This is a genomic window from Halorhodospira halophila, assembly GCF_016653405.1.
Classification (GTDB): Bacteria; Pseudomonadota; Gammaproteobacteria; order Nitrococcales; family Halorhodospiraceae; genus Halorhodospira; species Halorhodospira halophila_A.
In genome coordinates this window covers 1-44,313 of the sequence record NZ_NHSN01000011.1, presented here as the reverse complement: position 1 = coordinate 44,313, position 44,313 = coordinate 1, and the positions used below count along the sequence as shown (strand labels likewise).

Below are 44,313 nucleotides of genomic sequence, written 5' to 3'. Positions count from 1 at the left end.
CCTGGGGGCGTGCGATGTGGGCGGCTTGCCGGGATGTGGCCCGCCCCCGCGTGGTCGATGCGGACGGGCTCAACCTGCTCGCCGCCGACGGGCGGCCGCTGGCCGACGCTGTGCTGACGCCGCACCCCGGTGAAGCGGCGCGGTTGCTCGGCGCCGACTGGGACACCACGGCGATCGCCGCTGACCGCTTCGCCGCCGTGCGCGAGCTGGCCTCGGGGTGGCAGGCGGTGGCCCTGCTCAAGGGGGCGGGGACCCTGGTCGACGACGGTCGAGCGCGCTATCTGGCCAGCGCCGGGACGCCGGGGATGGCCAGCGGCGGCATGGGGGATGTGCTCACCGGGGTGGTGGCCGGGCTGTGGGCCCAGTGTCCGGGGGCCGATCGGGCCCGTATGGCGGCGGTGGCGGCCCACGTCCACGGCCGGGCCGGGGAGCGGGCCGCTGCGGCTCTGGGCGGTGAGCGCGGCCTGCTCGCCAGCGACCTGCTCGGCTGGTTGCCGGCGGTTCTCGCCGAGGGGGAGGCGGCGGCGTGAGCATGTGGCAGTGTGATCTCGCCGACGCCGCGGCCACCGAAGCCCTGGGGGCGGCGCTGGCCGCGGTGCTCTCCGAGGGGGTGGTCTACCTGCACGGCGACCTGGGAGCGGGCAAGACCACCCTGGCCCGCGGGTTGCTGCGCGCCCGCGGGGTGGCCGGCCCGGTGCGCAGCCCCACGTACACGCTGCTCGAGCCCTACGCCACGGCCGCCGGGTCCGTCCTACACCTGGATCTTTACCGCCTGGCCGACCCCGAGGAGCTTTACTTCCTGGGCGTCGAGGAGATCGAGGCGACGGGGACGCTGGCGCTGGTCGAGTGGCCGGGGCGCGGCGCCGGGGTGCTGCCGCCCGCGGATCTGTCGGTGACGTTGGGGTACGTCGGCGCCGCACGGCGTGCGACGGTCCGCGCCGAGACGGCGCGAGGCCGCGGAGCGGTGGCGGCGCTGGATTCAGGTAGCGCTTGAGTTTTGCTCCTTATCTTCTCGTCTATCGGGAAAAAACCCTTGAAGCCGGCCGGCGCCCGGCATAGCCTTGAGAGGCAGCAACGGGCGACCACGAGGTGCGAGGAGGAGCGTTGAGGCGGGGCTATGGCCTGGCATGGATCGGGCTGCTGATCGGGCTGCTGGCGGCCCATGCGGCGCCGGCCGCGACTATCGACAATGTGCGGCTTTCCGATGAGGACGACCGCACCCGGGTGGTCTTCGACCTGGATCAGGTGCCGGAGCATCGGGTTTTCACCCTGCCGGATCCGCACCGGGTGGTGATCGACTTCGAAGGCGTCGAACTCGGTGCTGCCGATCTGCCGCGGGGCGGGGTGCTCGATGGAATCCGCACCGGCCGGCAGGAAGGCGGCGGGCTGCGCGTGGTCCTCGACGTCAGCCGCGAGGTGGAGGCGCGCAGCTTCGTGATCGGCGGCGGCGACGACGGCGGCCAGCGCCTGGTGGTGGATCTGGGCGGCAAGCAGGGCGAGCGCCGGCAGGCGGTGCGCTCCGCCTCGGAGCGCGAGACACGCGAGGTGATCGTCGCCATCGACGCTGGCCACGGCGGGGTCGACCCCGGCGCCATCGGCCCCGACGGGACCTTCGAGAAGGATGTGGTCCTGGAGGTTTCCCGCCAGCTCTACGACCTGATGAAGGAGGCCCAGGGCCTGCGGCCGCTGATGGTTCGCGAGGGCGATTACTACATGAACCTGCGCGACCGCACCCGGGTCGCCCGGGAGGGCAACGCCGACATCTTCCTCTCCATTCACGCTGATGGGGCGGAGAATCCCAACGTTAAGGGCGCCTCGGTCTACGCGCTGTCCCTGGACGGGGCCACCTCGGAGCAGGCGCGGGTGCTGGCGCGGCGGGAGAATGCGGCCGACTTCATCGGTGGGGTCTCGCTGGAGGACAAGGACGACACCGTGGCCTCGGTGCTGGTGGACCTCTCCCGGGGGCACACGATTGAGGCGAGCCTGGAGATGGGTGAGTACCTGCTGCCCCAGCTCGACCGCCACGCGTATCTGCTGCGCAACCGCGTCGACCAGGCCGGTTTTGCCGTGCTCAAGTCCCTGGACATGCCCTCGCTGCTCATCGAGCTGGGCTTTCTGACCAACCCCGAGGAGGAGCGCCGGCTGAACACCCGCAGCTATCAGCGTGACCTGGCCGAGGGGATCGTCGCCGGCGTACGCGAGTACGCCGAGCGCCACATCCTCCCTGAGCTGCGCATGGCCGATGCAGGCCAGAACGGCCAGCGCGAGCACGAGGTTCAGCGCGGTGAGAACCTGTCGGTGATTGCGCAGCGGTACGAGGTCAGCACCGAGCGCCTGCGCGAGGTCAACGACCTCTCCGGGGATCAGATCCGCGCTGGCAGCACACTGGTCATCCCTTAGAATGCGCGCATGAGTACGCGCGGCATTCACCCCCTGCCGGATAATCTGATCGACCAGATCGCCGCGGGCGAGGTGGTCGAGCGCCCCGGGTCGGTGGTCAAGGAGCTGGTCGAGAACAGCCTTGACGCCGGCGCCGGGCGCATCGAGGTGCAGATCGAGCGCGGCGGCAAGCAGCGTATCCGCATCGCCGACGACGGCGGCGGCATCCCGCCCGGGGAGCTGGAGCTGGCCCTGCGTCGGCACGCGACCAGCAAGCTCACCGGCCTCGAGGAGCTGGAGCGGATCGCCAGCCTCGGGTTCCGCGGCGAGGCGCTGCCGAGTATCGCCGCCGTTTCGCGGCTGACCCTGGCCTCGCGCACCGCCGACGACGAGCTCGGTTATCAGCTGCGGTGCGACGGTGGGGCGCTGGGCGCGCCGGAGCCGGTGGCCCAGCCGCCGGGGACCACCGTCACCGTCGATGATCTCTTCTACAACACCCCGGGGCGGCGCAAGTTCCTGCGCACCGAGCGAACCGAGCTTTACCACGTCCAGGAGGCGCTGCGCCGGTTGGCGCTGAGCCGGTTCGATGTCGGTTTCTCGCTCGCCCACCAGGGGCGGCGGCTGTGGTCGGTGGCCCCGGCGGTCAGTGAGACGGAGCGCCACGAGCGCCTTGCCGAGCTGCTGGGGCGTGCCTTCGCCGATCACGCCCTGGCGGTGGAGCTGGAGGGCGCCGGGCTGCAACTCAGCGGCTGGCTGGGGCTGCCCACCGCGGCGCGGCGCCAGGGGGATCTGCAGTATCTGTTCGTCAACGGGCGGCTGGTGCGTGACCGGGGGGCGGCTCACGGGATTCGCCAGGCCTACAGCGACTGCCTCTACCGGGACCACTACCCCGCCTATGTCCTTTTCCTGGAGATGGATCCGGCGCGGGTCGACGTCAACGTCCACCCGATGAAGCACGAGGTGCGTTTCCGTGACGGGCGCACGGTGCACGACTTCCTGGCACGGCGGATTGCCGACGCCCTGGCGACGGTGGATCCGGCCGGCGCGGCGGCACCCGCGGCGACGGGTTCGCCTGGTAGGGCCCCGTCCGCCGGTGTTGGCACGGCCCCGGGGGCGGCGTCGGCTGTAGCGCCGCGTGCCGGGGCCGACGGATCGCAGGGTGGCACCGCGGAGCTGGGGCTGCCCCTGGCTGAGGCCCGGCAGCTCTATGGCGGTGGCGCCGGTGCGCCCGCCGGTACCCCGGGGAGCGCGGGGGCACCGGCTGCCCCCGCAGAGCCAGCCACCCCGGGGGATCCGGCCACCCGGCAGGAGGCCGAGCCGGAGCTGGGCCACGCCGTGGGGCAGATCCGTGACGCCTACATCCTTGCCGAGTCCCAGCGGGGCTTGGTAGTGGTGGACATGCACGCCGCCCACGAGCGAGTGGTCTACGAGCGGATGAAGGCGCAGCTGGCGGCCTCGGGGATCGCCACCCAGTCGCTGCTTGTGCCGGTGAGCGTTCCGGTGCCCCCCGCCGAAGCCGAGCGGGTGGAGCTGCACGCAGCCACCCTGGCGCAGGCCGGTCTGGAGGTGGATCGGGCCGGCCCGGAGTCGGTGCGGGTGCACCGGGTGCCGGCGCTGCTCGCCGAGGCCGACGCGGCGGCGCTGGTCCGCGACGCGGTGGCGGCGCTGGAGGCGGAAGGGGCGGGCGGTGGCGTGGAGGACCGGGTGCACGCGCTACTCGCGCAGATGGCCTGCCACGGCTCGGTGCGCGCCGGGCGCCGCCTGGAGCGGGCCGAGATGGACGCCCTGTTGCGTGATATCGAGCGCACCCCGCGGGCGGCACAGTGCAACCACGGCCGGCCCACCTACACCGTGCTCGACGACGAGGCGCTGGCGCGGCTGTTCATGCGGGGGCGGTGATGGCGGCGCCGGTGGTCTTCATCATGGGGCCTACCGCCGTCGGCAAGAGCGAGCTGGCCCTCTCCCTGGCCGAGCGGCTGGGCGGGGAGATCGTCAGTGTCGATTCGGCGCAGATCTATCGAGGGTTGGATATCGGGACCGCCAAGCCCTCCCGCGCGGTGCGCGCGCGCTGCCCGCACCATCTGATCGACATCCGCGACCCGGTCGAGCGCTACTCGGCGGCGGAGTTCGCCCGCGACGCCCAGGCGGCCATCGCCGCCATCCGCGGCCGCGGGCGGTTGCCGGTGCTTGTCGGTGGGACCGGTCTCTATTTCCAGGCGCTTCAGCACGGGCTCTCACCCATGCCGCCGGCGGATACCCGGATCCGCGCCGAGTTGGCGGCGGAGGAGGCGGCCCACGGCGTGCAGGCGCTGCATCGGCGGTTGTGGGCCCTGGATCCGGAGAGTGCCGCACGGCTGCACCCCAACGACAGCCAGCGCATCCAGCGGGCGCTGGAGGTCTACCGGCTCACCGGCCGACCGCTGAGCGAGGTCCAGCGCGAGCCGGGGCTGCCGGGGCTGGACGAGGCGCCGCTGAAGGTCATCCTCGAGCCGCCGGAGCGTGCCTGGCTGCACCGGCGCATCGAGGCCCGTTTCCGGGCCATGCTCGCCGCCGGGCTGGTGGGCGAGGTGGTGGCGCTGCACCGCCGCGGCGATCTGGGCGAGGAACTCCCGGCGATTCGTGCGGTCGGATACAGGCAAGTCTGGCATTACCTGGAAGGCGCCTGCGACCACCCCACGATGATCCGCCGGGGGCTGCGCGCCACGCGTCAGTACGCCAAGCGCCAGATCACCTGGTTGCGCGGGCAGGACGACGGAGTCCGGTTCACGGCGGGCGACGGGCTGGAGGCGCGGGTTCACAGCTATGTCACCGGGGCCCTCGGGGGCGTGTGATACACTTTTCCCATGAGCAAGTGGCGCCCCTGCGGCGGGGTTCGCGGGTCATAACAACAACAATCATTGGGGGCGAATCGTCATGGCGAAGGGGCAGTCATTGCAGGAACCCTTTCTGAATACCCTGCGCAAGGAAAAGGTTCCGGTCTCGATCTACCTGGTCAATGGGATCAAGCTGCAGGGGCAGATCGAGTCCTTCGATCAGTTCGTGGTGCTGTTGCGCAACAACGTCAACCAGATGGTGTACAAGCACGCCATCTCGACCATCGTCCCGGCACGGCGCGTGCGCCTGCCGCAGCAGGGCGAAGAGGCATCCGCCGAGGCGGTCGTCGGCGAGGAGGCAAGCGATAACTAATCAGCGCAAGGGTAGCGGTCCGGCGGATCTGTTCGCCCGGCCTTCTGGGGGCGAACGGGCCGTGGTGCTGCACGTCCGGCTTCCAGGGGACGCCCTGGACGCCGCGGAGGAGTTCGAGGCGCTGGGTGACTCCGCCGGCGCCGAGGTGGTGGGCCGCTTTCGCCACCGACGCGACACCCCGGATCCGCGGACCTTCATCGGCCGCGGCAAGGTCGCCGAGCTGGCCGAGCGGGTGCGCGAACTGGACGCCGGGCTGGTGCTGGTTGACCAGCCGCTGTCGGCGGCTCAGGAGCGCAACCTGGAGACCGACCTGGGCTGCCGTGTGCTCGATCGCACCGGGCTGATCCTGGATATCTTCGCGCAGCGGGCGCGAACCTTCGAGGGCCGGCTCCAGGTGGAGCTGGCGCAGCTCAAGCACGTCGCCAGTCGCCTGGTCCGCGGCTGGTCCCACCTGGAGCGGCAGAAAGGCGGGATCGGCCTGCGTGGCCCGGGCGAGAAGCAGCTGGAGATGGACCGCCGGTTCATCGGCGGGCGCATCCAGCAGATCGAACGGCGCCTGGCCAAGGTGCGCCGAACCCGTGAGCAGGGCCGCAAGGCCCGGCGCAAGCGCGAGCTGCCCGTGGTCTCGCTGGTCGGCTATACCAACGCCGGCAAGTCCACCCTGTTCAATCACGTTACCGGCTCACAGCGCCTGGCCGAGGATCGGCTGTTCGCGACACTCGATCCCTCGTGGCGCCGCGTGGAGCTGGCCCGTGGCTCGGCGGCGGTGGTTTCGGATACGGTGGGCTTTATCAGCCGGCTGCCCCACGATCTGGTGGCGGCCTTCCGCTCGACCCTCGAGGAGGTCACCGACGCGGATCTGCTTCTTCACGTCATCGACGCCGGGGCCGAGGAGCGCGAGCACCAGATCGAGCAAGTGGAGGCGGTCCTCGCGGAACTCGGTGCCGATGCGGTGCCCACGCTGCGTGTCTACAACAAGGTGGATACCTGCGCCCTGGCGCCGGGCCGGATCGAGGACGACGAAGGCCTGGTGACCGGCGTACGGATCTCGGCGGCCACCGGTGAGGGGGTGGAAGCCCTGCTCGAGGCGGTGGCCGAGCGGCTCGGCCCGGAGCGCACCCGGCGCCGTGTCCATCTGCGGCCGGATCAGGGGCGCCTGCGTGCCCAGCTGTTCCGGCTCGGCTGTGTCATCGAGGAGCACTGCGCCGACGACGGCCAGCTCGCTCTGGAGGTGGAGCTCCCCGTGCATGAGCTGGAAAGGCTCCATGTCCGTGAGGGGCTGCCGCGCGGAGAGGTTGTCCCTACCTGACTTCGGTTGCGGTTGGCGGGGCAGCTCCCTAGAATCTGACCGTTCGACCGACCTGACGGCGGATCGTCTTAGTCACATACGGAGTCCCGAATGGCGTGGAATGAGCCCGGCGGCGGCAGCCGCGACCCCTGGGGCAGCGGCCCCAAAGGCGGCGGCAGTGGGGGGCCGCCCGATCTGGATGAGGTCTTCCGCAAGTTGCGTGAGCAGTTGCAGGGCCTGTTCGGCGGGCGCATGCCCAGCGGGCCCTCCCGCGGGCCCGGCGCAACCGGCATCGGCTTGCTGGCGCTCGGCGCCTTCGTGGTCTGGATGCTATCCGGCATCTATATCGTCGACCAGGGCTGGCGCGGGGTGGAGCTGACCTTCGGTCGCCACTCCGATACGACGGAGCCCGGGCCGCACTGGCACTGGCCGCGCCCCATCGGCCAGATCGAGCGGGTCAATGTCGACCAGCGGCGCATCGCCGAGGTCGGCTACGAGTCGATGCAGAATCGGGCCCGTCCCGTGCCGGCCGAGGCGCTGATGATCACCCGCGACGAGAACATCGTCGATGTGCGGATCGCGGCGCAGTACGAGGTCAATGATCCTTTCCTCTACCTGTTCAACTTCCGCTTGCCGGAGCAGACCCTCAAGCAGGTCACCGAGAGTGCCGTGCGCGAGATCATCGGCAAGCGTGAACTGCAGTATGTGCTCACCGAAGGCCGCACCGAGGTGGCGCAGGAGACCGGGCGGTTGCTCCAGGAGGTGATGGACGAGTACCGCACCGGGCTGCAAGTGGTGCAGGTGGCGGTCCAGGATATCCAGCCCCCCGAGCCGGTGCAGCCGGCCTTCGAGGACGCCATCCGCGCCCGGGAGGACGAGCAGCGCACCATCAACCGGGCCCAGGCCTACGCCAATGAGCTGATCCCGCGGGCCCAGGGCCAGGCGGCGCGCATTCTCGAGGAAGCAGACGGTTACCGCGAGCAGGTTATCGCCCAGGCCGAGGGTGACGCGGCCCGCTTCGAGGCGCTGGTGGCCGAGTACCGCAACGCACCGTCGCTGATGCGTCAGCGGATCTACCTCGAGACCATGGAGGAGATCCTCGGGCGCGTGCCCAAGGTGATGCTCGACTCCGAGTCCAGCCAGTCGCTGATGTACCTGCCGCTGGACAAGCTCATGGATCGCCGGAGTGGCACGACGGCGTTTGCCGGCGAATCCAATATCGATGTACCGCAGGAACGGGACGCCATCTCGCCGACGCAGCGAGCACGAGAGGCGCTCCGTGATAGGGGGACGCGCTGATGCGAATCCTGAAGAACGTCGTGTTGCCCCTGCTGGTGGTGGCCGCGATCCTCGGCTACTTCTCGGTGTTCACCGTCTCCGAGAAGGAGGTCGCGCTCAAGTTCCGGCTTGGTGAGATCATCAAGTCGGACTTTGATCCGGGGCTCCACTTCAAGACCCCGTTCGTGAACAACGTCCGCAAGTTCGACGCCCGGGTGCAGAACCTGGACGAGGAGCCGGAACGGTTCCTGACGGTGGAGCAGAAGAACCTGATCGTCGACTCCTTCGTGAAGTGGCGCGTGGATGATGCCGAGCGTTACTACACCACCGTCCGTGGTGAGCCGGAGCGGGCCAACCAACGCCTGCGCGAGATCATCCGCGATGCCCTGCGTGCCGAGTTCGGTAAGCGCACGGTGCAGGACATCATCTCCGGCGAGCGCGTGCAGATCATGGACATCCTGCGCGTGACCACCGCCGAGGCGGCGCAGAGCCTGGGGCTGGAGGTGCTCGATGTGCGCCTCAAGCGCATCGATCTGCCCGAGGACGTTACCGACTCGATCTTCGACCGCATGGTGGCGGATCGTGAGCGGGTCGCCCGCGAGATCCGCGCCCGCGGTGAGGAGGCCGGCGAGCGCATCCGCGCCGACGCCGACCGTCAGCGGACGGTGCTCCTCGCCGAGGCCTACCGGGACGGTGAGTCCCTGCGTGGTGAGGGTGATGCCACCGCGGCGGAGATCTACGCCAGCGCCTACAGCCAGGAGCCGGATTTCTTCGCCTTCCAGCGCAGCCTCAGGGCCTATCGCGAGTCCTTCCAGGGTGAGGACGATCTGTTCGTCCTGTCGCCGGACTCGCAGTTCTTCCGCTTCTTCGACGGCGGCGAGCAGCTGCCGGGGATGAACGGCGAGCTCGGGTCCCCCGATCAGGACTGACCGAGAGGGGGGATCGCCGTGGAGATGGGTGACCTGCTCACCGCGATCGCCCTCCTGCTGGTGATCGAGGGCATCCTCCCTGCAGCGAATCCCGGCGCCCTGCGCCGGGTGTTCCTGCAGGCCGCCGAGATGGATGATCGAAGCCTGCGGACCGTCGGCCTCCTGTCCATGGGGGTGGGCGTTCTGCTGCTCTACTGGGTGCGAGGTTAATGGATCGCAAGGCACGGTGGATGCTGCCGGACGGCGTCGACGAGCTGTTGCCGCCGGAGGCCGCACAGGCCGAGGCGTTGCGCCGTCGGCTGTTGGATCTCTTCGATTCCTGGGGGTATGAGCTGATCATGCCCCCTTTCATTGAGTACCTGGAGGCACTGCTCACCGGCACCGGCCGGGATCTGGACGTGCAGACCTTCAAGGTCACCGATCAACTCTCCGGGCGGACGCTGGGCGTGCGCCCCGACATCACCCCGCAGGCGGCCCGGATCGACGCCCATCAGCTGCGCCGCGAGGGCATCACCCGGCTGTGCTACATCGGCAGCACCCTGCAGGCGCGGGCCGAAGGGCCCGCCGGCAGCCGCAATGCCGTGCAGCTTGGCGCAGAGCTCTACGGCCACGCCGGGGTGGAGAGCGATCTGGAGGTGATCTCGCTGATGCTCGCCACGCTGCGCGCCGCCGGGGTGGAGCAGCTGCATCTGGATGTGGGGCACGTGGGTATCTTCGAGGCCCTGCTTGAGGACCTCGGCCTCGGCCCGGCCGCCGAGGAGGCCCTGCTTGATGCCCTGCAGCGCAAGGCCGGCGACGAGATCGCCGTCGTGCTCGCCGAGGCCGGCGTGGAGACGGCGCAGGCCGAGCGTCTTTCGGCGCTGGTCGGGCTGCACGGCGGCGTGGAGGTCCTAGAGCGGGCGCAGACGGTGCTCGGCTGGGCCGGTCCGGCTGTGGCCGAGGCGCTGGAGCAGCTGCGTGTGGTGGCCGACAGCCTGGCGCGGCGCGAGCCGGAGTTGCCGCTGCACCTGGATCTGGGCGAGCTGCGCGGCTACCGCTACCACACCGGGCTGGTGTTCGCCGCCTACACCCCGGGCTATGGGCAGGAGCTGGCGCGCGGTGGGCGCTACGACGGCATCGGCCGGGCGTTCGGGCGGCCGCGGCCGGCCACCGGCTACAGCGCCGACCTCAAGGCGCTGCTCAACCTCGGCGGCGGCGTTGCGGGGCCGGCTGGGGGTGGCGTGCTCGCCCCCTGGGGCGATGATCCGGCGTTGCATGCACGCGTGGCCGAGTTGCGCGCCGCCGGTGAGCGGGTGGTCTGGCAGCTGCCCGGCGACGAGCAGGACAACCACGGTTGCGATCGACGCCTGGTCGAGCGCAACGGCACCTGGGAACTGGATACGGAGTGAGTATGGGCACCAATGTGGTCGTAGTCGGCACGCAGTGGGGCGACGAGGGCAAGGGCAAGATCGTCGACTGGTTGACCGAGAACGCCGGGGTCGTGGCGCGCTTCCAGGGCGGGCACAACGCCGGCCATACGCTGGTCATCGACGGCGAGCAGACGGTGCTGCACCTGATCCCGTCCGGCATCCTCCGCGATGATGCTACCTGCGTGATCGGCAACGGCGTGGTGCTCTCCGCCGAGGCGCTGCTCGAAGAGATCCGCGAGCTCGAGGCCCGTGGGGTTCCGGCGCGGGAACGGCTGCGCATCAGCCCCTCCTGCCCGCTGATCCTGCCCTGCCACGTGGCGCTGGATCACGCCCGGGAGAAGGCGAAAGGCAAGGCGGCTATCGGCACCACCGGCCGCGGCATCGGTCCCGCCTACGAGGACAAGGTGGCCCGGCGCGGCGTGCGGTTGTCGGATCTGTTCCACCGCGAGCGCCTGGCGCAGAAGCTCGGCGAGCTGCTCGACTACCACAACTTCGTGCTCAAGCACTATTTCGGCGCCCCGACCATGGACTTCCAGGAGGTCCTCGATCAGGCGCTGGCCCACGGCGAGCAGCTGCGGCCGCTGGCCACCGACGTCGGTGCCCTGCTGACCGCGGAGATGCGCACCGGACGCAATATCCTCTTCGAGGGCGCGCAGGGTACGCTGCTGGACGTCGATCACGGCACGTACCCCTTCGTGACCTCGTCGAACACCTGCGCTGGTGCCGCCGCCGCGGGGACCGGCGTCGGCCCGCGCACCCTCGACTACATCCTGGGGATCACCAAGGCGTACACCACCCGGGTGGGGCAGGGGCCGTTCCCCACGGAACTCGACTTCGACGACGAGATGGGTATGCACCTGGGCGAGCGGGGCCATGAGTTTGGCGCCACCACCGGGCGGCAGCGCCGCTGCGGCTGGTTCGACGCCGTGGCCACGCGCCGGGCGGCGCAGATCAACAGCCTCAGCGGGCTTTGCATCACCAAGCTCGATGTCCTCGACGGCCTGGAGACGCTCCGGCTGTGCGTCGGCTACCGGTGCCAGGGGGCGCTCTGCGAGACGCTGCCGTCGGAGGTGGAAACCCTGTCGGAGTGCGAGCCCGTCTACGAGGACATGCCCGGCTGGGCGGAGACCACCTCGGGCATCGAGCGCTACGAGGATCTGCCCGAGAACGCTCGCGCCTACCTAGAGCGCATCGAGCAGCTGGTCGGTGTCCCGGTGGCGATGATCTCTACCGGCCCGGATCGCAACGAGACCATCGTCCGCCAGAGCCCGTTCTGATCCGCCCGGCGCGGGCTCTGCGCCTTGGCTTCGACGCCTCCCCAGTGATCCGATGCATCCAGCGCCGCTGACCATTCCCCGCGAGGGGTCAGCGGCGACACTGGGTTTTGACCCGGCAACAAAAAAGCCCCCGGGAGGATGCCTCCCGGGGGCTTTCGACTTTCCGAGCCGTGTGGCTCAGAAGCTTGGGGAAATTGGTGCCGAGGAGAGGACTCGAACCTCCACGGGGTTTCCCCCACTAGCACCTGAAGCTAGCGCGTCTACCAATTTCGCCACCTCGGCATGCCCGCTGAAGACCTCGTCAGCGAGTGCGCAAGACTGTAACGGCGCCCCCGGGCAGGTGTCAACAGGCCATCGCGAGGCGGTCGGAATCCTTTGTGGAGGCCCGGCCCGCTGGCGTATCCTCCCGGGATTGATCCAAGGAATAGAAAATGGCGAAGCAAACCAAGAAGCGACCCCCCAAGCGCGACCCGTATCAGGAGCGCGAGCAGGCCAAGTACGAGAACCCGATCCCCAGCCGGGAGTATCTGCTGGAGCTCCTGGCCGCCCACCGTCGCCCGTTGGGTCGGCGCGAGATCGCCGAGGCCTTGGGGCTGGAGAGCCCGGATCAGCATGAGGCGCTGCGCCGCCGGCTGCGCGCCATGGAGCGTGACGGGCAGCTGGTGCGCAATCGCCGCCGCGGGTACTTGGTCGTGGATCACAGTGAGCTGGTTCGCGGCCGCGTCATGGGGCGACCGGACGGCTCCGGTTTCCTGCTGCCGGATGGTACCGGCGATCGGATCGCCCTGTCACCGCGCCAGATGCGCTGCCTGCTCCACGGCGACCGGGCCATCGTGCGCATCACCGGCCGCGACGAGCACGGTACGCCGCAGGGTGAGCTCGTCGAGATCCTTGAGCGCGGCAATCGGCAGATCACCGGCCGGTTCTTCGAGGAGCACGGGGTGGGGTTCCTGGTGCCGGAGAACAAGCGGCTGCAGCAGGACGTTTTGCTGACGCCGGACGGGCGCGGCGGGGCCGAGGACGGCGAGTTGGCGGTGGCCGAGATCCTGGCCCAGCCCAACGAGCGTCGACAGCCCATTGGCCGCATTACTCAGGTGCTCGGGCGGACGATCCACGTCGGTGAAGAGGATGTAGTGGCCGCGCGCATCCACGGCATCCCGATGGACTGGCCGGCCGAGGTGGAAGAGGAGGTCGCCGCCTTCGGTGAGGAGGTCCCCGAGGCCGACAAGCAGGGGCGCACCGACCTGCGTCGGCTGCCGCTGGTGACCATCGACGGCGCCGATGCCAAGGACTTTGACGACGCGCTCTATTGTGAGCCCACCGCCAAGGGCTGGCGGCTGGTGGTCGCCATCGCCGACGTGTCCCACTACGTGCGCCCCGGCTCCGCGCTGGATCAGGAGGCGCGACTGCGTGGCAGCTCGGTCTATTTCCCGCGATCGGTCGTGCCGATGCTCCCCGAGGCCCTGTCCAACGGGCTGTGCTCGCTGAACCCGAAGGTCGATCGACTGGCCATGGTCTGCGACATGCTCCTGCAGGGCAACGGCAAGGTCCTGCGCTCGCGCTTTTATCGTGCGGTGATCCAGTCGGCGGCGCGGTTGACCTACGACCAGGCCGCGGCGGCGGTGGTCGACGGCGACCGCAAGGCGCGCTCGGCCATCGGCGAGGACGTGGTGCGTCACCTGGGCAACCTGCACAACCTCTACAAGACGCTGCGCAAGTCCCGTGAGGAGCGGGGTGCCATCGATTTCGACACCACCGAGACGCAGATGCACTTCGATGACGAGGGGCGTGTGGTCTCCGTCGAACCGACGGAGCGCAACGACTTCCACAAGGTCGTTGAAGAGTGCATGATCTCGGCCAACGTCTGCGCGGCCAAGTTCTTGACCAAGAACAAGGTGCCGTCGCTCTACCGGGTCCACGAGCGCCCCGGCGAGCAGAAGCTCGAGCAGCTCAAGGAGTTCCTGGCCCAGGCCGGGCTTGAACTCGGTGGCGGTGAAGAGCCCACGGGCAAGGATTACGGCCGGGTGATGGAGCAGGCCCGCGAGCGCCCCGATCGCCACCTCATCGAGACCGTCCTGCTGCGGTCGATGCAGGCCGCCGAATACCGGCCGGACAACGCCGGTCACTTCGGGCTGGCGCTGGACGCCTATACGCATTTCACGTCGCCGATCCGCCGCTACCCCGACCTGGTGGTCCACCGGGGCATCGGCCATGTGATCGACGGTCACCGCGGGCGCAGTTTCCCGGTGACCCACAACGATCTGGTCACCCTCGGTGAGCACTGCTCTATGGCCGAGCGCCGGGCGGATGAGGCGACGCGGGATGCCGAGATGACGCTCAAGTGTGAGTATCTCTCGGACCACCTGGGTGACGAGTTCATCGGGGTGATCGCGGCGGTCACCTCCTTCGGGCTGTTCATCTCGCTGGAGGGGGTCTACGTCGACGGTCTGGTGCACATCACCAATCTTGAGAGCGACTTTTTCCATTACGACTCGGTGGGACACCGGCTGGTCGGTGACCGGACGGGCAAGGAGTACCGGCTCAGCGACCGGGTCCGGGTGCGCGTGGCTCGCGTGGAGAAGGACGACCGCAAGATCGATCTGGAGATGGTCGCTCATCCGGTGGACGCTGACGGCGAGCCTCTGGATGGCAGCCGTAAGTCGGGCAAGCGCGGCAAGGGCGGTACGAACCGCGGCCGCAAGTCGGCTTCCGGCGCCGGCCCGTCCGGCAGCGGGTCGTCGAAATCCGCCAAGTCCGAGGGCGGGGGGAAGCGCAAAACGGCCGCCAAGGGCGGCGAGTCGGGCGACGAATCGCAGAAGGAGGGGGGCGGCAGCGGTAAGAGCCGCCGCAGCAGCCGGAGCCGGCGCTCCGGACGGCGCCGCAGTGGTAGCGATCGCAGTAACTGACGGTCATGGCACAGGGCAGACGACGCCGTAGCCGCGGCAAGGGGTCCGCGGCTGCGGACACCGCCGAGGACGGGGCTCAACTGGTCTACGGCCAACACGCCGCGCGCGAGGCTGCCGCCTACGATCCCGCCGGCGTCGAAGCCGTGTGGGTGGAGCGCGGTCGACGGGATGCCCGGCTCGAGCGCCTGCTCGACAAGCTGGACCGCCAGGGAGTGAGCGTCGAGCGCGTGCATCGGCGGGCGCTCGATGAGATGGCTGAAGGGGGCAACCACCAGGGCGTCATCCTGCGCTACAGCGGTACCCCAGCCCGCGGCGAAGGGGAGCTGGCGGATCTGTTGGCCACCGAGCCCGAGCCGCTGCTACTGGTGCTCGATCGGGTTCAGGATCCGCACAATCTCGGCGCGTGCATGCGCAGCGCCGCGGCGGCAGGCGCCCACGGCGTGGTGGCGCCGCGGGACCGGGCGGCGGCGCTGAGCCCGGCAGTGCACAAGACCGCCGCCGGCGCGGTTCAGCGCATCCCCTTCTTCCAGGTAACCAACCTCGCGCGGACCCTGCAGCAGCTGTGCGCGGCTGGGGTCTACACCGTGGGGGCCGCTGGTGAGGCGGAGCGCAGCTGCTATCAGATCGATCTGCGCGGCCCGCTGGCGCTGGTCCTCGGCGGCGAGGGCGAGGGCCTGCGGCGGCTGACCCGGGAGCGTTGTGACGCACTGGTGGCGATCCCCATGCCCGGTACGATGGAAAGCCTCAACGTGTCCGTGGCCGCGGGCGTCCTACTTTTCGAGGCTGTCCGTCAGCGCTTTCCACAGGGCGGCGATCTCGGGTAGACTTGCCCGCTTAACCCAAGGTGCAACCTTGCCTCACATCCGTGGGGGTGGAGGCTGTTTGAGCCTGCGGCTCGAATAACCGTAAGGAGTGATGGATGCGACACTACGAGATTGTCTTCATGGTCCACCCGGACCAGAGCGACCAGGTTCCCGCCATGGTCGAGCGCTACCGCAGCATCGTCGAGTCCAGCGGCGGCACCGTGCACCGCCTGGAGGACTGGGGTCGTCGGCAGCTGGCCTATCCGATCAACAAGCTGATCAAGGCCCACTACGTGCTGATGAACGTCGAGTGCGGCAAGGATGAGATCGACGAGCTTACCTCCGCCTTCCGCTTCAACGACGCGGTCATCCGCAACCTGGTGCTGAGCCGCGACGAGGCCGTCACCGAGCCGTCGCCGCTGGCCAAGGGCAACGAGAAGCGCGAGGACCGCAAGGAGTCCGAGGACGCGGAGTAAAACCGCGCCACGCGCCCGCCGACACCGACGATCAACGAGGAGCTAGACCATGGGACGTTTCTTCCGGCGCCGTAAGTACTGCAAGTTCACCGCGGAGGGCGTGAAGGAGATCGACTACAAGGATCTCAACACGCTGAAAAACTACATCACCGATACCGGCAAGATCGTGCCGAGCCGGATCACCGGCACCAGCGCGCGCTACCAGCGCCAGCTGGCGCGGGCGATCAAGCGCGCCCGTTTCCTGGCGCTGCTGCCGTACACGGACCGTCACTGAGCCGGGGCCGTGAAGGCGTTCGCCGCCTTCATTCTGCGCGGGCCGTTCCAGGCGGCCACGGTCATGGTGGCAGCGGCACTGCTGCCGCTGCTCTCCGTCCTGGCCGCCGGCGCCCTGGCGCTGGTGACCCTGCGCGACGGGCTGCGCCAGGGTGTGGTGGTCGGCGCCATGGCGGGGGCTGCGCTGTTTGCGCTGATGTTCGCCGCGCTGGGAACGGGCGAGCCCGCGTTGCGACTGATCCTCGAGCAGTGGGTGCCGGTGCTCCTGCTTGCCGAGGTGCTGCGCCGGAGCTTCTCCCTGCCGCTCACCCTGTTGCTGTGGATGGGCCTGGGCGCGGTTGCCGTGATCGGGTTCCATCTGGTGGTGCCGGACCCGGCGGCCTACTGGCGCTCGGTGGTCGAGGCCTTCCTGGCCGTCGCCGGCGGTGAGGCGGAACTCGGCGGCGAGGCCGGGGTCCTGCTGCAGGACGAGCTGCTGCCGGTGATGACCGGTCTTTGGGCGGTGAATCTGATGCTGGTCGTCCTCGCCGGGCTGCTCATCGGCCGGGGGCTGCAGGCGCTGCTGTTCAATCCGGGCGGTCTGCGCGCGGAGTTTCACGCCCTGGATCTGGGGCGCGAGGCGGCGCTGGTTGCCTTGGTGCTCTGGCTCGGGGGGCTGTTCGCCGGCCCAAGTCTGATCACCGACCTGGCGCTGGTCACCGGCGCGGCTTTTGTGGTCCAGGCGATTGCGTTCAGCCACGCCATCGTCGCGGCGCGGGGGCTCAGCGGTGGGTGGCTGGTGCCGGTGTATGTGCTGGCGCCACTGCTGTTCCGCCCGCTGGCGCTGGTGGGGATCGGCGATGCGCTGTTCCAGTGGCGGCGAAGACTCGGCGGCGGGACGTCCTCGCAGTAGCGCCGTCACAACCGAATACGAACGATCGAGGTGCAAGGCATGGAACTGATTCTTCTGGAAAAGGTGTCGAACCTGGGGGACCTGGGTGATCGCGTCCGGGTGCGTCCGGGCTACGGCCGCAACTACCTCCTGCCGTACGGCAAGGCCAAGATGGCTACGGAGGAGAACATCCGTTACTTCGAGGAGCGTCGCGCCGAGCTCGAGAAGGCCGCCCGGGAGGCCGAGCAGGCGGCCCAGGCCCGCCTGGAGCAGCTCCAGGAGCTGACTCTGACCATCGCGGCCAAGGTCGGCGAGCAGGGCAAGCTGTTCGGCTCGGTGGGCCCGGCGGATATCGCCAACGCCGCCGAGCAGGCCGGTGTCGAGCTGGCCCGGCGCGAGGTGCGCATGCCCGAGGGGCCGATCCGTGTGGCCGGCGAGTACGACGTGCAGGTGTCGCTCTACACCGACGTCGAGGGCACGGTGAAGGTTGTGGTCGAGGGCGACGAGTCCTGATCGCCAGCCGGGGGTAACCCGGGGAGGAGACGGTGCAGGGTGACGGATCCGCCTCGGACTCCGAGGCCCTGAAGGTTCCGCCGCACGACCTGGAGGCGGAACAGGCGGTGCTCGGCGGGCTGATGCTCGACAACGCCGCCTGGGATCAGGTCGCCGACCGTCTCCACGAGGAGGATTTCTACCGCCGCGAGCATCGCCTGGTCTACCGGGCCATGGGCGAGCTCGCGGAGGGGAATCACCCCATGGACGTGGTCACCCTCTCCGGGTGGCTGCGCAAGCAGGGCCGGCTCGAAGAGGCCGGTGGCCTCAGCTATCTCGGGGGTATTGCCCGCGAGACCCCCTCGGCGGCGAACATCCGCGCCTATGCGGATATCGTCCGCGAGCGCTCGGTACTGCGGCAGCTGATCCGCGCCGGCTCCGATGTCGCCGAGGCGGCCTTCCGCCCGGAAGGGCGCAGCAGCGAGGATCTCCTCGACTACGCCGAGCAGACCATCTTCCAGATCGCCGAGCAGACCGGCCGCCACCGGCAGGGCTTCGTCGGGATGCGGCAGCTCATGCCGCAAGTCATCGATCGGATCGATACCCTCTACAACACCCAAGAGGCCGTCACCGGTCTGGCCACCGGCTTCGACGACCTCGATCACCTGACCTCCGGGCTCCAGGATGGCGATCTGGTGATCGTCGCCGGGCGGCCGTCCATGGGCAAGACCACCGTGGCCATGAACATGGTCGAGCACGTGGCCATGCAGTTGAAAAAGCCCGTGGCGGTGTTCTCCATGGAGATGCCGGCGGATGCCCTGGCGATGCGCATGCTGGCCTCGCTCGGGCGTGTGCACCTGCAGCGGGTGCGCTCAGGCAAGCTGCAGGACGACGACTGGCCGCGGCTGACCTCGACGATGAGCCTGCTCGCCGAGGCGCCGCTGTTCATCGACGACTCCCCGGGGCTGACGCCTACAGAGATACGCGCGCGCGCTCGGCGGCTGCAGCGGGAGCACGATGAGCTCGGGCTGATCGTCATCGACTACCTGCAGCTGATGCAGATCCCCGGGTTCCGGGAGAACCGCGCCGGCGAGCTTTCGGAGATCTCCCGCGGCCTGAAGGCGCTGGCCAAGGAACTCAACACACCGGTCATCGCCCTGTCGCAGCTCAACCGCTCGCTGGAGCAGCGGCCGAACAAGCGGCCGATCATGTCGGATTTGAGGGAGTGCGTGACCGGTGATACCCCGGTGCTCCTCGCCGATGGGCGGCGCACACCCATCTCTGAACTGGTTGGAGAGGAGCCAGAGGTCATTGCCGTCAACGAGCGCCATCGGTTGGTACGCGCGAGGGCGGAGAAGGTTTGGTGTGTTGGTCGGCGTCCGGTCTACCGTGTTCAGCTGGCGAGCGGACGGGTGCTACGGGCTACAGGACGGCACCGCTTACTGACGGCTTCGGGCTGGCAACGGGTTGATGAGCTAAGCGCCGATGACCGCATCGCGATTGCCCGGACTGCGTCCGAGCCGCAAAGGCATCAGGAGAGCGATCTGTTCTGGGATTCCCTGGTCGCTGTCGAACCGGATGGCGAAGAGGATGTCTACGATTTGACCGTGCCCGGGCCGGCATCCTGGGTGGCAGACAGTATCGTCAGTCACAACTCGGGCGCCATCGAGCAGGATGCGGACTTGATTGCGTTCATCTACCGGGATGAGGTCTACAACGAGGATACCCCGGACAAGGGCGTGGCCGAGCTGATCATCGCCAAGCAGCGCCAGGGGCCGATCGGTACGGTCAAGCTCACCTTCCTGGGCGAGTTCACCCGGTTCGAGAACTACATCGAGGACGTCTACGGTGGGGGGATTCCGGGGTGAGCCGGGCAGCGCGGGCCACGGTGGATCTGAGTGCCCTGCAGGCCAATCTCCGGGTTGCGCGCCAAGCAGCTCCCGGGCGGCGGGTCATGGCCGTGATCAAGTCCGATGGTTACGGCCACGGCCTGACCCATGTGGCCCGGGCGTTGAGCGGGCACGCGGAGGCGTTGGCCGTCACCGACGCCACGGAGGCCGAAGCGCTGCGCGGGGCCGGGTTCCGCGAGCGTATCGTCCTCCTCCAAGGACCTTTCCGGGTCGAGGATCTGGAGCGGGCGGCGGCTGCGGATCTTGAGCTGGTCATTCACACCCATTGGCAGGTGGAGGCGCTGGCGCAGGCTCGGCTGGCCTCGCCGGTGACGGTTTGGGTGAAGGTCGACAGCGGTATGCACCGGCTCGGCTTCCCGCCGGAGGAGGTCCAGGCGGTCTGGCGCCGTCTGACCGAGGCCCCGGGCGTGCGGGCCGACGTCGGCTTCCTGACCCACTTGGCGTGTGCCGATGATCGGGGCAACCTGGCCACCGAGCGGCAGCTGGCCACCTTTGAAGCCGCCTGTGAAGGTCTACCGGGGCCACGCTCGGCGGCCAATTCGGCCGGTGTGCTGGGTTGGCCGGCAAGCCACTACGACTGGGTGCGTCCGGGGATCATGCTCTACGGCGCATCGCCTTTCGTGGATGGCCGGGCAGATCAGCCCGCGCTGCAACCGGCCATGGCGTTTCGCGGTCAGGTGGTGGCGGTGCGGCATCTGCAGGCTGGTGACGCGGTCGGCTACGGCGCGACCTGGTGCTGTCCTGAGAGCATGCCGGTGGGGGTTATCTCCGTGGGCTATGGCGACGGGTATCCGCGCCATGCGCCGAGCGGCACGCCGGTGGAGGTGGCCGGGCGGCGGACGCAGCTGGTGGGGCGGATCTCCATGGACCTGCTGGCGGTGGACCTGCGTGGCCTCGAAGGGGTGACCGAGGGGGATCCCGCGATCCTCTGGGGCGGCGCGGTGCGCGCCGAGGAGGTGGCCGACGCCTGCGGCACCATTGCCTACGAGCTCTTCTGCCGGATGCCGCCCCGGGTTCGGCGCGAGCCGGTGGATACGGGGGCGTCCTGATGGCCCGCAGCCGCCGGCGTTTTCTCTGCTCGGACTGTGGCGCGGAGCAACCGCAATGGGCGGGTCAGTGTCCGGAGTGTGGCGCCTGGAATACGCTCGAGGAGATCGCACAGCCGGCCGCATCCGGCGGTGGCCGGGTGGGCCGGGGCACGGAGATCACCACGCTGGCCGAGGTATCGACCGCGCCGGAGCCGCGGCTGGCCACCGGCGTGGCTGAGCTGGACCGAGTCCTCGGCGGCGGTCTGGTGCCCGGGTCGGTGGTGCTCATCGGCGGCGAGCCGGGGATCGGTAAATCGACCCTGCTGCTGCAGACGCTGGCGGCCCTCTCCCGCGAGCACCCGGCGCTCTACGCCACCGGTGAGGAGTCGCTCCAGCAGGTGGCGCTGCGGGGGCAGCGCCTGGGCGTGGCGGATGACGCCATGAAGCTGATGGCCGAGACGGCGGTCGAGGAGGTCGTCGCGGCAGCGGAGCGGATCCGCCCCCGGGCCCTGGTGCTCGACTCGGTGCAGACCTTCCACACTGCGGCGCTTGGCTCGGCGCCGGGGTCGGTCTCCCAGGTCCGCGAGAGCGCGGCGCAGCTGGTGCGTCTGGCCAAGACCACCGGCATGGCGGTGATCCTGGTCGGCCACGTCACCAAGGAGGGGCACCTGGCCGGGCCGCGAGTGCTCGAGCACATGGTAGACACCGTGCTCTACTTCGAGAGCGATCAGGGCAGCCGCTACCGCGTGGTGCGGGCGGTGAAGAACCGCTTCGGCGCCGCCAACGAGCTCGGCGTCTTTGCCATGGCCGAGGACGGCCTGCGCCAGGTGCGCAATCCCTCCTCCATCTTCCTCTCCCGTCACGATCAGGATGTGCCGGGCAGCGCGGTGCTGGTGACCCGGGAGGGGAGTCGGCCCCTGCTGCTTGAGGTGCAGGCGCTGGTGGCCGACTCCGCCGGGAGTCAGCCGCGCCGCGTGGCCGTGGGCCTGGACGGCAGCCGCCTGGCGCTGCTGCTGGCGGTTCTCCAGCGCCACGGCGGGATCAGCACCGCCGGCGAGGATGTCTTCCTGAACGTGGTCGGCGGCGTGCGTGTCCAGGAGACGGCGGGCGACCTGCCGGCGCTGGCGGCGGTGCTCTCGAGCCTGCGCAATCGGCCCCTGCCGCGGGACTCGGTGGTCTTCGGGGAACTCGGTCTGGCCGGCGAGGTGCGCCCCGTCCCCGGTGGCGAGGAGCGCCTGGCCGAGGCGGCCAAGCACGGTTTCACGCGGGCGGTGGTGCCGGCCAAGAATGCCCCCCGCCACGGGGTGGCGGGCATGGAACTCCACCCGGTGCGCCGTCTGGAGGAGGCGATCACCGCCCTGATGGGCTGAGGAGGGGCGCCGCGCGGGGGCTTTTCGGCTGCGCGCACCGACGGCCCCGGGCGAAAAAGAAACGGGCGCCGCGGAGGCGCCCGTGCGTGGTGCGGGACTCGGGCGAGGAGGAGGGCGCGGGCCCTAGGCGGCCCTCTGGACCTCGATGCGGCGACCCTGCTGACCCTCCTCGGCCTTGGGCAGTGTGATCGTCAGCACGCCATCCCGGAACGAGGCGTTGATCTGTTCCTCGTTGATGGCGCGACTCAGCGGGATCTGCCGCTCAAAACGCCCGTAGGAACGCTCCGTGACGTGGACCTGCCGGTCTGACTCGCCCGAGTCCGTGTGCTCGACCCGCTTCTCGCCGGCAATGCGGAGGACGCCATCGTTGTACGTCAGCTCGACGTCGTTCTCCGTCATGCCGGGCAGCTCCGCGACAACGTACAGGTTGCTGCTGTCTTCCTGGACGTCGATCCGCGGCGCTGTCATGTCCGGGCCGATCTGGGCGAGCGGATCCTCGACCCCGCGGCGCAGGTCGTCGAAGAAACGCATCATCTCAGACTGCAGCGCCGTGAAGGGGTCGCGTGCCGCCAGATCCCGGTTCGCGGCGCGGTTGTGCAGATCCGAGTTGGCCACCGGGAAGAGGTTGCGACGTGCCACCATAGTCTCACCTCCTTTTGTTCCGACGACCCGTTTGCCCGAACCTGCTTGCCTTGGCTGTCGCTTTCGTTCGATCGCTCCTCGCCCACCCCGCGATATAGGTCGTTCGGCACGACCTTTCAAGGGGTGGTGGGCGGCGCAGACGTACGTCGGTCGTTCCCAGGGGGCGGCGTGCGCACCCAGATCCACCCTTCCCGATTGAGGGATTCGTCGATCTCGGCCGGGGGCATCGCCTCGCCGAGGAGGAAGTCCCGAGCTGCGAGCAGGCAGAGCACGGCATCCAGGCCGTCGGAGCGGGTGGCCAGTTCCGGGATCTCGAACGACCCACCCAGCATCTGAGCCATGGCGCAGGCGATGCGTTCACGGGCCGTTTTGCCCTCGGTATCACGACCCTTGTAGCCTTTGGCGGGTATAGCGTGGGCCTGCAGGGTGGCGGCGGGGTAGACCTCGATGAGGCCGCCGGCAGCGGCGTCGCCTTGCTGCAGCTCGCCGGGGCTCCAGCGCATTGGCAGGGTCCAGCCGCGCTCGCATCTGAGTTTGTCGACGAACGCCAGGGCGGCGTGGGCGGTCCGCGCGATGCGGTCGGCACCGACATCCAGGGGTTTCTTGCCGATTTGCCGGTGGACGAAGCGGTCCGTCACCCGATTGAAGAGTTCGCTGGCGTCGGCGCCCAGCGCGTCGCCAGCCCGGTGCTGCGCCAGCTGCTGACCGAGTGGCTGCGGCCACCCGAGGGGCGCATCGAGGGCGAGCAGCGGCGCGTGGGTGTGGTCGGCGAGCCACTCCAGTGCGATCTGAGCCGCACTGCGCGAGGCGGAACCCAGCGCAACCCGCTCGACTCGAAGCCCGCGGCCATCCCAGTGCCCGAGGGCCAGCCCCACTTGCTTGGACTGGACGGCGCAGTCCACGCCGAGGACGGTCAGGGGCCGCTGCGCTGGCTGGTCGTGCCTCATCGGACGGTGGTCCTCCTGCGGAGCATCAGGGCAGCGTCAGCACCAGCTTGCCGGTCAGGCCGCCGGCCTCGAGCCGCCGATGAGCCGCGGCTGCCTCGGCCATTGGGAACGTCTCCTGAACACGCACCTGCAGTGACCCCGCCGCCATGCGCTGGGCGCACTCGGCCAGGATCCCGGTCTGGTGGATGCGCAGATCGTCCCGGCCCAGAACCATGGGGCTGAGCATCAGCTCCTGGACCAGCGTGAGGTTGTGCACGCGCGCATGGTGCAGGTCCAGGTCCTCGGGCAGGGCGAGGATGGTGACGAGCCGGCCGTAGGTGGCGAGGGCGTGGAGCGACCGGGTGCAGACCTCGCCGCCTACGGTGTCGAGCACTACGTCCACGCCCTCGCCGGCGGTCCAGTGTTCCACTGCGTCGACGAAGTCGTCATCCCGGTAATGGATCACCGCCTCGGCGCCCAGTTCGCGGACGATCTCCGCCTTGGCCGGATCGCTGACGGTGGTGATGACCCGGGCGCCCGCCTGCCGGGCGAGTTGGATGGCCACATGGCCTACGCCGCCGGCGCCGGCGTGGATCAGCACGCGCTCGCCCTTCTGCAGAGCGACCCGGTCGAATAAGGCCTCCCAGGCGGTGAGCGCGACCAGCGGCATGGCTGCGGCGTGGACGTCATCGACGGCGTCGGGGGTGGGGGTGACGAAGCGTGCGTCGAGTACCGTGTACTCCGCGTAATTGCCCGGCTCCAGGCCGATCCCGCCGTTCATGAACAGCACCCGCTGACCGGGGGCGAGCTGTTCCACGCCGGGGCCCACGGCGTCGATGGTCCCGGCGCCGTCGCAGCCGAGGATCGCCGGTGGTTGTGCATCGGGGTTGAAGAGGCCGTTGGCCCGGACCTTGGCGTCGACCGGGTTGATGCCGGCGGCGGCCAGGCGCACGCGCACCTGCCCGGGACCCGGCTCCGGGGTCGGCACCTGCGCGGGTTGCAATACGTCCGGGTCGCCAACAGCGGTCATCTGGATGCAGTGCATGGGTCCGATCCGCTCCCTGAACCTGTGAGTGCTCGGTCGGTGCCGGTGCGTGCGCATACCGCCGCCACCGGCTCCGGTCATGATGCCGGATGGCGGGGTGGTGGGGCCAATCCCACCCGATGATGCTCATGGCTGGACGGGCCGATGAAGCCGTGCGTGTTCAGGATGGGTGAAGGCGTCTGATCCAAGCGTGCCGGATTGGGGCGTAGCGACCCGGCAGCAAGCGAAGTGAACCGCTTGCTGCCGGATCCAGGGCTTTGGTGGAGGGGCAAACGGTCAGAAATGGTAGGAGGCGAAGAGATTGAAGCTGTGCTCGACCAGGTCGACCTTGAAGTCATCGGAGAAGGTCTCATCGCCGAAATCGATACGCATGGCCTCGGCGCGGATGCCGAGCGGGCTGTCCGGTGGGACATACTCGAAACCGAGCCCCACGCCGAATCCGGCGAAGTCCTCGTCCTCTGATTCGTGTCCGCTAGAGTTGTTGAGGCGGTAATTCCCAGTAAACTCAAGCTCACGCTGTTGGTAGGTGACTTTGGCGTAACCGAGGGTGGTATCCGTGAACATCCGCCCCACCCGCACGGAGACGCCGAGACCGTCGCCGGCGTCGACGCTCAACTCGGCGCGATCCCCCTGGTTATTTCGCGCAGAGATGATATCGCCATCCAGGTTGCCGACGGTGTAATTGAACTCCGTGGCCAGGTAAAGGTCACCGATGCGCTCTCCGAAGCCGAAGACAATATCGAACCTCGAGGCCCAGTCTTCCTGCCCATAGGTGGTGTCGTATCTATCACCATTGGTATCGCGCAGCTTGGTCTCGTAGGTCTGCGAGGTCAGCACACCCGCGCCAAGGGCCAGATACCCCAACTTAAACAGCCGCGCGTATAACTCATTGATGCGCCGGGAGCGCACTTAAAATTTGGCACTACGCGCTGACGTTCGCTTGGCTCGGCGGCTTCACCTCCAGTTCCTGGAAGAGCTGTCGCTGCTCTGGGGAGATCGAGACCCCGGTGTGGGCTTCTCCGTTGATCTCGACCGCGTGCCTTTGCACGGTCTCCAGCGCCTCCAGGGCGCGCTCGACGCTGAAGGCGGAGTCCTTGGCCTTCAGGCGCATGCGCAGCACCCGGTAGAGGACCAGGGCGAGGAAACAGATCAGCGCATGGGCGCGGATACGCTCGGGCAACCGGTGGTAGACCGGGGCAATATCCAGGGTGCTCTTCAGTGCCCGGAATCCGCGCTCGATATCAGCTAGGGAGCGATAACGTTCAACGATCGCCTGCGCGTCCCACGCCTCCAGGCTAGTGACCAGCAGCAGCTTGCCGTCGAGGCGTTCGGCGGCTGTCCACGCTTCGTCGTCGATGTCGTAACGGAACTGTTCGGCACCGAGGTCCGCCTTGACGATACTGCTCATCTGGTGGCGCAGCACGGTCTGGTGAAAGCGCCGATGGGCGCTGCGATCCGTTGAGCGGCGCCCGCGGCCTGGGCGGCCGGCATCCTGGTTATCGAGCCGCTGGGCCAAGGCCTCGCCGATCTGTTCGATGCGCTCGATCTTGCGCCGCCGCGCCCGCGTCTGCTCCCGTGCGCGCTCCGGATTATGCGCCACGACCAACCGGCGGCCTTGCCAGGTGGTCTCGGTGACCGATTCCTTCCCGGACTGCTCGGCGGCGTCGGCAAGCCGCGGATGCAGCTCGGCCATAACATCGGTGAACTCGGCATAGCGCCGCCCCGGAACGGCAAGGATGTAGTCGATGGCCAGACCCTCATCGGCAGCCAGCGCCTCGAGGGTGTCGACGTTATCCAGGCTCAGCAGGCCCCGGTCAGCGACAACGACCACTCGCTGGAGCTGGTAACGCTTGAGCAGCCGACGGAGCATCGGCGCCAGGGTCTTTGCCTCGGCGACATTACCCTCGAAGACCTCGTGGGCGATCGGCAGCCCATCAGCCGTCTGCACAACGCCGAGAGCGAACTGCCGGGCAGTACCGGCGACGTCCTTGCTATGACCATACTGACGCAGATCGTCGCCAAGCTCCTTCTCACCGTGGATCCGGACGGTGGTGATGTCGTAGAACACAACGCTCAGCTCCTGGTCGAGTAACGGCTTGAGAAGCCCGGCACTCGCCTTCTCGACGGCCTCGCGGTGCTCGATCAGCGCGTCCATGGCGCGCAGCAGCTGGGCGTAGTGGAGGTCTCGGGTGTCGACTCCAGGCAGATGCACGCGCTCGAGCCAGCGCAGCACGCCAAGTTTGCTGCTCGGGTCGCAGAGCCGGTTGAAGACTAGCAGCCGAACAACCGCCTCCAGGTCGAACTCGCGGTACGAGGACCGGAACGCGCGGCGTAGGGCGCGATCGAAACCCAGCTCCTGCCAGAGTTCGGTCAGCAGCCACGCCGGGCCGAGCGAACGGGCCGGGTCAAAACGCACGCCATCAGCGTCTACGCCCTCCATGCCGGCGTGGCGCTGAAGGCTCTGGATCAGGCCTTCGATCTTCTCTTGGGTCGCCGGCTGATCCGCGCGGCCGAGCTGGGCGACCTGTCGGTGGCGGGTACGTCCTTGCTCATCCCGGTAGCTTTCCACCAGGCGAAGGTACTCTCGACCGTTGGAGCGCGACCTGCGGATAAACATGGCTTCACATTATGCCGCTTTTTCCGCTGGCCAGGCAAACCCTTGCGAATGATGTTTGGCACTACAGCCTCTCACGGTGTGGCGCGCAATAAGTCTCTGACGCGCAAAGAGAGCCGCCGCTAGTACCCGGGCTCAACCGGCCGTTACCTGTTTAACTTGGGAGATACGGTCCCGAGAAGGAGGCGGCGCCCGCGAGGGAGGGAGAGGCAGCGATCAAAAGGCTGAGGGTGGAACCACCAAAAAGCCGAAGTCCTTTCACGTTCGTTTCCTGCCATGGTTGTTGGATTGCGCAATGCCGGGACATGACGGCATGCGGATTGAATATAGTCGAAGCCCCGAAAACCAACACATCGTGCGGCACTTTGCCGCGGGCGGTTTCTTTGCGGCATCATGCTGGGATGCTCTCCCAACTACGAGTGCCTGAGTGATGCCGCGCGACGAGCAGAGCCGATCCCGCCGTCACGGGGTGCCGCGCATGGCGCGCGCCCTGCGTAACTCTTGGCGGGGGTTGCAGGCCGCCTGGCGTCAGGAGCCTGCGTTCCGGGAGGAGATGGTCGTGATTCCGCCCCTCGGCCTGCTGGCCCTGATGCTAGGGGCGGACGGTGCCGAGCGCGCGATCCTGGTCGGCAGTCTTCTGCTGATCCTGGTGGCGGAACTGCTTAACTCCGGTATCGAAGCCGCTGTCGACCGCGCCGGCGAGCACTGGGATTCGCTGGCCGAGCGCGCCAAGGATCTGGGGTCGGCAGCGGTGTTCATGGCGATCGTCAATGCCGTGGTTCTTTGGCTGCTGGTGTTGCTAGGTTGACTCGCCGAGGCGGGCAGCATGGATCAGCAGGCCGTACCTCCACTGATCAACGCCTCCTAAGCCGGATAGCGGCTAGAGGCGGAGCGCTGCGGCACGGTTTGGTAGATGGTCTTGCCCGGACCCGCGGGGAGTCGGGCAGGAGAGGAGGGGGCAACGGCGGAATTAGTAAGAGACGCTTGGGGAGTGACTGGAACGCGTAGTCATGCGGTGATGGGAAACGAAGACGGCTGCGGCGCATCCGGGGTGTGCTGCAGCAAGTGAAACGGGGAGGTGTATCTAGGCGACTTGAGCGGAGACGCAGTTCGGACCTCGAAGCGGTTCGAACGTTGCAAATGCTGCTCGCCCAGGGGTCACAAGGAAGTGGGAGAAGAGCCGGTGTGGCACCACCGGCTCTTCGGAGCCCGCCAACGGGGAGTCAAGCGGGCTCGCCCCTGGCTCGGTATCTACCTTGGCATACGTAGGGTTGCCAACGGTAGCGAAGCTGGTGGGCCGCCAAGGACTCGAACCTTGAACCTACTGATTAAGAGTCCGGAATGGCCCGTTGACTAACGGCTTGCCAACAACACTTGGGCCATCTCGTAAACTGCGAATACATCTCCCCTCCGGCTTGATACAAGCGGAGGGGAGGCAACATGGCAATCAAACTCTGTGTCTGTTCCACCAAGGGCGGCGTCGGAAAGACCACCGTTACCGCGAACCTTGGTGCCTATCTGGCCGACCGCGGTCAGCGTGTGCTGCTCGTCGATGCAGACATCCAACCAACCCTGTCCAGCTATTTCCCGATCCATGACCCACCCTCTTCCCGAGGCCTGACGGCGCTCATCACCGAGGGTGAGACCGGCAGTACTGTCAGCACCACGAAGATCGATAGTGATGGCGGCGGGTTGCTCGATCTGGTTCTTAGTGATGATCCGGATGGTGCTCTTCAGAACTGGATCCTGCACACCCCCGATGGCCGGGTTCGTCTCCGGCACATCCTGAGTGAGTACGACGATATCTATGACGTGGTGCTGATCGACACCCAAGGGGCCGTCGGTCCACTCCAGGACGCCGCCGTCCTGTCGGCGGATATGCTCCTCTCGCCGATACCACCGGAGATTCTCTCTGCGCGCGAGTTCGCTCGTGGGACGCTCGGGATGATCGACCGCCTCAAGCCCATGGCGGCGCTTGGTGCACCCATCGCTCCGCTGCGCGGCCTGCTATATCGGATGGATCGTACAGCGGATGCCCGGGCCATTGCCCAAGAGCTGCGCCGCGAGACCTACGAGCCCAGCAAGGGGCAGATCACCATCCTCGAAACCACGGTGCCGGCGACCGTGGCCTACCGAGAGGCGGCTACCCGGCAGATCCCGGTGCACCAATGGGAGCCCAGGCGCGACGGGCCGACCCCCGCAGCGCTCGAGACCATGCGGGCTCTCACTCGAGAGCTTTTCCCGCACCTCGAGGACGTCTAGCCGACTTACGGTCTGGCTCGGAGTGCCGGAGGCGCATATGGCAAAACGCGGTTTGACTGAAAAGGTCCGACAGGGCCTGTGGCAAGGGCACTACGGTACCCGGGAGCACAGCCTGGATCAGCCGGGTGACCCGGTTACCGTGACCCAGCTGGTGCTATCGATCGAGCAGATCCTCGAGTACCAGGACAACCCACGCCGTTTGGAGAACCCCCGCTATGAAGAGATCAAGCAGTCGATTGCGGCGCAGCGGGGGCTCAATAACAGCCTGGATGTGACCCGTCGCCCTGGCGACGAGCACTACACGATCTGCGCCGGCGGCAATACCCGCCTGCGCATTCTCCGCGAACTTTTTGCGGAGACCGGGGATGAAGCCTTCGCGCGGGTCCACTGCCTTTACCACCCTTGGCAGGGTGAGACTACGGTTCTGACCAGCCACCTGGTCGAGAACGAGCTCCGAGGCGAGCTCGCCTTGATTGATAAGGCCCTTGCCCTGGAACACCTCCGGGGCCACCTAGAGGCGGAGTCGGGCGAGAAGCTCAGCCGCAATGCATTCATTGCTCGGCTTCACGGGCTCGGATACACGATCAGCAAGCGTCACCTGCTCCGGTATGAGTTCGCGGCGCAGCACCTACTGGCTGCGATCCCGGAGGCGCTGAACAGCCTTGGCGCAAAAACGCTCGACCACATCAGGAAGATCTACGCTGCGGCACAGGAAGTCTGGAGTCATTACCAGCGGGATGCGGAGGATTTCGACATTCTCTGGGAGCAGGCGCTCGCCCATACCGACGCTCCCGACTGGGATCCGGAGGAAGGTCGAGATGAACTGGTAGCCCGGATGGCGGAGGCGCTGGGAATCGACCAGCGCGCTGTGCGTTATGAACTGGACACCGTTTTGAGCGGCCATCCGCTGCCGGGACGCATCGATCGTATGGAGGATCAGTCCACCTCCGTATTGGATGCTGATCACGATGATGCGCCGGAAGGAATGGTTCGGTCAGGTGCCATGGAGTCGGAAAACACGGCGCCTGACGATAAGACAGCCGCAGCATGCACCCCGGTCGCTGCAGAAGACGAAGGGGACCTGGAGGAGTCCGCCCCGTTCGAACCGGAACCAGCTCTGAACAGTCCGGAGCCTGAGTTCCGCCCAGAGACGACCTCCGATGATGAGGTCGTAGAGGGCGAGTCCGTTCCTGATCTGCGCGAGCACATCTATCGGCTGGCACACAGTATCGCGAGGCGTTACGAACTCGATCGATGCGTGCACTCCTGGGATCACGGGGTCGGCTACCTGGTTGAGTTGCCGGAGGCCCCTGACGCCGGCTCCCAGCACCCCGCTCGGAAGTGGATCTGGTGGACCCTACTTGCTTTCTCCGAAGCGTTGGCCACCGATGCCCGGAGAGCGCATCTACCTGGTCATTACGACCTACCGCAAATCGTCAACAGCAGCCCCGGCACTGTCCGCAGTCGCATGGGTTCACCAGGCTACGTCCAAATCGCCATGGACTTCTGGTCGAACCCATCGGTACCCGAGACCGATATTCAGGACTTCATCCAGCTGTTACGGCTCTGCCGTCAACTACGCAACGCCGCACTCGAACGCAACATGAACCTATGGGAGGGCGAGCCATGAGGACAATGAGCCCGACCAAGCTCGCACACGAGGCGATTCTGCATGCCCTCGAGTGCAAGCAGGAACAAGGCAGCGTGCAGCAGATCGAGAAATTGACCTTCCGGGAGTATCTCTACCTGCTGTCACAAGCTCGGTACTTTCTCGATATCCACGTTCATCCCGAGCGTCTGGCGGCGGCTATCGAGCGCGCTCGTCGTCGTGCCGAGGAGGACGAACTTGCCGATGAACTGATCCGCCACCATGCCCACGGGGCGATGATGGAAGCGCTTTTCGGGATGACACCTGCGGAGGTGGCCCGTCGTCGCCGGACGCTGGGGGTGTCTCGGCACCAGGGGCGCCCACCCCGTCTGCAGCCGGAACGGGCCGACGTCGTCTGGCAGTCCTGGCAACAGCACCACGGCCTACCCGATGCGAAGCGGTATCTGCGAGTTGCCCAGAAGTGCCGCGTTCCTGCGCAGGCTGTGTGGCAGCTCGTACAGGAAGCCGAAGCCATCCAGCGGGACTACGCCTCAAGGGGGCGGGCCGAACCGGCGGTCGAGGGAGGGCACTGATGAGTGCCATCAAATTGACCCAGGAGGAACTCCAGGCGTTGGCGGGGCTCCCGAGCTTGGCGCTCCGTGTCTACATCCTCGGTATCCGACCGTATATGGATTACCGGACGGGCCTGGTCGGTGTGCAGCGGCGTATCAGCTGGCAATCACTGCGCGAAGCCTGCCATGTCGAGCCGCACCAGGGCCTGACCGGCACCGGCACACCGAGCAAATCCGCCGTAAGGCGCTCGGTGGATTGGCTGAACCGGTCGGGGTTAACGGTCGAGTGTACCCAAGGGAAGCGGCTCATCTTCCACTGTCCGTTGGCCCATACGGACTCGTCTGAGCGGGAAAAACCCGGCACAAACCCGACACAAACCCGGCATAGCGAACCCGACACAGATCCCGACAAGACCCGGCTCGCATGTGATGGGCAGTCGCGGTCTCAACCCGACAGGCATCCCGACCCTAACCCGACATCCCCGGTGCAGATCCAAGCCAACACACCTCCGGTATCCGGTGTCCGGAGAGAAGCTCCATTACACACCGAGGGGGCCTCTCGGTCGGGGGGCGCAGGGGTGTGTGAAGCTGGCCTTGCTGGGACGCTCTCGGCCTCCGCCCAGCACAGCGCCGATGCTCCCAAAGCCAATGACCGCGAGGTCTTTGAGCGGTTCTGGACGGCCTACCCGAGGAAGGTCAAACGGCGTGAGGCCTACGAAATCTTCCGCTCGCGCGGGCTGCGCTGGCAGATCGACGCCATCCTCAGCGACATCGCATGCAGGCAGTTAGAGGATCGGCGCTGGATCGGTGGCTATATCCCCAACCCAGGCAATTACCTACGGGAGGAACGCTGGAAAGAGGCCATCGAGCGTGGCCGAGGGTCCGGTGGAGCGGCTCCGCGCACCACGCTCGATGAGCATACGTCGCAGAAGAGCTACCAAGCCGAGGTTGATGTGTTCGCGGCTGCGGGCTTTGAAACGGACCCCGACTGGTAGGAGGGATTATGCAAAGCATCGCGCACGCTCTAAATAGCCACCATCGTGAGAAGCAGGAGTACTGCCCTGATCACGGCCAGTACACCGCCATCTACACCTGGCTGGGTGATCGCTGGGTCGGCGGGGGGTGTCCGCACTGCCTGGACGCGAAACGCCAGCGCCAGCGGCGGGAGGACATGGAGCAGAGACGTCAGCAGCGTACCCAGACGATGATCCGGTTGGCCGGCATCCCGGGGCGGTATCAAGATGCCTCGTTTGAGGCTTTTGACGCCGAAGCGGACGCAGCGGTTCGGGTGCGTGAAGCCTGCCGCCGCTATGCGGAGACCTTTCCCGAGCGCCTCCAGAATGGGACGAACCTCATCCTCTCTGGTGGGGTGGGTACCGGAAAGACCCACCTCGGTTGTGCTATCGCGCGCTATGTCATTGCTGCGCACCAGCGGCAGGCACGTTACGCCACCGTCTCCGACGCGGTGCGTCAGGTGCGCCGAACCTATGACCGGACGAGTGAGCAGACCGAGCAGGACGTGTTCGACTGGCTCGCTGGTTTGCCGCTGTTGGTCCTCGACGAGGTGGGCGCTCAGACCGGCTCCGAGCATGAGCGCATGGTGCTTTTTGAGATCTTCAACCGGCGGTACTCGGACATGCGGCCGACCGTCGTGATCTCGAACCTCGGATGCCAGGACTTGACGCAGATTCTAGGCGAGCGCGTCATCGATCGGCTGCTTGAGGACGGCACAGCTCTGGCCTTCACTTGGGCCAGCTACCGGAGCGGTAAACGGTGATAGGGGGGACGGGATGGCCTCTTCGAATGCCGAGAGACAACGAGCCTATCGTCAGCGTCATCTCAAGGGCCTTGATGAGGACGTCGAGATGCTGGAGCGCATCAACGCCATGGTCCACTTCAGGGCCAAGCTCAACCTTGAGCGCCTGGCCGTCCACCACGGCATGACCCAGCGCGCCGTGCTCGAGTGGGTCCTTGAGGAAGCCGTTGCGCACGTCCTGAATACCCTCGATGGACCGGCGCAGGATGCCTTCCTCGACCTCAAGCCCACGTTACGCAATAACGGTTCAGGCGAGCGTTGATGGATTGTGAAGCCTATAAATACGGGACCCATCCTGGTGTGGCGCAGCGGTGCAGGTCGTTCAGGCGCTATCCAAATCTGTGTAGGTGACGGCGTCATCAGGTCAGGCCGCGTCAGCACTAGATGTTGTGCGATAGGGTCACGCCGGCGGACGGCTACCCCGCTACAAGCCGCTGACACCCACACGATCCGCGAAGGGGCCGGGATGTGTCATATCCACAAGAGCTGCGGACAACCGCTTGGAGGTCCGCAGCACGATTTAGTGGCACACTCCCCGAAAGCGCGCACTGGCCGTGGCTCACTCAGTCACCGCGGCCTTGACCTGCACCGCGACCTTCGGACTGGCCATCGCCAGCTCCGCGGCGACTTTCCGCGCGACCCTCACCGCCCCGTGCGGCAGCATCGCCACCGCGCTGCCCGGCTTGGCCCTCACCCCGACCCTGGCCGGTAGCGTCCTCGGCGCGGGGGTCTCCTTCACCGCGACCCTCACCGCCCCTTCCGGCGGCATCGCCATCGCGCCGCCCGGCTTGGCCCTCACCCCGGCCCTGGCCAGTGGCATCCTCGGCATGAGCGCCACCCTCGCCGCGGCCCGACGCCTGCCGCTCTGAAGCGGCTTGTTGTCCGGCCTGCGAAGGCTCGGCATCATCCGACCCGGCGGTCAGTGCCGGCGCCGGCAGGCCGAAAGCCAACACCATGGCCAGTGCCATAAGCTTGGGGAATCGCCTACTGGGTCGTGTCATGACACATTCTCCTCTGGCTTGAAAATCGGTACCGCATGACCCGTCGGTCTCGACATGACTAAGGCCACAGGTGCGATTCTCTCTCCTCCGGGGACCGCCGTGGGATTAGCGCAGCACAAGATCTGCCAAGAAAGGTCAAGGACGCTATCCAGGGCGGCTGCATCGAGGCGCGCAGTAGAGACGGAAGCAAGGCAGAATGGAGGCCCATGGCACGCATCCTCATCGTCGACGATGACCCGGCTCTCCAGGAGCTGCTCGCGGAGTACCTGCAGGGAGAGGGCTTCGAGGTGGCGGCCGCCGAGGACGCCGGGCAGGCGGAGCAGCAGCTCGCCGCCGCGGCGCCGGCGGTCATCGTGCTGGATGTCATGCTCCCCGGCCGCAACGGCTTCGAGCTGCTCCGGGAGATACGCCGGGAGCACAGTGTACCGGTGCTCATGCTCACCGCCCGCGGCGATGATACGGATACGGTCGTAGGTCTGGAGCTCGGCGCCGACGACTACCTCGCCAAGCCCTGCAACCCCCGGGTTCTGCTCGCTCGCATCCGCGCCCTGCTGCGCCGCGCGCAGCCGCCCTCCTGCGAGGAGGCTTCGGTGCTGCGTGCCGGCGATCTCGAACTCGACTGGGGCCGACGGCAGCTCCTGTGCCAGGGTGAGCCCGTCACGCTCACCGGGGCGGAGATGGCCGTGCTCGCCGTGCTGCTGCGCCACGCCGGCGAGGTGGTCTCCCGCGAGCGCCTGAGCGAGGAAGCCCTGCACCGCCCCTTAGGGGCCTACGACCGCGCCATCGATACCCACATCAGCAATCTGCGCCGCAAGCTGGGACCACTGCCCGAGGGCGGGTCACGCATCATCAGCCGCCGTGGAGCGGGCTACCAGCTGATTCCTGCCGACGCTCCGGCTGGAGGAAACGCGAGATGAGCCGACTCTTCCTCAAGCTTTTCCTCTGGCTCTGGGTGGCGATGAGCGCTGTCGGCGGGGCCTTGGCGGCCGTCTACGCCCACTGGAGCGGCGCCGCCCTGCCCGAGGCGGCGGAACTGCAAGCGCACGCTGAAGAGCTGGAGGAGCTGGCGGCCGAGGCCCGCGATCGCGAGGTCCGCGCCTACCTGCGCGGCCTGCAGCGGGGGGAGGCGCCGCGGCTGCGGATCGTGCCGCAGGCGCCGGGCCTCTCTCCCCAGGGGCAGCGGCGCGGGCCCCACCCCCTGCAGGAGGCGCTCGAGGAGGCGGATCTGGACGGAGCGGCCTCCGGCTGGGTCGAAGGCCATCCCTACCGCGCGGTGTCCTTGGAGCTGGGCGACGGGCGGGAGCGGCACCTGGTAGCCGTGGGCTCCCCGGCGGGGCTGGCCGACCTGCCACCGGGGGTCGGCGCAGGGCTGGCCCTCGCCATCACAGCAGCCCTGGCGGCGCTGCTCGCCGCCCGGCTCAGCCAACGGGTACGACGCATTCGCCGGGCTAGCCAGCGCCTGGCCCAGGGCGATCTCTCCGCCCGCGCCGGGACCACCTCGGGCGGCGGGGACGAACTCCAGGCGCTCGCCGGAGACTTCAACCGCATGGCGGACCAGCTTGCCTACCTGATCGAGTCGCGCGGGCACTTGCTGCGGGATCTCTCCCACGAGTTGCGGTCGCCGTTGGCGCGGCTCCAGACCGCTTTGGAGCTGGCCCGTCAGCAGGACGGCGAGCGCCAGGCGGGCCATCTGGCACGCATGGAGCACGAGCTTGAGCACCTGGATCGCCTGATCGGGCAGATCCTGAGCCTGGCGAGGCTGGAGGCAGGGGCCGCGGAGATCACGCCCGAGCCGATCGACCTGCCCGGCCTGGTCGAGTCCATCGCGCGTGACGCCCGCTACGAGCTCCGCGGCGATCCAGACGAGGGGAGCGAGGGGCGCTCGGTGACTGTCGTCCCGGGCCCGGAGGCCACCGTGCAGGCGGATCGCTACTTGCTGCGTGCCGCGATCGAGAACGCCGTGCGCAACGCCCTGCAGCATACCCCGGAGGGCAGCGCCGTGACCGTGACCTGGGAGGTGGGGGGCGAGGGCGTCGCGATCCGGGTCCGCGACGAAGGCCCCGGGGTTCCTGAGGAGGAGCTGCAGCGGATCTTCGAGCCGTTCCGGCGCCTGGCTTCCGGCCGCCGCAGCGGGCACGGCCTCGGCCTGGCCATCACGTGCCATGCGGCTGAGACGCTCGGCGGCGTGGTGCATGCGCGCAACCGCGCTCCGCACGGCCTCGAGGTCGTCCTCCACCTTCCCAACCGGTGAGACTGGCGCAAAGTGCCCGATACGCTGAGAACATGAGGCCCGCAACTGCCTAGCGATGCTCCTTCCCGCCCGTGCCCTGATCGCCTTCCTTCGGGCCGCAGCAGATGTTTTGGGTAGGGACTAAGACTCGGCAGGGCCAGCATGGACGGGTTCTCATGGGTTGTTCACGATCAGTGGGGTGAGAGGTCGGAATCGTCGGAGCACGCAATTCGAGGGATCTCGATCTGGGTTTCCGGTTCTATGCCGATGGTCTCCGTCTGTTTGGGTGCGAGTTCCAGCGCGGCATCAACAGGCTCAGGGGGGCGGTATCCTTGTTCGCCTGGGGTCATCCGCTCGATCGCGATGATCTCTCCCTCGGCAATCCAGGCAATGTCCAACGGCGCGGATACGTTATGCATGTGAAAGCTCGGTCGGTGAGGCTCGGTCCAAATGAAGAGGACCCGTTCTGTGCTCAGCTGCTCCGGGCTTGCATGCTGGAACCCCTGGGCTCGAGCCGTCCGCGTGTTGGCGATTCGGACTTCGATAGGTTCTCCGCCGACTACAGCCATGGCCGTCGGTAAGTCCTCGACCCCGTACGAATCGGAAAAGGGGTCAAGGAGAAGCGTTAGGGCTAGGGCCAGGGGGACTAGGAGGGTCATGGTTGCATACCTCCTCGGGGCCAACGGTCAGGGATCCGCCTCAAGGGGTCAACCCCAAGAGTTTACACAGAATTCGCCGAGCCGCTGAGACTTGGCGGCCCTCCGTCTTTCAACCCGCGCGCTTAAGCGTTCCGCGCCAGGTGGCGCGCGCTCTTGCAGCCCGACATTGTAAGGTGCTTCACTGGCCAACATGTCAACGGACGACTGCGCGTGGAGCTCGCCACACCACCTACCCTTGGGGACGCCTCGAGGGTGTACCTCTCGGACCTGCCGTACGCAGAACCGCGGCCACGCGGGCCCCTAGGTGTCTTGCAAGCATTTCCGCCGCCCAGGCCGCCGTTTCGCTGAGCAACCCATTGTTATTGCACCGAACCGCTCAATTAATCTCTGCGCGCGTCTTGGCGCAGCCGGAAATACAGAATTACGCCTGATCGGGATACACAGAATCTGTCGATACCACTGTTGGGCGCTGGGAGAATAGTGAATATCAAATGACATTGCTGAATGAAGAATCTGCTAAGCGGTTGGAGCGCATGCGCATCGAGGGTGACCCGAAGTACGTTTGGCCTGAGGGCTGCTACGGCTCAGCACTTGGTTGGCTAGTCTTTGTAGGCCCGAGTCCTGGCGGTGGCGAAAGGGTAACCCCAAATCGAGCGCGAGTTATGGACAGCGGAGCACCGCTATGGGATACGCCGTTCTTAGAACCATTCAGTGAGTGGAGCGCTGGCTTCAGAGCATCGCTAAAGCCACTCGTTGAAACCATTGTTGGGTTGTCCCTAGCGGCTGGCGGATCCAAACTATATACTTTTGTGAATTTTCATTGGCAGCAAAACCCAGATGCTGCCTCTGTTCCCGCGGACCGAATGCAAAGTGGTGCATCATCGGTTTTGAAAGTACTAGTGCAGATACGCCCACGCGTCATTGTCGCAATGGAGCAACAATCCTTCGATTTACTCATTCGCACGCTTAAAGATGCCGGATACACAATATCTTGTCCGGATGTATCCGCTTTTATCGAAATTAACGAAAAAGGGCGCGCTCATAGGTCTATGCAGGGTTGTCGAATTGACGGCGAAGGCCCACTTTCACAAGTCCTTGTGGTCCGTTCACCTCAGCATCCCGCACGAATGTACAACGTGCCCTATGCATATCGGTGCGCACAGGCTATACGAACGTTTATAGATCAGTTGCTTGCTGGTAAATCGAAGGTCATCGTGCAAGAACGTGCCCAACAAGTCACTGCAGCCGACTATCAACCCGCTACGCGGGCTGACGACGGCTGAGTGAAGGCGTTAGGCGAAAAGAGACGATATACGGCAATCCCCGGCAACGGCAATCAAAAGGAGAACGGTATATGCCAACTCTGAACCCATACCGCTTGTTCATTAGCCACGCGTGGAAATACGGGGAACGCTACGAGAGTATGATTAAACTTCTCGATAACGCGAACAATTTTGCGTACATCAACTACTCGATTCCGGAGGACAAGAAATTCGACCGAATGAACAAAGAGCAGCTCAAGGAAGAGCTACGGCAGCAAATTCGACCAGCGCAGGTCGTGGTAATTATTGCTGGCATGTATGTCGCGCACAGCGATTGGATTCAGTTCGAGATAAACGTTGCGAGTGCGTTAGATAAGCCGATATTGGGTGTACGCCAGCGCGGTGGACAACGAGTACCTGATGCGGTCAGATCGGCCGCGGACGAACTGGTGAACTGGAATACCGGCTCAATCGTCCAGGCGATACGCAGGCTGCGGTAGCCATGGACAAAGGCAATTACCCGGCGCTGTACTTGGACGCTGACAAGGCCTCCAATACGGCACAAAGCAAGTACCTGAATCTCGTGCGGGCAGAATATACCCTGCTGTTCCTTGCTGCAGTCCTGGGACTCCAGTGGTATACCAGTGCGTACTACGATGTTGGTTATGCCCTCGTATTCGTGCTCGCCGCGACAATGCTCGTGGTTCGTTCATTCAAGAAGCCTGAGCAAACATGGTATCGATGCCGAGCTCTTGCGGAGTCGGTCAAGACATCCACGTGGCGCTATATGATGCGGGCCGACCCGTTCCTCGACGCCGAGAGTATCCAAGAGCCGAGAGCGGAATTTCGGAATTATTTGCGGGAGATCTTGAAGGCTAACCGAGAAGTCGGTGAAGAATTAGCGTCTGGTTCCTCAGCCGAAGATCAAGTGACTCACGCGATGGATCAGGTTCGGAAAAGGGGAATCGAAGAGCGCAAGCAGTATTACAAGGAATATCGGATACAGGAGCAAAGAGATTGGTATAACCGACGTGCGAGAGATAACAAGAAGGCATTTCGACGTTGGGTCGGGGTGACTTTGATCGTTTATGTCATAGCAATACTCACCGTGCTGATACGTATCACCCAGCCCGGTTGGGAGCATGCGCCGACCGATCCGCTAATCGTGCTCGCAGCGTCTTTGATCGGCTGGATGCAGATTAGGAAGTTCAGCGAACTTGCGTCGTCGTATACGCTCACGGCACACGAAATTGGGATTACGCTCAATAGACTGTATGAGGTCGAGACGGAAAATGACTTTTCGGAGTTCGTTAATGAGTCAGAACTGGCGTTCTCTCGAGAGCATACTCAGTGGGTAGCGAGGCAGCATGAGTAGCTGGTTCCTAACTAGTGGCTTGAGGCGACGCTCGCAAGGCTCGCGCGCCTCAGCCTGTCGTTGAGGTCATATGAAAATAATCGCTGTTTGCCTATTGACGTTCGTGTGCTCCGTTGTGGTCGCGCAAGACGAGATCTCGCTTTTCGACGGAGAAGGCCGTGCGGCCGCGTACATCGTCGCCGACGATGATCTGACTATCTATCTATGGTCAGGCGAACCCGTCGCATACCTTGTCCGAGACAGCGGTCGTGACTTTCATGTCTACGGATTCAATGGAAATCACCTAGGTTGGTTTGTAGATGGAATCGTTCGTGGTCACGAGGGCGATGCAGCGTGTGCAGTAGAAAGCGTTTTCTCAAATCCGCAGCCTGAACCGGTCAAGAGTGTGAAGTCGCTAAAGCCGCTCAAAAGTTTGAAAGAACTAGCTCCACTGCGCCCGCTCTTTTCGCAACAATGGGGAGAGTTACCGTGTCGTTCGTTCCTCAAGCAAGGCGAACCGTGAGTTCTCAGAAAATGACCTCTAACACTGCGCTCCAGCCGACCGACTACAGCGGGCTTTGCCCGCTTACGCTGTCGGCTGAGCTTCGAGGTTGGGCGGCATTACGATGAATACGATATCCTAAGATATAGGAGCTCGACCTGGTGGATATCGAAGAAGCAATGAAGCAGGCACTGCTGGATATTCGCAAGGACTGGCTTAAGGCCGATACCAGTATCAGTGGCGGGCAGTTGCACTCGCAGCTCAGTAGTGACTGGATCGATAATCTAGCCGGGCTGCTTAGAAGCGAGTACACCCAGGGCCCCTTCGCGAATCGTGTGGGTGTCAGCGGCTTGTAGCGGGGTAGCCGTCCGCCGGCGTGACCCTATCGCACAACATCTAGTGCTGACGCGGCCTGACCTGATGAAGGTGTCACCCACACAGAGTTGGATAGCCCCAGTTAGGTGTGTAGGTCAAAGCCTTCCTGATGGGCGATAATCAAGAGCCGTTTGTAGATTGCTTCAGCTTTCTTTTGGACTTCAGCTGGGTCGCCGGGGGTGTTAGTCTTCATCGCCCCCCCATTGCTGTCGGGTGAGTAGTATAGAGCCAACAGCAGGGTCGCCTCCGCGGCAATCTCAGCCGCGATCTGGTTGCCCGTTGGTCGGTCAGTAGACGGGTTTGTTGAGTCATTTGAAATAGGGGTCGTCATGACGTTCCTCAACGGGTTAGGAATCTATTTCCGATCCTCAACGAAAAAATACCGGAGACCTAGAGGCTTAAGACGTAGAAGACGCTGAAGAGCTGAAGGCGGCCCAAGGTGGTGCGGTCTTCAACCATTGCGAGGCGTTCACTTCCGCATCCGCTGCGCCGTTAGCGTCTGGGGTCTGCGTTCTCTGCGAGGCACGCTGGCCCTTTTTGCATTGTAATCCCTTACTCGGGAGGGGGTGGGCTTTCAGGTGCCTTAGCGCGCAAGGGTATCACCCCGCTGACCCTTTGACCCGTTTAAGAATTTCATCCCCGGGTAGGCCCCGTACCGTTCCGTCTCCCTTCCATTCCGCTCACCTTTTATAAGCTTGTGGCCTTTCACGGCCTGTCGCCCACGCGCACAGCCAGAAGTCTCGTCAGGGGATTCTGCTTTTTGGCGACATTCTGCGGTGCTCTCTCGGCACGCTGAACCACGCAGGTACGGGCAAGAGGAGGGGCCAGCAGATGCGTGCCGTCCTTTTCGCAACGCTACTCACGATCGCTGGGCCGAGCATAGCCGGAGAACAGGTGGGGCGCTACTCCAGTCTGGACCCTGATCCTATGGATGCGGAGCTGGAGCCGCTCAAGACCAGCGTCCAGGTCGTCTTTCCACAGGAGGTGACGACCGTCGGGGATGCCCTGGAGCATCTTCTTGAGCCGAGCGGCTACGAGTTCCTGGAGCTGGCGGCAACGTCCGTATTGACCAGTCGCCCGCTGCCCGAGGCCCACCGGGAGCTCGGGCCTATGCCCTTGCAGGAGGCCCTCAAGACCCTCGCTGGTGCTCCCTGGCGACTTCTTACCGACCCGGTCGCGCGCGCGGTGACCTATGAACCGAAGCCGCCGTACCGGGAGGGGGCGGAGGCCAATGCGGAGCGGCTCGCGGCCGATCGGGACGACCCGGAGGAACCGGGGACCCTCGGGCCAATTGCCCGCGGCGCCAGCCTCTACCAGATCGCGGCTCATGTCGCGCCAAGGCATCCGAAGGTGGCGAGCCAGGCCCTCTACGAGGCCAACCCCCAGGCCTTCATCGGCGGCGACCCGAATCTGCTGATGGCCGGCGCCAAGCTGGAGATCCCCGACACCGAGGAGATCGAGGCCGGCGATCCGGATGAGGCTGAGTCGTGGTTTGACGAGGTGACCCAATGAGCCGGCGAAAGCAAACCCAGCGGCAACACCCCGATACTTCCGAAGGCGAGCGCCAGACCGACGCGCAGGCGGGCGAGCCGCACGAGGCATCCGCGGGCCCCAGGAGCGTCGAGACCCCGGATCCTGGTTCGCCCGATGAACCCGACCACGGAGCGGACCTCGAGGCATCCATCTTCGGTGATGGCGCAAGCGAGGAAGGCCAGGAACACCAGGCAGCCGCGACCGGCACCGGCGCTCGCCTCAAACGCTTCGCCCTCCCTGGCGCAGGTGTTCTCGTCGTGCTCGTCGTCCTTGGAGCCGTGCTCGGCGCCGGTGGGGACGACGAGGAGGATACCGCGCCGGCCCCGGAGCTGGCCCAGGTTGCGCAGCGTGTCCAGGCCCTGGAGCAGGAGCTCGAGAATCAGCTGCAGGAGGTGGCGGCGGAGCAGGAACAGGCAATCGATGCCTTGGAGCAGGCTCAGGAGTCCGGGCTGCAGGAAATCGAGCAGGCCCTGGCTGCGCATGAGGAGGCACTGACAGGGCTGCCGTCGGTCGATCGCGTCGCTCAACTGGAGCAGCAAACCGGGGACCTGGCCGCAGAGCTCGAGGCCCTGGAGCAACAGATCCCCGGGGTCAGCGAGGACCGGCTCGACGCGCTGGATGAGCGGCTCACCACCCTGGAGGAGGCACCGGAGAACCCGAGGCTCGAGGATGCCCGTCTACTCGGCTTCGAGCATTGGGCCGGGTCCGCACTGGTCATCCTGGCCCATGACGGAGAGACCGGGCGCTATCGCTCCGGCGAGGCCGTGGGCGAGACGAGTTGGCGGGTGAGCTCGGTCGATCCAGAGGCCGAGGTCGCGGTCCTGCGCCACCAGGACGGCACCCTGCATGCGCTGCAAGTCGAGGAGGCTGGCCCATGAGGTGGTTCCATCCGACAGGGGCCCTGCTGGCAGGGCTGATCGTGATGGCGGGCTGTTCCAGCACGCCGTCTTCGCCCGAACAGGCGTCCGAAAAGCCGAAGGCCGAGGAGGGGGAAGCGAGCGAGTCGGCTGACAAGCAGCGCGCCGAGGGGGATGACGCAGAGGCATCCCCGGAGCCTTCCTGCGAGGAGGTCCTCGAGGGGCGCCGCCAGGTGTGGGCGGATCTCTCGCGCGCTCCCGAGCAGATCATCTACTACATCGGAGGTGAACGGTGCGAGCCCGAACGCTAGCCAGCGCCCTCATCCTCGCCTTGGCCCCGACCTACGCGGTGGCCGGGGATGACGGGTTCTCGCTGCCCGTGCCGGAGTTCACGACCGATCCCGAGACTGAGCAGCGCCCGGAGGGCGCTTCGGAGGATGGATCCGGTGCCAGCGGAGCGGCTCAGCAGCAGGACGGTGAGGCGCCTGGCGTAGACGGTCCGGAGCCGGGCAGCGATGCCGCCGGAACGGTTGCGACCCCGAAAAAGCGGGCCGCTCAGGATGGTGCCGCGCCGGAGCGTGTGGTCTGGGATGGCACCCCGATCCGGGTCATCCTGCCGGTCGATGGGGAGCGGATCGTGCGCCTGCCGGCCGATCAGGCCCGGGTCGGCGTGCCGCCGGCTCTCGAAGATCGTCTGCGTGTCCTTTCCCGCGAAGGCGTGCTCTATCTCCAGCCGACCGAAGCCTTCGAGGCGACACGGGTGCTGGTCGAGGAGCCGCACACCGGACGGTCCTTCATGCTCGATCTGGAGGCGCGTGAGGATGGGCCGCGCCGTGAGCTGATCGTCCACGGCGAGGAGCGTGAGGCGGCAGCTGACCCCGAGGGGCCTTCCGAGGCGGAGTCCGCCGATGGGCAAGCGCCGGTCCTGGACTACGTCACGCTCACACGCTACGCCGCACAGAACCTCTACGCACCTGATCGACTCAGGCCCGGGCATCCCGGGATCCGCTCGGTGGGCGTTGAGGATGGGACTGTCGCCCTGGTCCGTGGCGCTCACGTCGAAGCCGAACCGGTCGCCGCCTGGCGTGGGGGTGGGTACCACGTCACGGCGGTCCGGCTGACCAACCAGACCCGTGAGCCGGTCCTGCTCGACCCCCGGGCCCTGCGCGGGGACTGGCTCGCGGCGACCTTCCAACACGC

General features: G+C 66.6%; 47 protein-coding genes and 1 tRNA gene. 40 read left to right on the top strand and 8 right to left on the bottom strand.

All coding sequences use genetic code 11. The annotated features are described in order from the left end of the window. The 12 genes from CCR79_RS03795 to CCR79_RS03740 all read left to right on the top strand — a co-directional run. The coding region (locus CCR79_RS03795) for an ADP-dependent NAD(P)H-hydrate dehydratase (RefSeq protein WP_201168923.1) at positions 1-530 on the top strand (530 nt) is incomplete at its 5' end. 2 nt (positions 531-532) lie between these two features. Next, the gene (tsaE, locus tag CCR79_RS03790; RefSeq protein WP_201168927.1) at positions 533-994 is read left to right on the top strand and encodes a tRNA (adenosine(37)-N6)-threonylcarbamoyltransferase complex ATPase subunit type 1 TsaE; all 462 of its coding nucleotides are present in this window, start codon (positions 533-535) and stop codon (positions 992-994) included. Between the two features lie 110 nt (positions 995-1,104). Continuing rightward, entirely contained in the window at positions 1,105-2,400 is a 1,296-nt protein-coding gene (locus CCR79_RS03785; RefSeq protein WP_201168921.1) for an N-acetylmuramoyl-L-alanine amidase, read from the top strand. Positions 2,401-2,409: 9 nt separating this feature from the next. Further along, a complete protein-coding gene (mutL, locus tag CCR79_RS03780; protein WP_201168919.1) occupies positions 2,410-4,278 on the top strand; it encodes a DNA mismatch repair endonuclease MutL in 1,869 nt (622 codons plus the stop codon). Continuing rightward, a complete protein-coding gene (gene miaA / locus CCR79_RS03775; RefSeq protein WP_201168917.1) occupies positions 4,278-5,210 on the top strand; it encodes a tRNA (adenosine(37)-N6)-dimethylallyltransferase MiaA in 933 nt (310 codons plus the stop codon). The genes mutL and miaA overlap by 1 nt, the downstream gene beginning before the upstream one ends. A gap of 82 nt (positions 5,211-5,292) precedes the next feature. Further along, positions 5,293-5,565, top strand: coding sequence for an RNA chaperone Hfq (hfq, locus tag CCR79_RS03770; RefSeq protein WP_201168915.1), 273 nt, complete (start codon positions 5,293-5,295; stop codon positions 5,563-5,565). 28 nt (positions 5,566-5,593) lie between these two features. Further along, entirely contained in the window at positions 5,594-6,874 is a 1,281-nt protein-coding gene (gene hflX / locus CCR79_RS03765; RefSeq protein ID WP_201168925.1) for a ribosome rescue GTPase HflX, read from the top strand. A 90-nt stretch (positions 6,875-6,964) separates the two neighbouring features. Then, on the top strand, positions 6,965-8,152 hold the full coding sequence (gene hflK / locus CCR79_RS03760) for an FtsH protease activity modulator HflK (protein WP_201168913.1): 1,188 nt from the start codon (positions 6,965-6,967) through the stop codon (positions 8,150-8,152). After that, entirely contained in the window at positions 8,152-9,060 is a 909-nt protein-coding gene (gene hflC / locus CCR79_RS03755; protein ID WP_201168911.1) for a protease modulator HflC, read from the top strand. The genes hflK and hflC overlap by 1 nt, the downstream gene beginning before the upstream one ends. 24 nt (positions 9,061-9,084) lie before the next feature. Then, complete coding sequence (locus tag CCR79_RS03750; RefSeq protein WP_207189659.1) at positions 9,085-9,270, top strand: DUF2065 domain-containing protein; 186 nt, start codon at positions 9,085-9,087, stop codon at positions 9,268-9,270. Next, positions 9,270-10,448 carry an ATP phosphoribosyltransferase regulatory subunit gene (locus CCR79_RS03745; RefSeq protein ID WP_201168906.1) on the top strand — a complete coding sequence of 393 codons (1,179 nt, stop codon included), beginning with the start codon at positions 9,270-9,272 and terminating at the stop codon, positions 10,446-10,448. Before CCR79_RS03750 ends, CCR79_RS03745 begins: the two co-directional genes overlap by 1 nt. Positions 10,449-10,450: 2 nt before the next feature. Next, positions 10,451-11,746: an adenylosuccinate synthase gene (locus CCR79_RS03740; RefSeq protein ID WP_201168903.1), complete on the top strand. Its 1,296-nt coding sequence runs from the start codon at positions 10,451-10,453 to the stop codon at positions 11,744-11,746. 195 nt (positions 11,747-11,941) lie between these two features. Here the strand turns inward: CCR79_RS03740 and CCR79_RS03735 are convergent. After that, positions 11,942-12,028 (bottom strand) — tRNA-Leu (locus tag CCR79_RS03735). Positions 12,029-12,177: 149 nt separating this feature from the next. On the opposite strand from CCR79_RS03735, the gene rnr reads away from it, so the two are divergent. The 9 genes from rnr to radA all read left to right on the top strand — a co-directional run bounded on the left by rnr (position 12,178) and on the right by radA (position 21,875). Then, positions 12,178-14,652: a ribonuclease R gene (gene rnr / locus CCR79_RS03730; RefSeq protein WP_201168900.1), complete on the top strand. Its 2,475-nt coding sequence runs from the start codon at positions 12,178-12,180 to the stop codon at positions 14,650-14,652. 5 nt (positions 14,653-14,657) lie between these two features. Then, complete coding sequence (gene rlmB, locus CCR79_RS03725) at positions 14,658-15,476, top strand: 23S rRNA (guanosine(2251)-2'-O)-methyltransferase RlmB (protein WP_201168897.1); 819 nt, start codon at positions 14,658-14,660, stop codon at positions 15,474-15,476. Between the two features lie 95 nt (positions 15,477-15,571). After that, entirely contained in the window at positions 15,572-15,931 is a 360-nt protein-coding gene (gene rpsF / locus CCR79_RS03720; protein WP_201168894.1) for a 30S ribosomal protein S6, read from the top strand. Between the two features lie 49 nt (positions 15,932-15,980). After that, a complete protein-coding gene (gene rpsR / locus CCR79_RS03715; RefSeq protein WP_201168890.1) occupies positions 15,981-16,205 on the top strand; it encodes a 30S ribosomal protein S18 in 225 nt (74 codons plus the stop codon). Between the two features lie 9 nt (positions 16,206-16,214). Continuing rightward, entirely contained in the window at positions 16,215-17,096 is an 882-nt protein-coding gene (locus tag CCR79_RS03710) for a hypothetical protein (RefSeq protein WP_201168887.1), read from the top strand. A gap of 39 nt (positions 17,097-17,135) precedes the next feature. After that, positions 17,136-17,588, top strand: coding sequence for a 50S ribosomal protein L9 (gene rplI, locus CCR79_RS03705; protein ID WP_201168884.1), 453 nt, complete (start codon positions 17,136-17,138; stop codon positions 17,586-17,588). A gap of 32 nt (positions 17,589-17,620) precedes the next feature. Further along, the gene (gene dnaB / locus CCR79_RS03700; protein ID WP_201168881.1) at positions 17,621-19,435 is read left to right on the top strand and encodes a replicative DNA helicase; all 1,815 of its coding nucleotides are present in this window, start codon (positions 17,621-17,623) and stop codon (positions 19,433-19,435) included. Further along, positions 19,432-20,526 carry an alanine racemase gene (alr, locus tag CCR79_RS03695; protein ID WP_201168878.1) on the top strand — a complete coding sequence of 365 codons (1,095 nt, stop codon included), beginning with the start codon at positions 19,432-19,434 and terminating at the stop codon, positions 20,524-20,526. Before dnaB ends, alr begins: the two co-directional genes overlap by 4 nt. Next, the gene (radA, locus tag CCR79_RS03690; RefSeq protein WP_201168875.1) at positions 20,526-21,875 is read left to right on the top strand and encodes a DNA repair protein RadA; all 1,350 of its coding nucleotides are present in this window, start codon (positions 20,526-20,528) and stop codon (positions 21,873-21,875) included. Before alr ends, radA begins: the two co-directional genes overlap by 1 nt. A 123-nt stretch (positions 21,876-21,998) precedes the next feature. On the opposite strand, the gene CCR79_RS03685 is transcribed toward radA, so the two are convergent. From CCR79_RS03685 to CCR79_RS03665, 5 genes are all read right to left on the bottom strand, one after another. Next, positions 21,999-22,517: an Hsp20/alpha crystallin family protein gene (locus CCR79_RS03685; protein WP_201168873.1), complete on the bottom strand. Its 519-nt coding sequence runs from the start codon at positions 22,515-22,517 to the stop codon at positions 21,999-22,001. 116 nt (positions 22,518-22,633) lie between these two features. Further along, positions 22,634-23,464, bottom strand: a complete 831-nt coding sequence (locus tag CCR79_RS03680) for a DUF429 domain-containing protein (RefSeq protein ID WP_201168871.1) — start codon at positions 23,462-23,464, stop codon at positions 22,634-22,636. Positions 23,465-23,489: 25 nt separating this feature from the next. Continuing rightward, positions 23,490-24,488 carry a zinc-binding dehydrogenase gene (locus CCR79_RS03675; protein ID WP_201168869.1) on the bottom strand — a complete coding sequence of 333 codons (999 nt, stop codon included), beginning with the start codon at positions 24,486-24,488 and terminating at the stop codon, positions 23,490-23,492. 276 nt (positions 24,489-24,764) lie between these two features. Beyond that, positions 24,765-25,352 carry an outer membrane protein gene (locus CCR79_RS03670; RefSeq protein WP_201168868.1) on the bottom strand — a complete coding sequence of 196 codons (588 nt, stop codon included), beginning with the start codon at positions 25,350-25,352 and terminating at the stop codon, positions 24,765-24,767. 58 nt (positions 25,353-25,410) lie between these two features. Continuing rightward, positions 25,411-27,105 (bottom strand): IS1634 family transposase, encoded by a 1,695-nt coding sequence (locus tag CCR79_RS03665; RefSeq protein WP_201168866.1) that lies wholly within the window; start codon positions 27,103-27,105, stop codon positions 25,411-25,413. A 427-nt stretch (positions 27,106-27,532) separates the two neighbouring features. Here CCR79_RS03665 and CCR79_RS03660 point away from each other — a divergent pair, with 427 nt between their 5' ends. From CCR79_RS03660 to CCR79_RS03615, 10 genes are all read left to right on the top strand, one after another. Next, complete coding sequence (locus CCR79_RS03660) at positions 27,533-27,910, top strand: diacylglycerol kinase (protein ID WP_201168865.1); 378 nt, start codon at positions 27,533-27,535, stop codon at positions 27,908-27,910. A gap of 632 nt (positions 27,911-28,542) precedes the next feature. Further along, positions 28,543-29,364, top strand: coding sequence for a ParA family protein (locus CCR79_RS03655; protein WP_201168864.1), 822 nt, complete (start codon positions 28,543-28,545; stop codon positions 29,362-29,364). A gap of 37 nt (positions 29,365-29,401) precedes the next feature. Then, a complete protein-coding gene (locus CCR79_RS03650) occupies positions 29,402-30,994 on the top strand; it encodes a ParB family protein (RefSeq protein WP_201168862.1) in 1,593 nt (530 codons plus the stop codon). After that, positions 30,991-31,545: an STY4526/YPO1902 family pathogenicity island replication protein gene (locus tag CCR79_RS03645; RefSeq protein ID WP_201168860.1), complete on the top strand. Its 555-nt coding sequence runs from the start codon at positions 30,991-30,993 to the stop codon at positions 31,543-31,545. Before CCR79_RS03650 ends, CCR79_RS03645 begins: the two co-directional genes overlap by 4 nt. Continuing rightward, entirely contained in the window at positions 31,545-32,519 is a 975-nt protein-coding gene (locus tag CCR79_RS03640) for a hypothetical protein (RefSeq protein ID WP_201168858.1), read from the top strand. Before CCR79_RS03645 ends, CCR79_RS03640 begins: the two co-directional genes overlap by 1 nt. An 8-nt stretch (positions 32,520-32,527) precedes the next feature. After that, on the top strand, positions 32,528-33,301 hold the full coding sequence (locus CCR79_RS03635) for an ATP-binding protein (protein WP_201168857.1): 774 nt from the start codon (positions 32,528-32,530) through the stop codon (positions 33,299-33,301). Between the two features lie 13 nt (positions 33,302-33,314). Continuing rightward, entirely contained in the window at positions 33,315-33,602 is a 288-nt protein-coding gene (locus CCR79_RS03630; protein WP_201168856.1) for a hypothetical protein, read from the top strand. A gap of 316 nt (positions 33,603-33,918) precedes the next feature. Beyond that, complete coding sequence (locus tag CCR79_RS03625) at positions 33,919-34,209, top strand: hypothetical protein (RefSeq protein ID WP_207190286.1); 291 nt, start codon at positions 33,919-33,921, stop codon at positions 34,207-34,209. Positions 34,210-34,547: 338 nt separating this feature from the next. Next, complete coding sequence (locus tag CCR79_RS03620; RefSeq protein ID WP_201168852.1) at positions 34,548-35,258, top strand: response regulator transcription factor; 711 nt, start codon at positions 34,548-34,550, stop codon at positions 35,256-35,258. Further along, the gene (locus tag CCR79_RS03615; protein ID WP_201168850.1) at positions 35,255-36,592 is read left to right on the top strand and encodes a HAMP domain-containing sensor histidine kinase; all 1,338 of its coding nucleotides are present in this window, start codon (positions 35,255-35,257) and stop codon (positions 36,590-36,592) included. The genes CCR79_RS03620 and CCR79_RS03615 overlap by 4 nt, the downstream gene beginning before the upstream one ends. Before the next feature lie 170 nt (positions 36,593-36,762). On the opposite strand, the gene CCR79_RS03610 is transcribed toward CCR79_RS03615, so the two are convergent. Next, the gene (locus tag CCR79_RS03610) at positions 36,763-37,140 is read right to left on the bottom strand and encodes a DUF192 domain-containing protein (protein ID WP_242510815.1); all 378 of its coding nucleotides are present in this window, start codon (positions 37,138-37,140) and stop codon (positions 36,763-36,765) included. A 1,019-nt stretch (positions 37,141-38,159) separates the two neighbouring features. On the opposite strand from CCR79_RS03610, the gene CCR79_RS03605 reads away from it, so the two are divergent. The 5 genes from CCR79_RS03605 to CCR79_RS03585 all read left to right on the top strand — a co-directional run bounded on the left by CCR79_RS03605 (position 38,160) and on the right by CCR79_RS03585 (position 40,704). After that, positions 38,160-38,513, top strand: coding sequence for a hypothetical protein (locus CCR79_RS03605; RefSeq protein WP_201168846.1), 354 nt, complete (start codon positions 38,160-38,162; stop codon positions 38,511-38,513). A gap of 71 nt (positions 38,514-38,584) precedes the next feature. After that, positions 38,585-38,992 (top strand): TIR domain-containing protein, encoded by a 408-nt coding sequence (locus tag CCR79_RS03600; RefSeq protein WP_201168844.1) that lies wholly within the window; start codon positions 38,585-38,587, stop codon positions 38,990-38,992. Positions 38,993-38,994: 2 nt separating this feature from the next. Continuing rightward, the gene (locus CCR79_RS03595) at positions 38,995-39,867 is read left to right on the top strand and encodes a DUF4231 domain-containing protein (protein ID WP_201168842.1); all 873 of its coding nucleotides are present in this window, start codon (positions 38,995-38,997) and stop codon (positions 39,865-39,867) included. A gap of 70 nt (positions 39,868-39,937) precedes the next feature. Further along, entirely contained in the window at positions 39,938-40,369 is a 432-nt protein-coding gene (locus CCR79_RS03590; protein ID WP_201168840.1) for a 4-fold beta flower protein, read from the top strand. Positions 40,370-40,509: 140 nt separating this feature from the next. Further along, positions 40,510-40,704, top strand: a complete 195-nt coding sequence (locus CCR79_RS03585; RefSeq protein WP_201168839.1) for a hypothetical protein — start codon at positions 40,510-40,512, stop codon at positions 40,702-40,704. A gap of 101 nt (positions 40,705-40,805) precedes the next feature. Here the strand turns inward: CCR79_RS03585 and CCR79_RS03580 are convergent, their stop codons facing one another. After that, the gene (locus CCR79_RS03580; protein WP_201168838.1) at positions 40,806-41,054 is read right to left on the bottom strand and encodes a hypothetical protein; all 249 of its coding nucleotides are present in this window, start codon (positions 41,052-41,054) and stop codon (positions 40,806-40,808) included. A 500-nt stretch (positions 41,055-41,554) separates the two neighbouring features. On the opposite strand from CCR79_RS03580, the gene CCR79_RS03575 reads away from it, so the two are divergent. The 4 genes from CCR79_RS03575 to CCR79_RS03560 form a co-directional block, all read left to right on the top strand. Continuing rightward, positions 41,555-42,235 (top strand): hypothetical protein, encoded by a 681-nt coding sequence (locus tag CCR79_RS03575; RefSeq protein ID WP_201168837.1) that lies wholly within the window; start codon positions 41,555-41,557, stop codon positions 42,233-42,235. Then, entirely contained in the window at positions 42,232-43,134 is a 903-nt protein-coding gene (locus CCR79_RS03570) for a hypothetical protein (RefSeq protein WP_201168836.1), read from the top strand. Before CCR79_RS03575 ends, CCR79_RS03570 begins: the two co-directional genes overlap by 4 nt. Next, positions 43,131-43,424, top strand: coding sequence for a hypothetical protein (locus tag CCR79_RS03565; RefSeq protein WP_201168834.1), 294 nt, complete (start codon positions 43,131-43,133; stop codon positions 43,422-43,424). Before CCR79_RS03570 ends, CCR79_RS03565 begins: the two co-directional genes overlap by 4 nt. Next, on the top strand, positions 43,406-44,313 hold a 908-nt coding region (locus CCR79_RS03560), incomplete at its 3' end, for a TIGR03749 family integrating conjugative element protein (RefSeq protein WP_201168832.1). The genes CCR79_RS03565 and CCR79_RS03560, both read left to right, overlap by 19 nt.

Excerpts from the sequence above, each read along its gene's own strand:
- CCR79_RS03630 (WP_201168856.1), top strand. The coding sequence starts at position 33,315 with ATGGCCTCTTCGAATGCCGAGAGACAACGAGCCTATCGTCAGCGTCAT.
- CCR79_RS03685 (WP_201168873.1), bottom strand. The coding sequence starts at position 22,517 with ATGGTGGCACGTCGCAACCTCTTCCCGGTGGCCAACTCGGATCTGCAC.
- hfq (WP_201168915.1), top strand. The coding sequence starts at position 5,293 with ATGGCGAAGGGGCAGTCATTGCAGGAACCCTTTCTGAATACCCTGCGC.
- CCR79_RS03635 (WP_201168857.1), top strand. The coding sequence starts at position 32,528 with ATGCAAAGCATCGCGCACGCTCTAAATAGCCACCATCGTGAGAAGCAG.
- CCR79_RS03665 (WP_201168866.1), bottom strand. The coding sequence starts at position 27,105 with ATGTTTATCCGCAGGTCGCGCTCCAACGGTCGAGAGTACCTTCGCCTG.
- mutL (WP_201168919.1), top strand. The coding sequence starts at position 2,410 with ATGAGTACGCGCGGCATTCACCCCCTGCCGGATAATCTGATCGACCAG.
- rpsF (WP_201168894.1), top strand. The coding sequence starts at position 15,572 with ATGCGACACTACGAGATTGTCTTCATGGTCCACCCGGACCAGAGCGAC.
- CCR79_RS03615 (WP_201168850.1), top strand. The coding sequence starts at position 35,255 with ATGAGCCGACTCTTCCTCAAGCTTTTCCTCTGGCTCTGGGTGGCGATG.
- CCR79_RS03750 (WP_207189659.1), top strand. The coding sequence starts at position 9,085 with ATGGGTGACCTGCTCACCGCGATCGCCCTCCTGCTGGTGATCGAGGGC.
- hflC (WP_201168911.1), top strand. The coding sequence starts at position 8,152 with ATGCGAATCCTGAAGAACGTCGTGTTGCCCCTGCTGGTGGTGGCCGCG.
- CCR79_RS03745 (WP_201168906.1), top strand. The coding sequence starts at position 9,270 with ATGGATCGCAAGGCACGGTGGATGCTGCCGGACGGCGTCGACGAGCTG.
- CCR79_RS03645 (WP_201168860.1), top strand. The coding sequence starts at position 30,991 with ATGAGGACAATGAGCCCGACCAAGCTCGCACACGAGGCGATTCTGCAT.
- CCR79_RS03610 (WP_242510815.1), bottom strand. The coding sequence starts at position 37,140 with ATGGCTGTAGTCGGCGGAGAACCTATCGAAGTCCGAATCGCCAACACG.
- CCR79_RS03565 (WP_201168834.1), top strand. The coding sequence starts at position 43,131 with ATGAGGTGGTTCCATCCGACAGGGGCCCTGCTGGCAGGGCTGATCGTG.
- CCR79_RS03605 (WP_201168846.1), top strand. The coding sequence starts at position 38,160 with ATGGAGCAACAATCCTTCGATTTACTCATTCGCACGCTTAAAGATGCC.
- CCR79_RS03570 (WP_201168836.1), top strand. The coding sequence starts at position 42,232 with ATGAGCCGGCGAAAGCAAACCCAGCGGCAACACCCCGATACTTCCGAA.
- tsaE (WP_201168927.1), top strand. The coding sequence starts at position 533 with ATGTGGCAGTGTGATCTCGCCGACGCCGCGGCCACCGAAGCCCTGGGG.
- rpsR (WP_201168890.1), top strand. The coding sequence starts at position 15,981 with ATGGGACGTTTCTTCCGGCGCCGTAAGTACTGCAAGTTCACCGCGGAG.
- rplI (WP_201168884.1), top strand. The coding sequence starts at position 17,136 with ATGGAACTGATTCTTCTGGAAAAGGTGTCGAACCTGGGGGACCTGGGT.
- CCR79_RS03640 (WP_201168858.1), top strand. The coding sequence starts at position 31,545 with ATGAGTGCCATCAAATTGACCCAGGAGGAACTCCAGGCGTTGGCGGGG.
- miaA (WP_201168917.1), top strand. The coding sequence starts at position 4,278 with ATGGCGGCGCCGGTGGTCTTCATCATGGGGCCTACCGCCGTCGGCAAG.
- CCR79_RS03680 (WP_201168871.1), bottom strand. The coding sequence starts at position 23,464 with ATGAGGCACGACCAGCCAGCGCAGCGGCCCCTGACCGTCCTCGGCGTG.
- CCR79_RS03590 (WP_201168840.1), top strand. The coding sequence starts at position 39,938 with ATGAAAATAATCGCTGTTTGCCTATTGACGTTCGTGTGCTCCGTTGTG.
- CCR79_RS03740 (WP_201168903.1), top strand. The coding sequence starts at position 10,451 with ATGGGCACCAATGTGGTCGTAGTCGGCACGCAGTGGGGCGACGAGGGC.
- rnr (WP_201168900.1), top strand. The coding sequence starts at position 12,178 with ATGGCGAAGCAAACCAAGAAGCGACCCCCCAAGCGCGACCCGTATCAG.
- CCR79_RS03600 (WP_201168844.1), top strand. The coding sequence starts at position 38,585 with ATGCCAACTCTGAACCCATACCGCTTGTTCATTAGCCACGCGTGGAAA.
- CCR79_RS03580 (WP_201168838.1), bottom strand. The coding sequence starts at position 41,054 with ATGACGACCCCTATTTCAAATGACTCAACAAACCCGTCTACTGACCGA.
- CCR79_RS03620 (WP_201168852.1), top strand. The coding sequence starts at position 34,548 with ATGGCACGCATCCTCATCGTCGACGATGACCCGGCTCTCCAGGAGCTG.
- CCR79_RS03595 (WP_201168842.1), top strand. The coding sequence starts at position 38,995 with ATGGACAAAGGCAATTACCCGGCGCTGTACTTGGACGCTGACAAGGCC.
- CCR79_RS03660 (WP_201168865.1), top strand. The coding sequence starts at position 27,533 with ATGCCGCGCGACGAGCAGAGCCGATCCCGCCGTCACGGGGTGCCGCGC.
- CCR79_RS03650 (WP_201168862.1), top strand. The coding sequence starts at position 29,402 with ATGGCAAAACGCGGTTTGACTGAAAAGGTCCGACAGGGCCTGTGGCAA.
- rlmB (WP_201168897.1), top strand. The coding sequence starts at position 14,658 with ATGGCACAGGGCAGACGACGCCGTAGCCGCGGCAAGGGGTCCGCGGCT.
- CCR79_RS03675 (WP_201168869.1), bottom strand. The coding sequence starts at position 24,488 with ATGCACTGCATCCAGATGACCGCTGTTGGCGACCCGGACGTATTGCAA.
- radA (WP_201168875.1), top strand. The coding sequence starts at position 20,526 with ATGGCCCGCAGCCGCCGGCGTTTTCTCTGCTCGGACTGTGGCGCGGAG.
- hflK (WP_201168913.1), top strand. The coding sequence starts at position 6,965 with ATGGCGTGGAATGAGCCCGGCGGCGGCAGCCGCGACCCCTGGGGCAGC.
- CCR79_RS03655 (WP_201168864.1), top strand. The coding sequence starts at position 28,543 with ATGGCAATCAAACTCTGTGTCTGTTCCACCAAGGGCGGCGTCGGAAAG.
- CCR79_RS03575 (WP_201168837.1), top strand. The coding sequence starts at position 41,555 with ATGCGTGCCGTCCTTTTCGCAACGCTACTCACGATCGCTGGGCCGAGC.